Source organism: Adhaeribacter sp., assembly GCF_057359045.1.
Window position 1 is genome coordinate 1 of the sequence record NZ_JBMQUD010000054.1, and the last position, 57671, is coordinate 57671.

General features: G+C 42.7%; 46 protein-coding genes (1 of these 46 running past the window's edge). 28 read left to right on the plus strand and 18 right to left on the minus strand.

Annotated elements, in window-relative coordinates; all coding sequences use genetic code 11:
• Positions 1 to 166: 166 nt before the first annotated feature.
• Positions 167 to 745 carry a LemA family protein gene (locus ACO1R6_RS09350; protein WP_486264169.1) on the minus strand — a complete coding sequence of 193 codons (579 nt, stop codon included), beginning with the start codon at positions 743 to 745 and terminating at the stop codon, positions 167 to 169.
• 390 nt (positions 746 to 1135) lie between these two features.
• Here ACO1R6_RS09350 and ACO1R6_RS09355 point away from each other — a divergent pair, with 390 nt between their 5' ends.
• The gene (locus ACO1R6_RS09355; RefSeq protein WP_486264171.1) at positions 1136 to 2134 is read left to right on the plus strand and encodes a sugar phosphate nucleotidyltransferase; all 999 of its coding nucleotides are present in this window, start codon (positions 1136 to 1138) and stop codon (positions 2132 to 2134) included.
• A 193-nt stretch (positions 2135 to 2327) separates the two neighbouring features.
• Positions 2328 to 3278 (plus strand): NAD(P)H-dependent flavin oxidoreductase, encoded by a 951-nt coding sequence (locus tag ACO1R6_RS09360; protein ID WP_486264172.1) that lies wholly within the window; start codon positions 2328 to 2330, stop codon positions 3276 to 3278.
• Between the two features lie 45 nt (positions 3279 to 3323).
• Here the strand turns inward: ACO1R6_RS09360 and ACO1R6_RS09365 are convergent, their stop codons facing one another.
• The 6 genes from ACO1R6_RS09365 to ACO1R6_RS09390 form a co-directional block, all read right to left on the minus strand.
• A complete protein-coding gene (locus ACO1R6_RS09365) occupies positions 3324 to 4643 on the minus strand; it encodes a sulfatase family protein (RefSeq protein ID WP_486264174.1) in 1320 nt (439 codons plus the stop codon).
• 172 nt (positions 4644 to 4815) lie between these two features.
• Positions 4816 to 6231 (minus strand): arylsulfatase, encoded by a 1416-nt coding sequence (locus ACO1R6_RS09370; RefSeq protein WP_486264176.1) that lies wholly within the window; start codon positions 6229 to 6231, stop codon positions 4816 to 4818.
• A gap of 55 nt (positions 6232 to 6286) precedes the next feature.
• The gene (locus tag ACO1R6_RS09375) at positions 6287 to 8032 is read right to left on the minus strand and encodes a RagB/SusD family nutrient uptake outer membrane protein (RefSeq protein WP_486264178.1); all 1746 of its coding nucleotides are present in this window, start codon (positions 8030 to 8032) and stop codon (positions 6287 to 6289) included.
• Positions 8033 to 8047: 15 nt separating this feature from the next.
• Positions 8048 to 11683, minus strand: coding sequence for a SusC/RagA family TonB-linked outer membrane protein (locus ACO1R6_RS09380; protein WP_486264180.1), 3636 nt, complete (start codon positions 11681 to 11683; stop codon positions 8048 to 8050).
• A gap of 132 nt (positions 11684 to 11815) precedes the next feature.
• Positions 11816 to 12805: a FecR family protein gene (locus tag ACO1R6_RS09385; RefSeq protein WP_486264182.1), complete on the minus strand. Its 990-nt coding sequence runs from the start codon at positions 12803 to 12805 to the stop codon at positions 11816 to 11818.
• 350 nt (positions 12806 to 13155) lie between these two features.
• On the minus strand, positions 13156 to 13725 hold the full coding sequence (locus ACO1R6_RS09390) for an RNA polymerase sigma factor (protein WP_486264184.1): 570 nt from the start codon (positions 13723 to 13725) through the stop codon (positions 13156 to 13158).
• Positions 13726 to 14255: 530 nt separating this feature from the next.
• Between ACO1R6_RS09390 and ACO1R6_RS09395 the strand changes: the two genes are divergently transcribed.
• Positions 14256 to 15230 (plus strand): toxin-antitoxin system YwqK family antitoxin, encoded by a 975-nt coding sequence (locus tag ACO1R6_RS09395; protein ID WP_486264186.1) that lies wholly within the window; start codon positions 14256 to 14258, stop codon positions 15228 to 15230.
• Between the two features lie 259 nt (positions 15231 to 15489).
• Here ACO1R6_RS09395 and ACO1R6_RS09400 read toward each other — a convergent pair whose 3' ends face one another.
• Positions 15490 to 15843, minus strand: a complete 354-nt coding sequence (locus ACO1R6_RS09400) for a YraN family protein (RefSeq protein WP_486264188.1) — start codon at positions 15841 to 15843, stop codon at positions 15490 to 15492.
• Positions 15844 to 15967: 124 nt separating this feature from the next.
• Here ACO1R6_RS09400 and pgi point away from each other — a divergent pair, with 124 nt between their 5' ends.
• From pgi to ACO1R6_RS09460, 12 genes are all read left to right on the plus strand, one after another.
• Positions 15968 to 17620, plus strand: coding sequence for a glucose-6-phosphate isomerase (gene pgi / locus ACO1R6_RS09405; protein ID WP_486264190.1), 1653 nt, complete (start codon positions 15968 to 15970; stop codon positions 17618 to 17620).
• A 109-nt stretch (positions 17621 to 17729) separates the two neighbouring features.
• Positions 17730 to 18476, plus strand: a complete 747-nt coding sequence (gene lipB, locus ACO1R6_RS09410; protein ID WP_486264191.1) for a lipoyl(octanoyl) transferase LipB — start codon at positions 17730 to 17732, stop codon at positions 18474 to 18476.
• A complete protein-coding gene (locus ACO1R6_RS09415; RefSeq protein ID WP_486264193.1) occupies positions 18454 to 18858 on the plus strand; it encodes a hypothetical protein in 405 nt (134 codons plus the stop codon). The genes lipB and ACO1R6_RS09415 overlap by 23 nt, the downstream gene beginning before the upstream one ends.
• Positions 18859 to 19077: 219 nt before the next feature.
• A complete protein-coding gene (locus tag ACO1R6_RS09420) occupies positions 19078 to 20124 on the plus strand; it encodes an MraY family glycosyltransferase (RefSeq protein WP_486264194.1) in 1047 nt (348 codons plus the stop codon).
• A gap of 31 nt (positions 20125 to 20155) precedes the next feature.
• Positions 20156 to 21304: a DUF4271 domain-containing protein gene (locus tag ACO1R6_RS09425; protein WP_486264196.1), complete on the plus strand. Its 1149-nt coding sequence runs from the start codon at positions 20156 to 20158 to the stop codon at positions 21302 to 21304.
• Positions 21305 to 21356: 52 nt separating this feature from the next.
• Positions 21357 to 22151: a uroporphyrinogen-III synthase gene (locus ACO1R6_RS09430; protein WP_486264198.1), complete on the plus strand. Its 795-nt coding sequence runs from the start codon at positions 21357 to 21359 to the stop codon at positions 22149 to 22151.
• A 167-nt stretch (positions 22152 to 22318) separates the two neighbouring features.
• Positions 22319 to 23278 carry a PorP/SprF family type IX secretion system membrane protein gene (locus tag ACO1R6_RS09435; RefSeq protein WP_486264200.1) on the plus strand — a complete coding sequence of 320 codons (960 nt, stop codon included), beginning with the start codon at positions 22319 to 22321 and terminating at the stop codon, positions 23276 to 23278.
• Between the two features lie 196 nt (positions 23279 to 23474).
• Positions 23475 to 24497, plus strand: a complete 1023-nt coding sequence (gene porK / locus ACO1R6_RS09440; protein ID WP_486264202.1) for a T9SS ring complex lipoprotein PorK/GldK — start codon at positions 23475 to 23477, stop codon at positions 24495 to 24497.
• Between the two features lie 113 nt (positions 24498 to 24610).
• On the plus strand, positions 24611 to 25417 hold the full coding sequence (porL, locus tag ACO1R6_RS09445) for a type IX secretion system motor protein PorL/GldL (protein ID WP_486264203.1): 807 nt from the start codon (positions 24611 to 24613) through the stop codon (positions 25415 to 25417).
• Between the two features lie 49 nt (positions 25418 to 25466).
• The gene (gene porM, locus ACO1R6_RS09450; protein WP_486264204.1) at positions 25467 to 27053 is read left to right on the plus strand and encodes a type IX secretion system motor protein PorM/GldM; all 1587 of its coding nucleotides are present in this window, start codon (positions 25467 to 25469) and stop codon (positions 27051 to 27053) included.
• Between the two features lie 15 nt (positions 27054 to 27068).
• Positions 27069 to 28019, plus strand: coding sequence for a type IX secretion system ring subunit PorN/GldN (gene porN / locus ACO1R6_RS09455; RefSeq protein ID WP_486264206.1), 951 nt, complete (start codon positions 27069 to 27071; stop codon positions 28017 to 28019).
• A 249-nt stretch (positions 28020 to 28268) separates the two neighbouring features.
• Positions 28269 to 28766 (plus strand): DinB family protein, encoded by a 498-nt coding sequence (locus ACO1R6_RS09460; RefSeq protein ID WP_486264207.1) that lies wholly within the window; start codon positions 28269 to 28271, stop codon positions 28764 to 28766.
• A gap of 136 nt (positions 28767 to 28902) precedes the next feature.
• Here ACO1R6_RS09460 and ACO1R6_RS09465 read toward each other — a convergent pair whose 3' ends face one another.
• Both ACO1R6_RS09465 and ACO1R6_RS09470 read right to left on the minus strand, forming a co-directional pair.
• Positions 28903 to 30054 carry a Gfo/Idh/MocA family protein gene (locus tag ACO1R6_RS09465; RefSeq protein WP_486264209.1) on the minus strand — a complete coding sequence of 384 codons (1152 nt, stop codon included), beginning with the start codon at positions 30052 to 30054 and terminating at the stop codon, positions 28903 to 28905.
• 399 nt (positions 30055 to 30453) lie between these two features.
• Entirely contained in the window at positions 30454 to 30906 is a 453-nt protein-coding gene (locus tag ACO1R6_RS09470; RefSeq protein WP_486264211.1) for a hypothetical protein, read from the minus strand.
• A 716-nt stretch (positions 30907 to 31622) separates the two neighbouring features.
• Here ACO1R6_RS09470 and ACO1R6_RS09475 point away from each other — a divergent pair.
• Positions 31623 to 32297: an MCP four helix bundle domain-containing protein gene (locus ACO1R6_RS09475; protein ID WP_486264212.1), complete on the plus strand. Its 675-nt coding sequence runs from the start codon at positions 31623 to 31625 to the stop codon at positions 32295 to 32297.
• A 147-nt stretch (positions 32298 to 32444) separates the two neighbouring features.
• Here the strand turns inward: ACO1R6_RS09475 and ACO1R6_RS09480 are convergent, their stop codons facing one another.
• Together ACO1R6_RS09480 and ACO1R6_RS09485 are read right to left on the minus strand one after the other, a co-directional pair.
• Entirely contained in the window at positions 32445 to 33467 is a 1023-nt protein-coding gene (locus tag ACO1R6_RS09480; RefSeq protein ID WP_486264214.1) for a rod shape-determining protein, read from the minus strand.
• A gap of 276 nt (positions 33468 to 33743) precedes the next feature.
• Positions 33744 to 34244, minus strand: coding sequence for an MOSC domain-containing protein (locus ACO1R6_RS09485; protein WP_486264216.1), 501 nt, complete (start codon positions 34242 to 34244; stop codon positions 33744 to 33746).
• A 206-nt stretch (positions 34245 to 34450) separates the two neighbouring features.
• On the opposite strand from ACO1R6_RS09485, the gene ACO1R6_RS09490 reads away from it, so the two are divergent.
• The 3 genes from ACO1R6_RS09490 to ACO1R6_RS09500 all read left to right on the plus strand — a co-directional run bounded on the left by ACO1R6_RS09490 (position 34451) and on the right by ACO1R6_RS09500 (position 37546).
• Entirely contained in the window at positions 34451 to 35044 is a 594-nt protein-coding gene (locus ACO1R6_RS09490) for an RNA polymerase sigma factor (protein WP_486264218.1), read from the plus strand.
• Positions 35045 to 35056: 12 nt separating this feature from the next.
• On the plus strand, positions 35057 to 36619 hold the full coding sequence (locus ACO1R6_RS09495) for a T9SS type A sorting domain-containing protein (RefSeq protein WP_486264219.1): 1563 nt from the start codon (positions 35057 to 35059) through the stop codon (positions 36617 to 36619).
• 159 nt (positions 36620 to 36778) lie between these two features.
• The gene (locus ACO1R6_RS09500) at positions 36779 to 37546 is read left to right on the plus strand and encodes a S1/P1 nuclease (protein ID WP_486264221.1); all 768 of its coding nucleotides are present in this window, start codon (positions 36779 to 36781) and stop codon (positions 37544 to 37546) included.
• Positions 37547 to 37813: 267 nt separating this feature from the next.
• Here the strand turns inward: ACO1R6_RS09500 and ACO1R6_RS09505 are convergent, their stop codons facing one another.
• Both ACO1R6_RS09505 and ACO1R6_RS09510 read right to left on the minus strand, forming a co-directional pair.
• Positions 37814 to 38548: an LOG family protein gene (locus ACO1R6_RS09505; RefSeq protein WP_486264247.1), complete on the minus strand. Its 735-nt coding sequence runs from the start codon at positions 38546 to 38548 to the stop codon at positions 37814 to 37816.
• A gap of 705 nt (positions 38549 to 39253) precedes the next feature.
• Entirely contained in the window at positions 39254 to 40501 is a 1248-nt protein-coding gene (locus tag ACO1R6_RS09510; protein ID WP_486264223.1) for an ABC transporter permease, read from the minus strand.
• A 189-nt stretch (positions 40502 to 40690) separates the two neighbouring features.
• On the opposite strand from ACO1R6_RS09510, the gene queA reads away from it, so the two are divergent.
• Both queA and ACO1R6_RS09520 read left to right on the plus strand, forming a co-directional pair.
• Positions 40691 to 41737 (plus strand): tRNA preQ1(34) S-adenosylmethionine ribosyltransferase-isomerase QueA, encoded by a 1047-nt coding sequence (gene queA, locus ACO1R6_RS09515; RefSeq protein ID WP_486264224.1) that lies wholly within the window; start codon positions 40691 to 40693, stop codon positions 41735 to 41737.
• A 73-nt stretch (positions 41738 to 41810) separates the two neighbouring features.
• Positions 41811 to 42497, plus strand: a complete 687-nt coding sequence (locus ACO1R6_RS09520; protein WP_486264226.1) for a 2-C-methyl-D-erythritol 4-phosphate cytidylyltransferase — start codon at positions 41811 to 41813, stop codon at positions 42495 to 42497.
• Between the two features lie 480 nt (positions 42498 to 42977).
• On the opposite strand, the gene dinB is transcribed toward ACO1R6_RS09520, so the two are convergent.
• Positions 42978 to 44021, minus strand: coding sequence for a DNA polymerase IV (gene dinB / locus ACO1R6_RS09525; protein WP_486264227.1), 1044 nt, complete (start codon positions 44019 to 44021; stop codon positions 42978 to 42980).
• A gap of 193 nt (positions 44022 to 44214) precedes the next feature.
• Here dinB and ACO1R6_RS09530 point away from each other — a divergent pair, with 193 nt between their 5' ends.
• The 6 genes from ACO1R6_RS09530 (at position 44215) to ACO1R6_RS09555 (ending at position 51193) form a co-directional block, all read left to right on the plus strand.
• On the plus strand, positions 44215 to 44913 hold the full coding sequence (locus ACO1R6_RS09530) for a hypothetical protein (protein ID WP_486264229.1): 699 nt from the start codon (positions 44215 to 44217) through the stop codon (positions 44911 to 44913).
• Positions 44914 to 45107: 194 nt separating this feature from the next.
• Positions 45108 to 45482 carry a VOC family protein gene (locus ACO1R6_RS09535; protein ID WP_486264230.1) on the plus strand — a complete coding sequence of 125 codons (375 nt, stop codon included), beginning with the start codon at positions 45108 to 45110 and terminating at the stop codon, positions 45480 to 45482.
• Positions 45483 to 45582: 100 nt separating this feature from the next.
• Positions 45583 to 46053, plus strand: a complete 471-nt coding sequence (locus tag ACO1R6_RS09540; protein ID WP_486264232.1) for a DinB family protein — start codon at positions 45583 to 45585, stop codon at positions 46051 to 46053.
• A gap of 92 nt (positions 46054 to 46145) precedes the next feature.
• Complete coding sequence (locus ACO1R6_RS09545; RefSeq protein WP_486264233.1) at positions 46146 to 46808, plus strand: class I SAM-dependent methyltransferase; 663 nt, start codon at positions 46146 to 46148, stop codon at positions 46806 to 46808.
• A gap of 518 nt (positions 46809 to 47326) precedes the next feature.
• Positions 47327 to 49807: a TonB-dependent receptor gene (locus ACO1R6_RS09550; RefSeq protein ID WP_486264235.1), complete on the plus strand. Its 2481-nt coding sequence runs from the start codon at positions 47327 to 47329 to the stop codon at positions 49805 to 49807.
• Between the two features lie 108 nt (positions 49808 to 49915).
• Entirely contained in the window at positions 49916 to 51193 is a 1278-nt protein-coding gene (locus ACO1R6_RS09555; protein WP_486264236.1) for a hypothetical protein, read from the plus strand.
• Between the two features lie 191 nt (positions 51194 to 51384).
• On the opposite strand, the gene ACO1R6_RS09560 is transcribed toward ACO1R6_RS09555, so the two are convergent.
• Positions 51385 to 52929 carry a DUF5723 family protein gene (locus ACO1R6_RS09560; RefSeq protein ID WP_486264238.1) on the minus strand — a complete coding sequence of 515 codons (1545 nt, stop codon included), beginning with the start codon at positions 52927 to 52929 and terminating at the stop codon, positions 51385 to 51387.
• Between the two features lie 422 nt (positions 52930 to 53351).
• Here ACO1R6_RS09560 and ACO1R6_RS09565 point away from each other — a divergent pair, with 422 nt between their 5' ends.
• A complete protein-coding gene (locus tag ACO1R6_RS09565) occupies positions 53352 to 54395 on the plus strand; it encodes an NAD(P)-dependent alcohol dehydrogenase (protein WP_486264240.1) in 1044 nt (347 codons plus the stop codon).
• Between the two features lie 684 nt (positions 54396 to 55079).
• Here the strand turns inward: ACO1R6_RS09565 and ACO1R6_RS09570 are convergent.
• On the minus strand, positions 55080 to 56588 hold the full coding sequence (locus tag ACO1R6_RS09570) for an NAD(P)H-hydrate dehydratase (protein WP_486264241.1): 1509 nt from the start codon (positions 56586 to 56588) through the stop codon (positions 55080 to 55082).
• Between the two features lie 462 nt (positions 56589 to 57050).
• Positions 57051 to 57671, minus strand: partial view of an NADH-quinone oxidoreductase subunit D gene (locus ACO1R6_RS09575; protein ID WP_486264242.1) — the 3' portion only. Its footprint extends 594 nt past the window's final position; 621 of the gene's 1215 nt are visible here — the last part of the coding sequence; its start codon lies beyond the right edge, outside the window; the stop codon is at positions 57051 to 57053.

Genomic DNA, 57671 nt, shown 5'->3' on the forward strand with positions numbered 1-57671 from the left:
GCCAATTATTTAGCTTTTGCCCAACTACTTGCCGGTGAAAACACGCAGCAAGGGCAAAAGCTAAATAATTGGCGGTGATAACACCACCCATGCAGCGGTTAGCCCATTTAGGAAAACACGAAACAAGTTCTAAATTAAACTTTTAACTCTTAACGCTTAACTAATTTTAAAACTGTACCGATGGGGCACGTTGGGCCGCAGGGTCGGCGGCAAAAGGTGTTTTCCGTTCAAAGCCAAACCAACCGGCAAAAATATTGCGCGGAAACGATCGAACGTAAGTATTATAATCCTGCACGGCTTCGTTAAAGTGCATGCGCTCTACCGATATGCGGTTTTCGGTGCCTTCTAACTGCGCCTGCAACTCCAAAAAGTTTTGGTTAGCTTTAAGTTCCGGATAACTTTCTACGGTAGCTAATAAACGCGAGAGCGAGCCGCTTAACTGGCCTTGGGCTTCCTGAAAACGAGCAATATTTTCGGGCGTTAAATTCTCGGGATTTATTTGCACACTGGTAGCTTTGGCCCGGGCATTTATAACGTCGGTTAAGGTACTTTTCTCGAAATTAGCGGCTCCTTTTACGGTGTTTACCAGGTTAGGTACCAAATCGGCACGGCGTTGGTAAGCATTTTGTACCTGCGCCCACTTGGCGCTTACATTCTCGTCTTTAGAAACCATCTCGTTGTAGCCACATGAGGTTTGGGAAAGTAATACCACTAACCCAAAAAAGTATAACAGTAGTTTTTTCATTGTTATTTTTGATATTTTCGTTTTAAATATAGGCAAATAAATATTAATCAGGTTGCCGAGTATGAGGTACGGAATTAGGGCCGTACAGTTATACCTGTGCCGGTTAAGTCCCTGCTTTGCCCGCTTAACTCCCTTAAATATAAGCTAAATACCGGTTTTAAAGGCTTTAATGGTTAAGTTAAAACTTACTCGGGCCATTACTTATTAACTTCAAAACGATAGTCGCGATCTTATATTATAAAATCGAAATGGCTTAAACTTGGGCCAAACAGCGCTTACCTAAATTAATAAATAAGTTAGCTAGCTGCAGTTAACGAACGCACTGTTACCAGCGCCCGAATTTGTACGCCGGTGGTTATTAAGTATATTGCGTTTATAAATAAAGATAACATGAAAGCTGTTATTCCTGTAGCCGGTATAGGCGCCCGGCTGCGGCCGCATACCCACACCCAACCCAAGTCGCTGATACCAGTAGCGGGCAATACCATTCTGGGGCATATTATTCAGCGTTTGCAGGCCGGCGGTATTCAGGATATGGTATTTATTATCGGGTACCTGGGCGATAAAATAAAAGCTTTTGTAAAACGGCATTATCCCGAACTGCGGGCCGAATTTGTGGTGCAGGAGCCCCGCGAAGGATTGGGGCACGCACTGTACGTAGCCCGCGAAACCTACCAACACGAAACCGATGTATTAATTATTCTGGGCGATACCATTGTAGAAGTGGACATGGCTCAATTGCTCAGTAGCACCGGAACTGTTCTGGGTGTTAAAAAAGTAGATACGCCCTCTTTGTTTGGTGTAACCGAATTAGGCCCCGATAACTTTGTACGTAAAGTAGTAGAGAAACCCAAAATACCCAAGTCAAATATTGCGCTGGTTGGTTTGTACAAAATTCATAACCCGGGTAAATTAGTTGAAGCGCTGAAATATATTATAGCGGCAGGCATTAAGACCCTGGGCGAGTACCACCTGGCCGATGCCCTGATGCACCTGGTTAAAAACGGCGAAAAAATAACTGCCCTGGCCGTAGATAATTGGTTTGATTGCGGCCGGAAAGAAACCTTGTTGCAGGCCAATGCCATTTTATTGAATCAATCGCCGGTTTGCAATACCAGTAGCCGGCAATTTCCGAATACTATTATTATTCCGCCGGTTTGCATTGGCGAGAACTGTAAAATTGCCAATGCCATTATTGGCCCCAACGTCGCTATCGGCGATTATACCATTGTGCAAAATACTTTGTTGCGCAACTCCATTATTGGCTCTTACAGCGAATTACGCAATACTGTTATGCACGACTCTATTGTAGGCAGCGATGCCTCTTTGCTGGGCCTAAGCCACAGCTTTAATATTGGCGATAATACCGAGATTAATTTTAGCGAGTAGTTAGCGCATATTTTAAGTATATGGAAACCCTGACATTCTTATTGATCCACTTGATTACTCCGATTTCTGGATTGTTAGGTTACTTATTTCTTAAAAAGAAAATTTTTAAAAGAATCTATTGAAAATCCTCCATTAGTTGACCTCTTCTTTTAGCCATCTTTATCAATCGGGCAAAGAAATAGTATAAATAATCTTGAACCGCATTACACAACTTTTTCATATTCAATATCCAATAATTCAGGCCGGCATGATTTGGTGCAGCGGCTGGAAACTGGCTTCAACGGTGAGTAATGCCGGTGGGCTGGGCTTACTTGGCGCAGGCTCTATGTACCCCGAGGTATTGCGGACTCACATTCAAAAGTGCCGGGCGGCTACAGATAAACCTTTTGGGGTAAATGTACCTTTGTTGTACCCCGATATTGCCCAATTAATGGAAGTTATCATAACCGAAGGCGTGAAAATTGTTTTTACGTCGGCCGGAAATCCTAAAACCTGGACCAAATTGCTCCAGGAAAATGGCATTACAGTGGTGCACGTGGTAAGCAACGTTAAATTTGCCCAAAAATGCGCCGAAGCCGGGGTGAATGCTGTAGTAGCCGAAGGCTTTGAAGCAGGTGGCCATAATGGCCGCGAAGAAACCACTACCTTTTGTTTGCTCCCTTTGGTGAGGCAAGCCATCGATTTGCCTTTAATTGCGGCGGGTGGCATTGCCAATGGCCGGGGCTTGTTTGGCGCCTTAGCTTTGGGTGCCGAAGGGGTACAGATTGGCAGTAGGTTTGCGGCGAGCCTGGAATCATCGGCACACGTAAATTTTAAAAACCGTATTGTAGCAGCGCAGGAAGGCGATACGGAATTAACGTTAAAGCAATTAACCCCGGTCAGGCTCCTGAAGAATAAATTTTACCAGGAGGTTAAAACGGCCGAATTGCGCGGGGCCAGCCCGGAGGAATTAGCCTTACTGTTGGGCAGCCGCCGCGCCAAACGTGGCATGTACGAAGGCGACCTGAACAACGGCGAATTAGAAATAGGGCAGGTATCGGCATTAATAAATAAAATTCAGCCGGCCGGCGAAATTGTAACCGAAATCTGGCAGGAGTTTATTACCGCCAAAAACCAATTCTGGCAAACGTACGGAAACGAATAATTAAGCTAAATGCTGTTTTCTTCTTTAACTGGGTTAGGTAAATTTTTACTTTTTAATATTCATTTTATTCGCAATCACTTTTTCAAAATTACCTATAAGTTTTTGTTCCTGGGGTTTTAACTGAGCTTTGGTGAGCGGTTGTTGTTCGTCTAAATCTTTTTGCAGGTTATAAATCCGGCCATCGGCGTATAACTTAAAGTCTTTGTTGTGCACGTAGGTTTGGTGTTTAAACGTGCCCCACTTTGGGTTATAATCGCAGAATACCCATTCACGCTCGGTAGCTTTTTTGCCCTGCAACTGCGGATAAAAACTAATGCCGTCTAGTGGCAGCGTTTTTGCAGTTGAAGTATTACCGGCAATTTCGGTTAACGTAGGAAAGAAATCAGTAAAATCGACTAGGGCTTGGTTACGGCTGCCCGGTTTTATTACGCCTTTCCAGTTTACAATTAAGGGTACGTGCGTGCCGCGTTCGGTCGTCTGACCTTTATTGCCCTGGTAAGTCCCGCCCCGGAAACGCGATGTGATTTGCGGGCTGGTACCATTATCGCCAGTAAAAATAATAACGGTTTCTTCGCTTAAACCCAGTTGCTGTACTTTGTTTGTTATTCTCCCAACCAGGTGATCCATGTATTTAACCATATCCTTAAAATATTTCGGGTCATCGGCTTTCGATTTCGGGTCGAAGTTCTGGTAATCGTCAGAGAAAGGCGTGGGGGTAAACGGGTCGTGGGTTAAGCACATGGGGTAATAAACCATAAATGGTTTTTCCTTATTCTCCGTCATGAAATTTTCAATATAATCCACAAAAACGTCTTCGCCGTATTTGCCTTTATGGGTAGTATTGGTGCGGTTATCAGAATATAATAAAGGGTCTTTGTACCGGGAGCCGACCTTATCTACCTGCCAGACACTAAATTTATCGAAGCCGGTATTTTCGGGGCGAGAGCCTTTGCGTCCGCCGGCTAATTCCCATTGTTTCTCGTAGCCGTAAAGCTGCCATTTACCCGCGATAGCGGTTTTGTAGCCTTGTTTTTGGAGTTGCTGCGCAAATGTAGTTTCGGTGGGGTCTAGCAAACCAAAGCCAATATAATTGCTGCTGTTATATTTTCCGGTCATGAGTTGCACCCGCGAAGGCGTACAAAGCGGGGTGGAGTAGCAGTTCTCGAATAACATGCCGGTAGCCGCCAGTTTATCTAAGTTTGGGGTTAATTTATCGTCGTTGCCATAACAGCCCAATGTTTCATAGCCTAAATCGTCGGCCATAATCAGGATAATATTAGGCTTGTCGCGAGCAATAACCTGTAAACTAATATTTAGAAACAGGGTTAGTACAATACATATTTTAATAAAAGCAGAAAATTTCATTTTAATCTTATTAAGATGACGATTGATGACTTATAGTTACTAATGCGGCTTGTTCTGGAATAATACATATTACCTTTCTGCCTGATTAAAATATAAATACAGTTTTATTTGTAGGCTAGGTTGCTGCTGCGTTATGATTTAGCCACCGGTTTTTTAAAATTTTTCACACAGGTTAATTTTGGGAAGAAATTTGGTTTATATCCCAATTTATTGGTGGCTGCCATCCTTTTGGCTGGCTAATGAGGGGATTAGGAATGACAATCTTTTTAAACTCGGCTAAGGCATTTTTCATTTTTGAATATTCCTGCGGAAATGCTTTGGCAACATCAGTTGTTTCGGAAGGGTCTTTGCTTAAATCAAATAGTTGTCCTTCGTTCAGTTTCCAGCGCTGCGATATAACTGCTTCCCGTCCCAGGAATAATTTGCGTTCGGGTAGCTTTTTTCCTTTTATACCGTTTAGTACATCTAAGCCATCGGTAGCCGGAATATTTTTTGCCCCAGCTAATTTACCTAAAGTAGGTAAAACATCCACATACCCCATTACTTCGTTTACTTTTTTACCGCCTTGTAACTGGCCTTGCCAATACACCACCGACACGGCTCTTACACCTCCTTCCCATTCGCTACCCTTCATGCCTTTTAAGGGTAAGTTGCTGCCGCCAAAAGTGGTAGAGCCGCCATTATCGCTTAAAAACCAAATAATGGTATTATCAGCAATGCCTTTAGCTTCTATGGCTTTAAGAATTTCGCCGAAGGCATCGTCTACGCCGGTTACCATAGCCGCATAAGTTTGCCGCAAAGTATTTCCCTGGCCTGGTTGTATTTTATGCTCGCCAGCTGCTTGTTTTTTTTCCCCTTCGTCGCCGGGCATTTTGTCGTGGGGCTTACTTGCATCGTACCCATTTTTTAATAAATCCTGTTGCCGGGCTTGCATGGGCGAGTGCGGTCCATTAAAAGCCACATAAGCAAAAAAGGGCTCGGCAGATGATGATTCCTGAATAAATTTAGCGGTTTCTTTGCCCACCAGCTCTACCGAATAGCCGGTTTCTACGGTGGGTTCAAAGTTCCGGTGCCAATCGTGGGCGCCATACCGGTAATGCGTAAAATAATCGATGGAACCTGTATAATGGCCGTAAAAAGAAGTAAAACCCCGGTTTAACGGATGATATTTTTTATCAGACTGGCCTAAATGCCATTTACCGAAAATAGCGCGGTGTTTATAACCGGCCGTAGCCAAAACATTGGCCAAGGTTTTTTCTTCTACCGGTAAACCGCCAATATGGTAGGGTCTGATTACCTGCTCACGGAGCCCAAACCGGTCGGGATATTTACCGGTAAGTAAACCAATGCGGGTTGGACTACAAATAGGTGCTACATAAAACCGTTGCAGTTCAACGCCTTTAGCAGCAAACTTGTCCAGGTTAGGCGTTATCATTTCGGGGTTATGAAAACCCACATCGTTCCAACCCAAATCATCGGCAATAACGATAATAATATTGGGTTTCTTATTTTGGGCAAAGGTGTTAAATGATATAAATAAGGAGAATAGAAGCAGTAAATAGGTTGGGCCGGTTAATGGTTTCTTCATTATTAATGCTGTTTAGGAAATAAAATTGCAACTATATTCATGCTGGTTTAATATATTAATTTGGCCAGCCTGGGTTCTGTTTCAGGTTTGGATTTCTTTCAATTTCTACCTGCGGTATAGCCCAGTTATAAAGGTGGTCGCCGAGGTAAGAATAGGTATGCACATTTGTTTCCCACACCATCCGCGCACCGTTACCCGGGGCAAAAACTTTTTCTTTCAAGGTTTCCCAGCGCATTTCATCAAAAAAATTAATGCCTTCATTCGGGAATTCGCGCCGGCGCTCATTGCGGATGCGATCCCGCATATTGGCTTGGGTATTTACATAAGTGGGTAAGGCGGCATTGGTGGTTTGCAGCAGACCTACCCCGGCGCGGGCCCGTACCTGGTTTACCAAATCCACGGCTTCCTGGCTAAAACCTTGCTCGTTAATGGCTTCGGCCCACATTAATAAAATATCGGCATACCGGATAATGGGCATATCAGTTGGTGAGGCATCACGGGTCAGCAGTTCGTTATTATTCTCATATACAAATTTCCGGTGCAGGTAATTAAACCGGTTTACCGGTTCCGCATTCAGGTCTTGTACATTTAATGCATCGCTGCGGTAAGGCCAGCGCGAAGTAACGATTGAGTTAACCGAGCCAAAAACACCGTTGTAAGTAGAATACGGCGTAATAACATTATGCGCTAAACGTGGGTCGCGGTTGGTGTATGCTTGTCTGATGCGTTGTTCGTTGCCGGTGGGTAAATACAGGCTCATGTCCAGGCCGCGGCTAACAGCTGCATTTCGTTCAGCGATGGTTAAATTATTCCGTAAAAAGAATACTTCCCTTTTTGCCGGAGCCATGGCGGTGTATCCCGGAATTACGGCATCCCAGTTAAAAGGCGAACCATCTGCGTTTTCGTATAAATTAACCAAGTTAGGCGATATAAGGTAGCGGGCAAAACCAGAACCAAAAGAAGAGCGCGAACCGGCGTACCACTGAGAAGAGCTGCCGTAACCGGCTAAGGACATATTCTGAATAGAAAAAATCATTTCGTCGGCTTGCTCATTGGCTTCTTTAAACAAAGCCCGGTAATCGTTAAATAGGGTATAACCGGCATCTTTTACTTTACTAAAATCGGCAGCAGCCAGGGCCCATTGCTGGGTATAAATATAAGCCTTGCCTCTTAACGCATAAGCCGCACCTTTGGTAATGTGCCCATAATTGGCATTGCCCTTGGCATATTTAAGGGGTAAATTGGGTTCGTTTATGGCGTCGGTCAGGTCAGAAATTATTACGTTCCAGACTTCGGCTTCGGTATTCCGGGATTTGGTTGCTTCGGCATCACTGAAAGGTTCTAAATAAATAGGCACACCTTTCCACAACTGGTTTAACCGGAAATAAAAATAGGCACGTAAAAATTTGCATTCCGCTATATACCGGCCCTTTTTTTCTTCAGCCGAAGGGGATTTTGGAATATTCAGGATAGCATCGTTGGCCCGTTGGATGCCTTCGTATAAACCCTGCCAATTGTCGCGGAACATGGCGTGCGAGGGCGTAATGGTGGCCATTAACAATGGTTCGGCATTCCGGTGCTGCCCCACAAAACTGTAAACATCCATCATGTATACTTCGCGGCCGGCTACCGTCGATTCGTTTAACGCGGCATACACCCCATTTACGCCTAAATCGGTGAGGTTATCGGTGGTCCACATGTTAGAGGAAGCAATGGAGTCGTAAGGCGAGGTGTCGAGTAAATCTTTTTCGCAACCAGTCAGGAAAACAGCCGCTAATAGTAAACTATATATCTTTTTCATAAAATCTCTATTTAATTAAAAGGTAATATTAACGCCCAAAGAATATTGCGTCATGGTAGGGTAACCTACACTGGGGCCGGATGTTGCCGGTGCAATTTCCGGATCGATGCCAGGATATTTGGTGATGGTTAACAGGTTTTCGCCGGCAAAATAGATGCGGGCCCGGCTTATCAGCGCTTTTTGGACAATTCTATCGGGCAGGGTATAGCCTATTTGTAAACTCTTCAGCTTTACATACGATGCATTGTACAGGTTAAATGTGCTGGGCAAGGTATTTTGGGCATCGGTAACGGCTTTTAACCGGGGATATTTACCGTAAATATTATTTCTGGGATTAGCGGGGTTGGTTTCGTCGTAATAATAATGGTCGTCGGCAATATGTTTTAAAACGCCGTCGCCGAGTTCTACAATAGAATTGTTGTACCGGCCATTCCAGAAATATTTCATGTCGGCGCTACCGGTCCAGAGCATAAACATATCGAGGCCTTTCCAGCTCAGGTTGCTTTGTAATCCAAAATTATAGCGGGGAGTAGCCGATGCGCCGGTAAATTGCTGGTCGTAGGTATTGCCGTAAGAGCCATCGCCGTTTACATCGGCATAAATAAAATCGCCGTAATAAATATTGCCTTTGCCCACGGTATTGGCCGGTAAAAATTTATAACCGGCCGCCAGCATGGCATTTACCCACTCTAAATCTGCGGGTGTTCTGATCATACCATCGCGCGGACCGCCATTTATCGCAACAGTACCATCGGTATTTTGGTAAGTGCCATTGCCTTGGTACAGGCCGTACAGATAATATTCATTGATCAGATAGCCTTCGGCAATGCGTTGGTTGCCGCCCGTCGTTACATCGCCCAGGTTATTGGTATACACCCGGTTGCCCGATTCATCGGTGGTATAGCCTTCGGTAAACTTGCCTTTGTATTTGGTTACGTTGTTATAGTTATAGGCAAAGTTGCCGGTAGCAGCATATTTAAACTGTCCGGTTTGGCCCTGGTAACCTAAAGAAACTTCAATACCCCGGTTTAAAACCTCGGCAATATTGCGGGTAGGGGCACTGGCCGTTCCTACGGTAATCGGAATATCGGGCCGGAATAAAATACCATCAGTAGCTTTATTATACCAATCGAGTTCAAAATTTACGGCTCCTCCAAGCAAGCCGCCTTCCAAACCAATATCGGTTAAAGTAGTGGTTTCCCATCTTAAGTTACGGTTGGCAATTCTGTTTTTGGCTAAAGCGGTAACGGCAACATTGTTAAACGAGTAATTCTGACCCGTGTAGGTAGACTGGTACTCGTAATTGCCGGAAGCATTGTTGCCGGTTTTACCGTAAGAAGCACGTAATTTTAAATTGCTGACATACTGATTAATGCCTTGCATAAAGCTTTCTTCGGAAATGCGCCAGCCCGCCGACATAGCCGGAAAGAAACCCCAGCGGGTTTCCCGGTCAAATCGCGAGGAACCATCGTACCGGAACACGCCTTCCAGCAAATACCGTTCGTTAAAAGCGTAATTTAAACGGCCAAACCAAGATCGTATCGCCCAATCGTTTTCTTCGCCGCCGGGAGCCAGCGGGGTGGTAGCTGAGCCTAAAGTAGTAATGGTGGCATCTATCAGACCTCGGGCACCCGCATTAAAATTATAATTATTAAAATAGTTTTGGTTATAGCCGGCTAAAACGCCTATATCGTGTTTTTCGGCCAAGGTGGTATTATAGTGTAAAATATTATCAAATATTAAATTATAGTTTTTCCCGAATGCATAACTGGTAGTTAAGTTAGCGGGGGCTGCTTGCGGTGTTCTTAATATATTGGCCCCAAAGTCCCAGCGCTCGGTCGGGATGGAATGGGTATTTACTTCGGTAAACCGGGTCTGGTAATTTACCCGAGTCTTCAATTTTAAACCTTTATAAATATCTACATTGGCAAATAAGGTAGTATTAAAATTGGAAGCCCGGTTCTTGCCGCCGGTATTACGTAAAGTTTGCAGCGGATTGTTCGTCAAGACTTCTTCCGGCGTTTGCGCATAGCCATATTTCCCGTCTAAATAAGGATATTGGCCCGGAACCGAAGCATATAAAATATCAAAAGTAGTACCCCCGCCCATGCCAAAAGTTTCGGTAGAGGCAAAGGTGTTGGTGCCAATGCTTAAAAATTTACTCACCCTGGCTTGTAAATTGGCCCGGAGCTGGTACCGGATATTTTCGGAGTTTTCCATGGTGCCGGGGTTATTTAAATAGCCCCCCGATAACAAGAAAGAAATATTCTCGCTGCCTCCATTTAAAGAAATATTGTGGTTTTGCAGGGTTTTGTTCTGAAAAATAACATTGGCCCAATCGGTATTGGGGTAGGCAATATAATTGGGTACACCTATAGCGTTGGTGCCACTGGGGTTTTGTTTGGCGTTTGTCCAGGCATCTATGGTGCTTTGGTTATAGCCTTCGTTCAGGCCGAGGTTCCGGAATCCTTCGTTTACCAAATGCATGTGCGTTACATAATCCGAAACCATTTTGGGCATATTTAGGGGCTGGGTTTTTGACAGAATGCCATTGTAACTTAAGGTGGGTTTTGCCCCTTTTTTGCCTTTTTTAGTTGTAATTAAGATTACCCCATTTGCCGCCAACGAACCGTAAATAGAAGCCGAAGCCGCATCTTTTAAAATAGAAATACTTTCAATATCGTTCGGGTTTACGGCATCCATTCGGCCCTGAATACCATCTATAATTACCAGCGCATCGTTATTATTTAAGGTACCCGTTCCCCGGATGCGAATGGTAGCGCCATCGGAACCCGGCCGGCCGGAGCTCTGCTGCACCGAAACGCCGGGGCTTAAGCCTGCTAATGCCGACGACACATTGGTTACCGGCCGGTTTTCGATAGCTTTGGCGTCAATAGTGGCAACCGAACCGGTCAGGTTTACTTTCTTCTGCACACCATAACCCACCACCACTACTTCGCTCAGGGCTTTACTGTCTGAAACCAAGGTAACATTATGGGTAGCATTTGCCCCCGCAACCACTTCCTGGCTTTTAAAGCCAATAAAGCTAAATATTAAAACCGCCGATTCGCCGGGTACCTCTATCTGGTAATTTCCTCCGGCATCGGTTGATGTACCCAGTGAAGTGCTCTTTACTACAATTACGACTCCGGGTAGCGGTTCGCCTTTTTCATCGGTAACTTTACCTTTAACTATCTGGGCCAGATTCGTGGCAGAAATATTGGGTTCTTCGGCTAAATTGGTAGCTGTTTTATTTTGGGGGGGATTAATCAATATTCTGGTATCAATTTGTTTATAGGTAAACCCGTTGGGCGTGAGTAGATTATTTAGCAAATCTGCTACGGTAGTGCGGGTTTGGGCCAGATTTAAATTTTTAATATATTTTACATCCTCTTTCCGGTACATAAACCGAAAAGGCGTTAGCTTTTCTATTTTTTGAAAAGCGTCTATTAAGGTTTCATCTTTTAAAGATATTTTAACCTCTACTGCGCTAATATTCTGGGTTACGGAAGTGGCGTGGAGGGTTTGAATGCTGCAGGCAGAAATTAAAGCCAGGCTTACTACAAAACTTATAAGTTTCTTTAGTCTGTTTGTATAATGATACCCGTTTACTAAAATTTGCCCGCCAATTTTATGTAATAGTTTTTCCATTTTTATTTTATTTAATATATGCTCTGCTAAAGAACTTAAATCAAGAGAATGAGCTACTTGTAAAAGCTTACTTTGGGCGTATTTACCTTTAGTGTTAATATTTGGGGTGGGCTACGTTTCATGCGGGTTAAATTATTTGGGTGATAAAGTAATTTGTTTATGGTCAGGACTATAGGTGTAGGTAGCGTTATTAAATTCAGCAATGCCTTTAAGTATACTTTCCAGGCTTTCGTTTGCCCCCAGCGTAGAAGTAAAGCGCTGGTGTTTTAACTTCTCATCAGAAATCAGAATATTTATTCTATATCTTTCTTCCAGTAAATAGGCCGCATTGGCAAGGGTAACGTCATCAAAGAATAAATCCTTGGCTTTCCAGGTAGTAACTTTTTCGGCGTTAACCTGTATTTGGCGGGCTTGACCATTCTTTTGGTTATATGTTAATTGCTGGTTAGGCGTGAGGGTGCCCAGGGTGTTTTTCTGGTTGCCTACTTTTACCTTACCCCGGGTAACGGTTACCGAAATATCTGCTTCCTGCGGCCAGGCGGTAATGTTAAAGGCAGTTCCTAAAACTGTAGTTTTTACCTCGCCGGTATGTACAATAAATGGTTTATCTGGGTGGTGCTTTATATCAAAATAAGCCTGGCCTACCAGGTAAACTTCTCTTTTAAGGTGGCCATCAAAAGTAGTGGGGTAATCTATTTTACTATAGGCCGATAATATGACGGTACTGCCATCGGGCAACTGAACCAGTTTATTAGGCTTAACCGCTGGTTGTTCTATAGTAGCTAAACCAGCCGGCTCCTTAGTATATTTATTTTGTATAATAAAAATAGAAGCAAAAGCCAGGAACACCACCGATGCGGCCGCAACCCATGTAGGCCATATTTGCCTGCTTTCTTTCTGGATAGTGGCTGGTGCCAGGTAAGCTATTTGCGCATCAAGGCGGGCTTTAATTTCAGCTTCCAGTTCGTCGGCTTTAATTTCTGGTATTCCATTGCATCCGTCTGGTTCAAATTCAAATGCTTTATAGTAAGCCTGTATCAATGCTGTCTCGTCAGCCGAGGCATTTCCCAAGCGGTATTTTTCTAGAATAATAAGAAATTGTTCTTTGTTTAATTCTTTCATAGAATACTAAAATCAATGCATACTTATTAGCCGGCTTGCTAGTACCCGCTAACAGAATAAGAAAATACCGTTCAGAACTATATGTTTATAAGCTCAGACTAAATATTAACGGCTATTCTATTGGCACAGAAGGCAAAAAGGAAATCTGATTGAATTGATAGCAGGTTCTTTAGGGCCTTAGTACCTAATATGATGTTATATCTACAAGACCGCTAAAAAGGAATTTAGCCCATGCCGTTAAAAAATATTTTTAATATATTTTATAAAGGAAGAAGGAGTAGCTTCAATAAATAAAGCTGCTTAGGTATAAAGAAAGGGCAGATAATTGGAGGAACTGCTTCAGAAGTTTATTAGCTGTTAAGAAAAACAAGGCTTATAAAAAGTAGTGCGGCTTTAAGCTTGGTTAAGGCCCGGCCTAGCTGATTGCGTACTGTTTTGGCGGTAATATTAAGTTGGGTGGCAATATTGGTACTGGAAATATCTTCTTCGTAGCGCATTTTAAATATTTGCTGTTGCTGCTCCGGCATTTTTGCTACTACTTTATTATACGATTGTTGCAGCTCCTGAAAAATAATTTCTGCATCGGCATTGTCTTTAATTTTACTTAAATTCGAAAGGAGTTCCGGAATAGGGGTATATTTTTTTTCTTTTTCCAACCATTTAAATACATTGTTCCGCACAGCAATGTAAAAATAGCCAGTTAAATTCTCAATAATAGCAGACGAACCGTTTACTGCCAGCATTACCCAAAGCTGAGTAAAAACATCTTGGGCAATATCCTGGGCCTGATCAGAATCTTGCAGCCGTTTATATGCGGCTGCATACACATACCGCCAATATTTACGATACAAGGCATCAAAAGCTTGCCTATTGCCTTCCTTTACCTGGAGTAGCAATAAACTATCTTCTGTTACCTGCATTGTAAACTAATTAAAGCGTTAAACAACATTCATTTTAAATAGGCTAAACCTAGGTAATAATATTAAATATTTACTATAAGTTATAACTTTTTAGAAAGTTAATTCTTGGTTTCTAAAATGAGGTATTAGCTAATAGTCTGTATTTTAGCAACAATTGTTGCCTGTTGACTATTAATTTTAAGCGCTTAACTTGGCAAAAGTACAGGTGCTGTTAAAAGAAGGGTTACCTTAGGCCGTTTTGGTTATAGAAGCATATTTGCTTTAAGCTTGGTTAAGGCCCTATAGTATTTGCTAAGTAGATGAAGGCCTGTAGGAAAAAAGCTTTAAACCTGTTTAATAAATATTGTACAACCCAAATCAGGTGCTGAAATTAATTAAACAAGCTATAACAGCAGTTATGTTTTAAACCAATAAAAATATTTAAAGTTAAATTTACTTTATTTCTTGATTAAGCAGTAGTAGTAAAAAAATAGGAACTCATTCGGCCGTAGCATTGTATGGGATAAATAATTTTATTCTCATCTTTACGTTTGATTAAGAGAGTTTTGTACAACCCTGGTAGCTTAATGGTTTTTAACCGCAAATTACTTCTGTTCGGGATTAGCTTGCTGTGGCTGGTTTCCTGTAGCAAACGCAACTACAACGTAGATGCCGAAACGGCTGTAAATATTCCGGAAGAGCGTTCGGGCTTTTTAACGAAGAAAAACAATGCCTCGGCGGCTTTAGCCGATACAGCCAGACCCCAGTTAAGCATGGTGGCTACCGACACGGCTTTATTGGCGCACACCAAAAAAAAACACAAAAAGCGTAAAAAAAGCAAAAAAGAATATTTGGGCTACCAAATAAAAAAAGGATTTACCAAAACCGGTAGCGGTAAAAATGTTACCATCGAAACTTTTTATTACCTGACCACATACGTGGAGCCCAGTACATACGCGCCGGCTAAATATTATTTTAATACCCGTACTAAAAAGATAGTAAGAGGTACTCCGCAAAAACCTACCGAAGCCCGTATTTTGCACGGACCTTACAAAAAAACAGTAGGCAACCACGTAGTAGAAGAAGGTAATTATTATTTAAGTACCCGCCACTTGCGTTGGGAAACGTACCGGTGGCAGGAAAGAAATAAAGAAAATATTTTGTGGAGTAAAATTCATTACGAAAAAGGTTTTCCGCGCGATGCCATTGTTAATTATTACGATGCGGGTAAAACCAAAATAAAAGAAGTAATTCCGTACGCCGACGGTAAAATAAACGGTGAGTACGTTATGTTCCGGGAAAATGGCCTGAAAGCCTGGGAAGGACAATATGAAAAAGGCAAGAAAGTGGGCGTCTGGACCGAATATTGGGATTTCCGGAACCGAAAACACTTTGAGTACCAACATCCCGAGTCGGTAGATGCAGAACCTTTTGAACCGTATTTACTCCGAGAGTACGACCGCCATACCACGCTTATCTACGAGCACGGCAAATTAGATAAACGCCCGGCTGCCGCCCGGCAATAAGCGTTAAAGGTTGTTAAAGAATAATTAATGTCTGGCGTTTAGTTAAGTAGTAAGCCCAAGGCGAGGATTATATTAAAAGAAGTCTTTCTACGCTTAAATTATTTATAATACCTACCGCCAGCATTCCGCCGTGATTATTTTCCGTCAGTCTTCGGCCGCTAAATCAAACTAATCAAAAGACTTTAAAAGTATTCTTCTGATTTAAAGTTGGTTTTAATTAAAGACAAAAAGCTAATAACTAACAAGTATTAACTTTTTGTTAATGAAAAGCATCTTCTATATGATGTATCTGCAGGTGGGGGTGGGTGCCGGTAACTGCAATAATATCAAACCGGATGTCGTGTGGCCAGTTTTGCTGGTATATATATTCTTCAGCGGCAAGTAAAAATAAATCTACTTTTTTCTGGTTCACAAATGCTTCGGGGTAACCGTGGGTGTGGGTAGCCCTGGTTTTTACCTCTACAAACACCAATAAATTACCGGTTTGGGCAATAATATCTACTTCGGCCTTTTTAAAACGGTAATTACGTGCTAGTATAATAAAGCCTTTTTGTTGTAAATAAGCCGCTGCCGTAACTTCGCCGTTTTTGCCGGTAAGGTTGTGTTTTGCCATTAAAATACGCTTTTTAAGACTACCGCAAATACCAAGGTTAATGGTTCGGGATTAGATAAAACCAAATGGGTAGCCTTACTTTTAACGAATATTATTAATTTCGCCTGAATAAACATTAGAAAATATGCTACAGAATATCAACCCTGTTACTACCGATGCCTGGAAAAAACTGGAGCAGCATTATGCTATCATGAAAGATAAGCACATGGTAGATTTATTTGCCGTAGATCCATCGCGTTTTTCGGCCCTATCGCTTCATTTCGAAAATATTCTGGTTGATTATTCCAAAAATATTATAAACGAGCAAACCTTAGAAGCGCTTTTGGAACTGGCCGAAGAGTCGCAGTTAAAAGATGCCATTGAACGCATGTTTAGCGGCGAAAAAATAAATCTCCGCGAAAACCGGGCGGTATTGCACGTTGCCTTAAGAAACCGCTCTAACGACCCCGTTTACGAAGATGGCGAAGATGTAATGCCGGCAGTGAACCAGGTTTTGGCGCAAATGAAAGCTTTTTCAGATAAAATTGGCAACGGCGAGTGGTTGGGCTACACGGGCAAACCCATCCAGCATATTGTTAATATTGGTATTGGTGGCTCCGATTTAGGCCCTTACATGGTTACCGAAGCCCTGAAGCCGTACCAGCGCCCCAATTTGCAGTTACATTTTGTATCGAACGTAGACGGTACCCACATAGCCGAAACCCTGAAAAAAGTAGACCCGGAAACAACGCTTTTCATGATTGCGTCTAAAACCTTTACTACCCAGGAAACCATGACCAATGCCGAAACCGCCAAAAGCTGGTTTCTGGAGCACGCGCAGGCGAATGAACACGTAGCCAAACATTTTGTGGCCATATCTACGAACCTGGACGCTGTTAAAAAATTTGGCATTGCCGAAGAAAATATGTTTGTGTTCTGGGATTGGGTAGGCGGCCGCTACTCGCTGTGGTCGTCGATTGGGCTTTCTATTGCCTGTGCCATTGGCTTTGATAAATACGAAGAATTGCTGGCCGGGGCCCACGCCATGGACGTACATTTCCGGTTAACACATTTCGATAAAAATATTCCGGTACTGCTGGCCTTAATTGGTATTTGGTACGTTAATTTTTTTGGAGCCCAAACCGAAGCCATTTTGCCTTACGACCAATACATGCACCGCTTCCCGGCTTACTTTCAGCAAGGAAACATGGAGAGTAACGGTAAATACGTAGATCGCAACGGCGATAAGGTTACTTACCAAACCGGCCCGGTAATATGGGGCGAGCCCGGCACCAACGGCCAACACGCATTTTACCAGCTTATTCACCAGGGTACTCAACTTATTCCCTGCGATTTTTTGGCTCCCGCTACTAGTCATAATCCTATCGGCGACCACCACGTTAAGCTTTTGTCTAACTTTTTTGCCCAAACGGAGGCCTTAATGAACGGGAAAAACCTGCAGAGCGTAATTGAGGAGCTTAAAGCCGATGGCTTATCGGAAGAAGAAATAAAAGAGCTGGCCCCGTTTAAAGTATTTAGTGGCAATAAACCCACCAATTCTATTTTATTTAAAAAGCAGGATCCGCGTACTTTGGGTAGCTTAATTGCCATGTACGAGCACAAAATATTTGTGCAGGGCGTAATCTGGAATATATTTAGTTTCGACCAATGGGGCGTAGAGTTAGGTAAGCAACTGGCCAAAAAAGTTTTGCCCGAACTGGTATCAGACGAAGAAATTCAGGCGCATGATTCTTCTACCAACGGCCTGATTAATGCCTTTAAAAAAATGCGGGCATAACAGTCTTGTTGAACTGCGGTAGCTAACTTTCTGTTAAGTAAAAAACCAAAAGAACAAACACCGGTTTGGGCGCTTATTGGCAGCCGCTCAAAACAGGAGAACCAGGCAAGTGAATAATAGAGTTAACAAAGATATTAGAGTTATTTCGTTAGGCGAAATAGATTACCAGCAAGCCTGGGATTATCAGGAGCAGTTATTTGCCCAAATAATTGCCCACAAAGTAGCTAACCGTAGCCTGGAACCGGCTGTGGTAGAAATAACCCCCAATTACCTTGTTTTTTGCCAGCATCCCCACGTGTATACGTTAGGCAAAAGCGGCTCCCAGAGTCATTTGTTGTTGCAAGAGCCGGAACTACAGGCAAAAGGCGCTTCTTTTTATAAAATAAACCGGGGTGGCGATATTACCTATCATGGCCCGGGGCAAGTAGTCGGCTATCCGATATGGGATCTCGATAATTTTTTTACCGATATTCACAAATACCTGCGCTACTTAGAAGAAGCGGTAATTCTTACTTTGGCCGAGTACGGGCTGGTGGCCGGCCGGATTGCCGGCTTAACCGGTGTTTGGCTCGATTACGAAAAACAAATTAATCCGCGGAAAATATGCGCCATGGGCGTAAAGTGTAGCCGTTGGGTAACCATGCACGGTTTTGCCCTGAATGTAAATACCGATTTAGATTATTTTAACCACATCGTTCCTTGCGGTATTCCCGATAAAGCCGTTACCTCTATGCAGCAAGAGTTAGGACAGGCAGTAAATTTAGCCGAAGTAGAACAAAAGCTTTTAAAGCACCTGGCACAACTTTTTGGAGCAACCATTCATATACAGGAAAATGAAGAAAGATATTCTCTTTGACCCGGTAGAAGGCGTTTCTATTGCCATTGCAACCTCCGACAACGAATTTGGACAACCTGTCTGGAACGTTTACCTAATTAATAATAACCCTTTTTACCTCGATAATGTATTAGTAGCCTCTAAAGGGTACGGCTCGCACGAAGGCGAAGAAATTAAAACTTCGGTGCTGCGGCACATGTTTGAGCTGGTAGAACCCAAGAGCTTTGTTAAAATAGAGCCAATTGATCCGGCTATTTTTCATATTTATAATGAATATTGGGTGAGCTATTATCTGGGTAAAAAGATATATGATAAAAAGTTTATTTTTGTACCCGACTCTATTGTTGAGAATAATTTAATTCAGATTTCGATGCTAAACATGCGGGGTGTTTTGCATAATTAAAAGAATAAACCTGGCTAGAGTAATATATTTTAGCGTTCTAAAAACTAAATACTTATAATCTTAAAAAAAAGCTTTTAATTTGGACTTTTAAAAGGTAGTGGCTGGTCTTGGCCCAAAATTAGAAAAGGGCTTAAGGCCATTTTTTTTCTTTTAAGATATTAAATTAATAATGTAGAGTTATTTAATTAAAACCGAATAACAAAAGTAAAGTATTTACTTTTGTACAAAATATTTATGATTCAACTGGTGCTTTCTTTTTTCTGGGCTTTTCTGGTAGCTTTATTTGCGGTACCCTCTATTATATATGTTGCCCACCTTAAAAATATTCTGGATCAGCCCAATATGCGCACGGTACACGAATCGTTAACGCCCCGTTTGGGAGGTTTAGCGGTTTTTGCCGGGTTTATGTCGGCGCTCACCATTTTTGCTAACCTGGGTAACGGTGTACAACAATTACTGGCTGGCTGTATTATTTTATTTTTTATTGGTTTAAAAGATGATTTGGTAACAATTTCGGCTTTTAAAAAATTTATTGTACAGTTATTAGCCTCGGGTGTGGTTATGGTTATAGCCGATATCCGGATTACCAGTTTTCAGGGGGTATTGGGTATAAATGAATTGCCGGTGGGCGTAAGCTACGCTTTTACATTTCTAGTAATTGTGGGTATAACCAATGCCATTAACCTTATAGATGGCTTAGATGGTTTGGCCGGCACTATCGTACTGATTATATCTACTACCTTTGGTTGGTTCTTTTTCCAGTACGGCGGCTCGCTGTTTGATAATTTTGCTTACGTAGCCGTTTGCCTGATTGGCGGCATATTAGGGTTTTTGCGGTATAATTTCCATAAAGCTACCATTTTTATGGGCGATACCGGGTCTTTGGTTTGCGGTTTTATCGTGTCGGTTTTAACCATTCAGTTTATCGAAATGCAAGCCATTCCTTCTTCGCCGTCGGTTGCGCTGGGTATTTTGTTTGTGCCGCTGTTCGATACCTTACGGGTTTCAATTATCCGGATTTCAAAAGGTATTTCGCCTTTCTCGCCCGACAAAAATCATATTCATCACCGTATTCTGGGTATGGGATTCCGGCAAATAAGTACAGTGCTGATTCTGGCTTTTATAAATATTGCGGTTATCTTGTTTGTTATTAATTTTGCCCATTTTGGTAACCAATTTATTATAGGCGTATTAATTTCTTTTTCGCTGGTGCTAAGTATAGTTTTAGGTGTTTATAAAGTTAGAAGAACCCAAAGTATATCTTAAATTAAAGCAGGTTACTTGCCTGTTACTGGTTTTGCTTGGGCTTTTATTTACACCGGTTGTCAGCCACGCCCAACTACAACTGCCTCCGGCTAAGTTTAATTATTTAAACCAGTTAAATTCCGATTGGCTGATTTACCAGCCGCGGCAATCGCAGTTTGCCCTGTACATACCCGAGTATCACGGGCGGGTAGGGGCATTGTACCAGTGGGTAAGTATCCGGCCAGATAAACCTTTCCGGATAAATTTTGCCGCCAAAAAAGATTTATGCCTTTTCCTGGATAATAAATTGATTTTTACCGCTGATTCGGCGGCGGCCTATACCCTGGATTTGGCTGCAGCAGCAACGACAAAATCTAAAAAAGGTACTAACCAGTATTTGCTCTGCTTGTGGCACCCCACTGAGCAGCCCGATTATAATACTTTCCGGAACGAAGCTGACCTTAAACTGCCGCTCGTAGACTCGGCTAAGAAAGGCGCAACCATTCGGAATAAATACCGCAACAACCAAAGTTATAATGCTTTTATAATATTTCTGCTACTCATCGGGCTAATTTATGGCTGGCTCCGCACCAGTTACACTTCCGATTTTAGAAGTTTGTTTAGTATAAGTAATTTAATGCGGCATTCGGCTCTTGAAGAAGGCTTTTTGGCAAAGCCCATAAGTAGTTGGTCCAGTGTATTATTTGTGGTGGCTTTTGCTTTATCCTTTGCCCTGTTAATTGTGGCTATTCACACCAATATTCAGAACATTGTAATATTTAACCGGTTGTTTTCTGTTTCTGAGGCCGATGTAACTTCTAAAATATTATTCTATACCATATTTATTTTTGCTTTCGTATTATTCAAGTACCTGTTTTTAACCTTAATGGGATACATTTTTGATTTGACTTCCTTGGTTTCTTTACAATACCGCGAATTCTTCCGGACTTTGCTTTTTATGGGAATATTCCTGCCCCTGGTAATGGCATTGTATCTGGCCCTAAATACTGTTATGCCCCAATTGGTATTATTGGTGTCTACGCTGGCGGTATCAAGTATTCTGGTTATTACAGTTTTAAGAATATTTTATACGTTAAATAAAAAAGTCTCTCTTAGAAATCTACATTTGTTTTCGTACATTTGCGCCACAGAAATAATTCCGTTAATAATATTATTAAAGTTGATTGTATTTACTTACTAAAGGTCAAGTTCAGGAAAAATCTAACCTGATTTTAGTTCGATACATTTAGAATATGGCTGAAAATAAGAGCAAAGGGGCAAATCCCGAACGGCACACCAAAAGAATCACCAGCATCCTGGTTACGCAACCTAAACCCTTAAACGATAATTCGCCTTATTTAACCATTGCGGATAAATACGGGATAAAGGTTGATTTCCGGGAGTTTATTCAGGTTGACCCTGTGCCTTTTAAGGAATTCCGGAAAGATAAAATCAATATTCTGGAGCACACCGCCATTATTTTTACCAGCCGCAATGCGGTAGATCATTTTTTCCGGATTTGTGCTGAAAGCAAAATAGAAATGCCCGCCGAAATGAAATATTTTTGTATTTCAGAGCAAACCGCGCATTATTTGCAGAAATACATTGTATTGCGCAAACGTAAGCTTTTTACCGGCGAGAAAACTGCTACCGATTTATTTGATATTATTAAAAAACACAAAAACGAGAAATTCCTTTTCCCTTGCTCTAATATCCGGAAAAATGATATTCCGGATTTTATGCGGGATAACAACTTCCACTTTACCGAAGCCATTATTTACAAAACGGTACCTTCCGATTTATCGGACCTGGCCGAAGTGAAATATGACTGTCTGGCTTTCTTTAGCCCTTCTGGTATTCACTCCTTATTTATTAACTTCCCGGATTTTGTGCAGGGCAATACCCGTATTGCTGCCTTTGGTCCTACCACGGCCCAGGCCGTAATTGATGCCGGTTTAGAACTCGATATTGTGGCGCCAATGCCCAACGCTCCTTCTATGACCGGGGCCATTGAAATGTATATTCAAAAACATTTTGGAAAAAAATAATACCCTGCTTAGTTTTTTTTCGTACCGTTGTTGGTAAGTAAAAGATATTTCGCTAGTGTGTATGGATGAGAATATTGGTTACGATTTTAATTATATTTAAAAGCGTATACCAACTGCAGCGTTTATATCGTTACCAGTTAGTCTTGTTTATATACATATAGTTGTACATGAAGAACATTTTTTACGCTATAATTTTATATCTTTTATTTAGCAGTACAACAACCTGGGCACAACAGCTACCCCAATTTAGCCATTATGGCTTTAACGGCATGTTTATCAGTCCGGGCTATGCGGGTATTACGGGCCAGGCAGAATTAACAGGGTTATTCAGGTATCAATGGGCTGGTTACCAGGGTAGTTTTGATGATGGTGGCTCGCCCCGAACCGGATTATTTAGTTTGTCGTTGCCGGTGCACGCTTTGCGGGGTGGCGTTGGTTTGCACGTGGTGCAGGACCAGTTAGGCGCTACTAAAATGACCAATACGGCTATTTCTTATTCGCAACATTTTAAAATAAGAAACGGTACATTGGGTATAGGTATACAGGGAATTATGAACCGGATAAGTAAAGGACAATACCGGGCCAACGATCCCGGCGACCCACGGGTACCTTTTGACGATGCCGACCGTAAGTTTGATGCGGGTGTGGGAGTTTGGTACCAATCAGAAAAATTTTATTTTGGTGCCGGCGCAAGCAATCTTTTGCGGTCTAAATACGTTTTCCAGAATGTTGAACGAACAGAAACCGTAGGAACTTTAACCGCTGAAAATCATATTCATGTAACCGGTGGGTATAATTTAGAGGTGGCCGATGGTATTGTTTTAACACCAACAGCCATTGTTAAATACGACTTAAGTAACGTGTCATTTGAAGGGGGAGTGAGAGGTACATTAAATCAGAAGTTTTGGGTAGGTGCCGGTTATCGTTTACAGGAGGCAATAACGGCTATGGGTGGTGCTTATCTGTTAAATAATAATGCGTTGCGGTTAGGGTATGCATTAGACTTAGTCAATTTTGGGGTAGTAGCAAAAGCGCGCACTTCCCACGAAATTATGCTATCTTACATATTTCCGAAACCCGCCAATTTAACCCGGCCTCCGGTTAAAACACCACGGTACAGCTTTTAAAAGAAGTTAATAATACCCATTTAATTGGTATTTTCTTTTTAATAAAAACTGTAAATAGTTAGAGATCACCTAAATTTCTTTTATAAAGTTAAATTATTCAGAGATTAGTAGTATTGTTTTTAAAATAGTAATCTTTTATATTTGCTTATCTTTAAATAGTAATAAAATAGTCAAAAAGTTATCCTTGTAATAGATCATGAATAAGTTAATTAAATTGTTCTCTTTAGCGCTGGCGGTTGGTTATTTAAGTAGCTGCGGATTGCTCAATAGAGGTAACGAAGATACCGGCGACTTAATAGGAGTGCAAGACCGGCCGGAGTTTAATCCCCAGGAAGTGCCGGAAGGAATGGTGCCTTGTCCGGGAGGTACGTTCCACATGGGGCAGACCGATCAGGATATTGCTGCTTCCATGTCTAACCTGAACAAGCAGGTTACTATTCGGGGTTTTTACATGGATGAAACCGAAATTACAAACAACGAGTACCGCCAGTTTATGGATGCCATTAAGCAGGACTCTATGGATGTGCTTACCCCAGAGTATGTGATGACTGAGTTGTATCCGGATACTACTGTTTGGATGCGCGACTTTACCTATTCTATGGGTGACCCAATGATGGAATACTACTATACGCACCCGGCTTTCGACGAGTATCCGGTAGTAGGGGTAGACTGGTGGGCAGCCCGCTATTTTGCCGACTGGCGTACCAAACTGAAAACTTCTAAAAACCTGGAAAGAGAATATGCGGCCAGCCCGGCTTTCCGGTTACCGTCCGAAGCAGAATGGGAATACCCCGCCCGCGGTGGTCGTGATTTGGCTACTTACCCTTGGGGAGGTCCTTATACCCGTAATGCCAAAGGCTGTATGTTGGCTAACTTTAAACCAGGCCGTGGCGATTACTACAGCGATGGTTACAGCTATACGGCTCCGGTAGGTAAATATTTACCCAACGATTTTGGCTTATACGATATGGCTGGCAACGTAGCTGAGTGGTGCGAAGATGCTTATACCGAAGCCGCAGTGCCAATTGTATGGGATTTGAATCCAAGATACCGCGACGACAACGAACCACGTAAAGTTGTGCGCGGCGGCTCCTGGAAAGATATTGCATATTATATGGAAACCGGAACCCGGAACTTTGAATATCAGGATTCTGCGCGTTCTTATATAGGATTCCGTTGTGCAATGATTATGTTGGGTGATACCGAAAGTGGCCGCTAATAAAAAAAAATAAAAAAAAGTTAAATTGTATTTTTTTTATAAATGTAATTTTTCTTATTTTTATACCGCTAATTAAAAAACAACCAAAAAATCTAAAACAACAGTAAAACACAATGAGTACAGCAAAAGGTGGCCACTTCTTTTTTGATAAAGTAATGCCCAAAGTTTACGGTATAGGAGCCGCAGTAGTAATTATAGGTGCCCTCTTCAAAATCCTACACTGGAAAGGTGCAAATGAAATGTTAATGGTAGGGTTAGGAACAGAAGCCCTCATATTTTTCTTAAGTGCTTTCCAGCCTAATTCGCACGAAGTAGACTGGACGCGGGTTTACCCTGAGTTGGCCGATGACTATGATGGCCCGAAAAGAAAAGTTCCACAAATTGCTTCTGGTCCTTCTTTAACCGATGATTTAGACAAAATGCTGCGCGATGCCAATGTAACGCCTGCTACTATTGGCTCTTTAGGTCAGGGGTTAAACCGCTTAAGTGAAACAACTGCCCAAATGGCCGATTTAAGCAATGCTACAGTAGCTACCCAGGAGTATACAACTAAAGTAAAAGCAGCTGCTAACTCCCTGGAAAAAATCAACCAGGCTTATTCTACCACCGTGGAAGCAATCAGCCAGATGGCCGGTGCTACCGCCGATGCCCGTGAGTATCACGAACAAGTGCAAAATGTTACTAAAAATTTAGGTGCGCTGAACGCCGTTTACGAAATGGAATTGCAGGATGCCAACAACCACCTGAAATCGATGAATAAATTCTATGGCAGCTTAGCAGTAGCTATGGATAACCTGACGGATGCATCTAAAGATACCGAGCAATTTAAAAATGAAGTTGGTCGCTTAACGCAGAACTTACATTCCTTAAATACTGTTTACGGTAATATGCTAAATGCCATGCGTGCACCAGTGGCTTAAGCAATTCGTAGAATAAATATATCGTATAACATCATTTATTAAATAGTATATGGCTGGAGGAAAAGAAACCCCAAGGCAGAAGATGATTGGTATGATGTACCTGGTACTCACCGCACTTCTTGCGTTGCAGGTAAGCTCAGCAATCATCCTAAAATTCAAGTATCTCGACGATAGTTTAATGGCAGTTAACAACAAAACTGCCAGCGATCATACCAGTACCGTTAAAGGCATTGCCGATGCAGTAGCAAAAGGCGGTAACCGTGCTAATGACCAGCAGGTAGTTGCCGCTGCAAGCGATGTTCGCACTAAGACGTCGGAAATGATTAGCTATATTCATGGCTTACGCGAAATGCTGATTACTAAAAGCGGTGGCCGCGAAGGCGAAGGCTATAAAAATGCCGGTGAAGAAGAAGCAATTGCCGTTAACATGATTGGCGGTAAACGAAACGGAGCGGCTTATGAATTAGAGAAAAAGCTGAACGACTACGCAAACTACATCAGAAAGTACAACGAGAACGTTCCGGCTAAATTAGCATTGGGCGGTTCAGAAGACCCAACTGCCCGTCGTGATCCGGATCAGCGTAAAAAAGACTTTGCCCATTTAAACTTTGAGTCTACGCCGTTGGTTGCTGCTTTGGCAGTAATGGCGCAGAAAGAAACCGAAATTTTAAAGTACGAAGCCGATGCTTTGGCTAATCTGGCCAGCAAAGTAGGTGCCGACATCATTAAATTCGATAAGATTTTAGCTACTGCCAGTGCCGAGTCTAACACCGTAGCGGCTGGAACTAAATACCGCGCTGAAATGTTCTTAACGGCATTCTCTAACGCAATTTCGCCTAAAATGAGTTCTAGCGCCGGACCTGTAAAAGTAGTGAACGGTCGGGGAGTAATAGAATTTACTGCGGCTGCTGGTGGACCAAAAAACAAAGATGGTTTAATTGAGAAGCAGTGGAACGGTAAAATTGTATTAAACAGCAATGGCCGCGATACCACTTTTAACGTATCACAAAAATATTATGTAGTTGAGCCTGAAATGCAAATTCAATCAGCATCGGTACAAACATTATATTTTAGATGTGGTAACAGACTAAACGTACAGGTGCCTGCGTTAGGAGCTTTATATGACCCGGTATTTTCTGGTTCTGGTGCTTCTTTTACCAAAGGTAGCAAGAAAGGCGAAGTATTGGTTAACCCAACTAACCGTCAGGTTACTTTAAGTGTAAGCAGCGGCGGTGCTAAAATTGGTTCGCAAACTTTTACGGCCATTACACCACCTAAACCAGATGTAACTGTGTTGGTAAATGGCCGGCCAGTAGATCCATTGCAAGGCATTGCCGCAAGTTCTGCTCGTCAGGTTTCTATAAGAGTAACACCAGATCCGGAATTTGCCAGCCGGTTTAAAGAAGATGCCCGGTATTCAGCTACTGGTGGTAAAGTTACTTTAGGTAGAGGTCGGGATAAAATAGGCGAAGTGCCAATTTCAAATGGTTCGGCCAATATTGCTTCTTTAATAGGTAGAGCCCGGCCGGGAGATAGATTGGTAGTTGAGGTGAATGAAGTAGTTCGGTTGAACTACAAAAACGACGTCGAAGAAATACCAAATGCGGCTAAACCCGTAAGTGTACCATTAAATTAATTTTTAAGTTTTGTCATGAACAGAGTATATTTAATAGTTTTGTTGATTGCGGGTGCATCTGTTCAATCTATCGGGCAGACCAGAACCCAAGGTACTACCACCAATAGAGCAACACCCACCGCTACACAAACCCAACCGACAGCGCCTGCAGCACCAGCCAATACGGCTTATAGCGGAAGCCCTTCGGTACGACCTATACCGGAAAGCGATATAATGTACCGCCGGACGGTATGGCGGGTAGTTGATTTGCGGGAAAAGCAAAACCGCCCATTTTACTCTGTAAACCATGAGATTACAAAAGTTATAATGGATGCGGTAAAACGCGGTGAATTAACTGTTTATAAAGATGATTCTTTAAAGAAGCAAATGACACCGGAAGAATACCGTAAAACCATTGCTAAGCCCGGCGAGGAAATTGTAGAAACGGAAGAAGACAGAATTGCCCGGGAGGAATCTGCCAAGCAAGCTGCGCTAATTGAAGCTGCTAAAAGACGGCAAATGGGTAGTCGTTACGTAGCTCCTGCTCCAACCGAATCGTTTGCTGCTGCCGGACCAATTGAGTACAGTCCGCGCGATATCAAAAAGCTAGAGATTAAAGAAGAAGTAGTCTTTGATAAAAAGCGGTCGCGGATGTACTACGATATTCAGGCAATAACATTAAAAGTGCCTAATGCCGTAACAGGTTTTGACGATGTGATTGGTGCTTTTGCTTACAAAGATTTAGTAAAAGTATTCCGGAACCATCCGCAGGATGCGATTTATTATAACCCGCAAAATAACGCTAATCATTTAAACCTGGCCGATGCGTTTGATCTGCGGATGTTTGGTTCGTACATTAAAAAAGTATCTAACCCGAACGATGACGATCTGAAAACAATTCACGGTGGTTCGCAGCAAGCAATTTTAGCGTCACAAAGAGCGCTGGAAGAAATGATTGAGTTTGAATACAGCTTGTGGAGTTACTAAGCATAATTTAATAATAAGAAAGGGGCCGCAAGCCCCTTTTTTTATGCTTCATATTTTGTCTAGATATTTTAAGATAAATATAGCCTGCGCGTCAGTAGTTGTAGAGGCATAAAATTAACATACATGGGTTGCTAATATCTCGGGCCGCAATCTTAAGTTAGCAAATAATATTTTTAATTTATTCAAATTGTTGCCATAGGGTTGTCAGTGAAGAAATATTACTTTGCAGTGTAAATAAAACCTAAGACTATGGATGCAATAAAAATGTTTTTAAAGGAACTGGATCAGGAAGGTCAGACAACCCGTAAAATGCTGGAACGTGTACCCAACGATAAATACGATTGGCAACCGCATAAAAAAAGTATGACCATAAAAATGCTGGCCACGCATATTGCCGAACTACCTTCCTGGATTGCCATGGGGCTTACCACCGCTGAACTTGATTTTGCTACGGCACCTTATCAGCCCGAAGATATTAATACTACCACTGAACTATTAAATTTATTTGAAAGATCGATGGCGCTGGGTAAAGCCGAATTAGCGCAAGCGACCGAGGAACAACTGGAGTTGCCCTGGACCTTACGCAATGGCGACCAGATATACATGAAAATCACCAAAGGCGAAGTAGTAAGACATGCGTTAAGCCAAATAATACATCACCGGGCGCAATTAGGCGTTTATTTACGTTTATTAGATATTCCTATCCCGGGTAGTTATGGCCCCAGTGCCGATGAACAAGGGATGTAAGCTATTATATTGGCTGCAAAAAGTGCCCTTTAGCTAATTAACTAAACTATATATCAGCAATAAAAGCCTGTCGGCATAAAGTCGGCAGGCTTTTAAATTATAATTCAATTCACTTCACTTATTTACTAGGGAGTATTTACACAAGTTTAACTGGTTTGCCCTTTTTAGCAGCTTCGTAAATAGCCATCAGGTACTTAATATCCCGCAAGCCTTCTTCGCCCGGTGTTTTGGGTGCTTTATTTTCCAGAATGCATTCGGAGAGGTGATCAATTTCGGCGGCAAACTGGTTGCCTTCCTGAATTTTTACTTTTTGCGTGCCATCTTCCAGTTTTAATTCCAGGTTGTGTTCGTAATAGTCGGTGGCCGGATCCAGAATTAAGGAGCCTTTAGATCCAAAAGCCTGAAACCGCTTAACGCCATCGTAACCATAACTAGAACTGCAGTTGGCCAGTACACCGCTTGGGAATTTTAGCTGAAAGCTTACCGTTTCTTCTACTTCTTTAAAACGCGGGTCATTGGGCGCACTAAAAATCATTGCCGAGACCTCAGTCGGTTCTTCGCCGGTTAAATACCGGGCTGCTTGTAAACTATAAATACCAATATCCATCAAAGAGCCGCCACCGGCCAGCTTTTTATTTGCCCGCCATTTATCTTCGGGCTGTTCGGGTTTTAGTAAGCGGCCGTGGTCGGAGGTAATAAAGCGCAGTTGTCCAATTTTACCATTTTTAATCAGCTCTATCGACTTAAGATTAAAAGGTTCGTACTGGGCCCGGTAAGCTATCATTAATTTTTTGTTTGCCTTTTTACATGCCTCAATCATTTTCTGGCAATCTTCTATGCTGGTGGCCATAGGCTTTTCGCTCATAATGTGTTTGCCGGCCTGGGCACCCCTAATGGTATATTCGGCGTGCATGCTGTTGGGCAGTACAATGTAAATTACATCTACTTCCGGATTATCTTTTAAAGTATCGTAGTTCTGGTAATTGTAAATATTTTTGGAATCTACCCCGTTTTCGGCTGCAATTTTTTTGGCTTTCTCCGGCGAGCCGCTTACCAAAGCTACTAGCTTAGATTTTTTACAGACCGGGAAAGCCGGTATTAATTGTTCAGTAGCAAATTTGCCCAATCCTACCAACGCCCAACCTATTTTTTTTTCTTCCATAGTTGTATTTTTTACTTCGTCCATAGCGGTTGCTTCACTTACGGGAGCTAAGCCAGCCAAGGCTACGCCATAGCCCAGCTTTTTTAAGAAGCTACGTCGCGCTACATTCTCAAATCCGTTTTCCATACTATTTACCAGTTGTAATAAACCTGCCTGGTAAAAACCCTTAAGTAAAGTTATTGTTTATAAAACGTTTAGGAATAGCTGTAAATACAGACTAAAATAAAGCCAGAATAGATATTAGATAAGCTTACTTTACTAAACCAGATGCAGGAGAAATATTGGCAGATGCTTACCGGTAAGTAAATTAAATATGGGTTAAGCAAGAGCAGCTAAGCATAAATATAGCCGTAACAAAAGGAAACAAGCTGGTCTGGTTTATAAAAGAGGGGTGATGCTAAGTAAGCCTTAACGCTTTAGGTAAGCAGCGGAACTGGCTAAAAAATATTGGGGTTGGAATAAAAAAACCTTACCCGCCATCAGGCCAGTAAGGTTAATTTAAACAGGAAAGTTTATTTTAAAATATTATTCTACGCTTTTAAAGTAACTTACACTAGCATCAGCGGTAATCTGCACCAGGAAGTTTTCTTTTTCATTTTTTAGGTTCACAAAGTAAACCTCATCGGCACCTTTATATTTAATAATATCGCCCATTTGGTAACCCGGGTAATATTTAATTAACTTTTTGATAGCTTCCGGCGACAGTGATGTAATTTCTACTAATTGCGTAGTAGCTACGTGATCGTTATGGCGGTTATAGAAAGCCGTCATTACAATACCATTTTTGGTGAAAGTAGCTTTATTAAAGCGCGATGATGATGTCCAAACAACATTTTCAGCACCATCAAATTGATTACTAAACTTAGTTTTAACCGGAGAATTTCCTTTTGATTCTTTTCCTTCGTCAGAGCGGTTGTTGGCAAATGCACTTACTGATAATACCATCATCAGTAGCGCGGAGTAAAAACCTCTTTTCATTATTGTAACATTAATTTTCGTAACAAATGTACGCTAATGGTTATATATTAGTCAAGTAAACAAGTGGTTATTTGAATAATATTTAAAATAAATACATTTTATTTAAAATATAGCTAATTTAAATATTGTCTGTTAGAGCAGATGTTTTTTAAAATACGGTTTACTAGATATTTATCAATATTTTTCCGGAGTATTAAAAATATCTAAGTAAAAGTATGGTTTTGCTAAATATATTTAAATGTATTGACTTGATAAGGTAATACAATTTAAAAATTCATAAATGGGGAATGAGGGGTAAATAAGAGGAAGTTATTTGTTATAATAAATCGTTAAATTATTATAACTAAGAGTTATGAACAAGATTATAGCAGGATAAATAAGGTAAGGCAGTTTGGATTGGCAGTTATTTATTCAGGAGTTAGCCATGAAAGTTGGTCTGGTGCAAGTAAGTTACGCACGTTTGTCTTGGATTAAATAGCGACCAGGTTTTCTGAATAGCCATAAATGAAAGTATCCTGGTAAAGGTTTGATACAGTAACAATGTTTAGGGGAGGAGCGAGATAGTTTTAAAGAAAGCGGCAGGGAGTAGGCTGTATTGCAGAAACAGAATAAATATATTTTATAGCAAGAAGTGGCTAAGCTATTTATATTCCCTAAAAAGCGGTTTTCTGGAAAAAAATGATTAAATTAATATTTATTTCTTAAGCTAGATTTTTATGAAGTGGATATATGGCATTCAGCAAAAATATAAAACTGCTTCCATGTTTATGGTGGTGGTAATAACTATAATTGGTTGTAATTTATTAGAGAAAAAGTTTTTTGCCGATATAAATGAGTCGGTTTCTTCTATCTATAAAGACCGGCTAATACCTGCGGCAGAACTGTTTCATGCCAATGATATTATGTACAAAAAACGGCTTTTGCTGGAGAAGTTTTTAGCTAACCCAGCGCAGCAGCCAGTTGTTGCAGTTAAACAGCAATTGACCCAGCACAATGCCCAAATAGATTCTATTGTGCAGGCTTACGAGGCATCTTACCTGGTTGATGAAGAAAGTACCAGCTTACAGCATTTTAAAAAGCGGGTGCAGGAGTATAACAAACTAGAGGGCCAATATTTAGCCACTACCGGAGAATTATCGGCAGATGCTTATGAGAAGGGCTTATCGCCGATATTTAAGGAGATTCACCAGGATTTGGTACAGCTAAGCCAGATTCAGACCAGTGTAGGTAAAGATTTGCTAAACGGCTCCAGGCACCTTACCAACGGCGTAAACCTGCTAAGCTACCTGCAAATAGCTATTGTAGTGGTAATTCTGATAAGTGTAAATGCCTTGCTGCTGAGCACCCGTACGTTAATCCCGAAAAACTTAAAAAACTTTCGGCTCAATTAAATCCTGAGTAAAAGCAAAAAGCATCGGGCTGATATTTTATCTGCCCGATGCTTTTTTGTTAAAGGAAATTGCTAATAAATATTATTTTGGTTGCTCAAGCCTTAGGTTAAATTTTATTGCCAAATGGCTAAATAGCAAGACCAAAATCTAACGCATTAAAAAACTAAATCTATTAACGTTTTGCAGGGCAATGCCGGTGCCCCGCGCTACAGCCCGTAGCGGGTCTTCGGCAATGTGTACCGGTAACTTGGTTCTGGCCGAAATCCGTTTATCCAGGCCTCGCAACAACGCTCCGCCACCAGTCAGGTACATGCCATTCTGGTAAATATCCGACGATAACTCGGGTGGAGTAATTTCTAAGGCTTTCATAACGGCTTCCTCAATTTTTGCAATAGATTTGTCCAGGCACTCGGCAATTTCGGTATACGATATTTTTATTTCTTTTGGAATACCCGACATTAAATCCCGGCCCAGTACGGCAACATCGGGCGGCGGATCTTGTAATTCGGTTAATGCCGATCCCACTTCAATTTTAATCATTTCGGCTGTACGTAGCCCAATCATTAAATTGTGCTGCTGGCGCATAAACTGCATTATTTCCGAATCGAAGGTTTGGCCGGCAATATGGATAGACTGGTCGCAAACAATACCACTTAAGGCAATTACGGCAATCTCGGAGGTGCCACCCCCAATATCAATAACCATGTTACCGGTAGGTTCTTCTACGTCTATACCAATACCAATGGCAGCGGCTATGGGTTCATGAATCAGGTATACTTCTTTGGCGCCCGCCATTTCGGCCGAGTCGCGGATAGCCCGTTTTTCTACTTCGGTAATGCCGGCCGGAATACAGATAACCATCCGTAACGAAGGTGCAAACCAACGATTACCCAAGTTTACCATTTTTATCATGCCCCGGATCATGTGTTCGGCAGCATTAAAATCGGCTATAACGCCATCGGTTAAGGGGCGTACTGTCCGGATATTCTCGTGCGTTTTGCCTTCCATTCTCATGGCTTTATGCCCAACGGCTACTACTTTACTGGTGGTGCGATCAAAAGCAATAATAGCTGGCTCGTCTACAACCACTTCGCCGTTGTAGATAATAAGAATATTGGCAGTACCTAAATCAATAGCTAAATCGTGTTGCAAAAAATTAAAAAGCCCCATGCATTACTCTTTTTAATTTGTAAAAATCTCTTTTCCCCTAATACTAACTCTTTTCGGCTAAACGATAGTATACGGGTTTAAATCTATAATAAATATTGAATACTGGTATTTGGTAATTGGTCCGTAATCAGCCAGTTGATTTACAGGTAAATAAACCCAAAGTAGCTCCCTGCTTTCAGGCTTTAAATATTTTAGAATTAATCTGATTTTTGCAGAGCCGGAAACTACCCGGTACAATGGCCATAGCAAAGTATAATTACAAAACAAATCTAAAGTTTAAGCCAATTGTACGGGTGCACCTATTTTTATAAAACCACCTTGCAGTATGCGGGTCGTAATGCCGCCGTGGCCCCGCATAGCATTGTAACCTCCAGGACCTAAATTCTCTTCCATGCGCGAACAAGGGTGGCATAAGCCGGTATAAGCCAGCAACACATTGCCTACCCAAAATTGTCGGTCTTTTAAGGCTAACAAATTAAGACCCGCCACTACCAAATTGCGCCGGATTAAACCCGGGTCGAGGGCGGCTAGGCCCATAATAGCAGCTACAGCAGCCAAATGCTCGGCCTGAATAAGCGTTACCTGCCGTTTACTACCGGGTTTGCCCTGGTAATGGTCGCCGGCCAGGTGCTGGTCAGTTAGGGCTTCTACCTGGGGCACGGCCAGTAAGGCAGCCCGGCGTTCCGGCCGAATCCCAATCCAGGTTACATGGCCGGTTTGAGGCATTGTGTCCATGAGTTTACCCAGAACAGAACCTTCAGAAGCAGGAAATCCCATAGCAGCAGAATATTTAAATGCAACCGATAAAAGTTACAAATAGAGTGATTTAGATAAACTTGTAAGGCTTTTACCCATAAGTAAATGACAAAAGTATCAAGTTCTGGCGAAGCTTTAAAATTAAAGCAGCAAATTTAAGAAAATGAGGTAACTTTTTAGGCTGCCGGTGCCACTTACCAGCATGGTTACCTACTAGCTGTAATAATATGTCGGGAAAAGCGCCGGAAATAGTTAAACAAGAAGCATTTTTACGGTTGTACGAGCCCGTACACGATCGCTTTACCCGTTTTTGCCAGGCTCGGCTAGGAAACGATGCTGACGCCAAAGATTTAATGAGCGAAACTATTTTAACCGCTTACGAAAACCTGCACACCTTACGGCAACCAGATGCTTTTTTGTATTATTTGTTTGGTATTGCCACCCGGCTAATAAAAAAGAAACACCGCCGCGGTAAGTTGTGGGGCTTGTTTAAAGAAAAGGAAAGCTACCAAATAAAAGATGAAAAGCTAAGTGCCGAAGCGACGGCCGATATTGAAATCCTATATCGGGCTTTAGACCAATTGCCCGAGGGGCAAAAAGAAGCCATAATCTTATTTGAGATAGTTGGTTTCTCGCTAAAAGAAATTCAGGAAATACAGCAAGTAAGCTTATCGGCAGTAAAACTGCGGTTAGTACGGGGGCGCAAAGCTTTAGGGCGGTTGTTGCACGATCCTGAAACCCATTATTTCTTTCCAAAAGAACTCAAAACAAGTATTACGCCGGAGCCGCCGGGTAATCTGTCGGCCGGGCTTTACAGATAAAGATTATTCAGCATGAAAAAAGATTTAAAAACATTAAACCATTATTTTGAGGTAGCCCGTACTCGGCCGTTGGTGCTTTCCGCAGAAGAGGTAAAAACTTTAGTTCAGCAACCGGTAAGTTTATTTAACTCCGGAAGGGTAAAAAATACTGCTCATAATATTACTTTTCAGAAAGTAGTGGTTGCTTCTTATGCGTTAACCATGGTGGCCTTGTTTTTTACTCTATGGAACGGGTTGGCTAGCAGTAGTTTATATAACCTTAGTAAAATTAACCGCAACACGGCTTACTTAATAGAAAAACCCGGGGCAATAGCGGTTAAGCCAGAGCGGGTTAGAGAAAAGCACCCGCTTGCTCAAAATACAGCGGGCAGCATACTTAGTGTAGTGGATAGACCGGTACTAAAAACAACAAGTTCGCAGCAGGCTAACAGTGTACCCGCAGAAAATAAAGATGTGGACAGAGAACAAGCCAAAGTAGCGGCGCGCGAATATTTAAAAAATACACCAGTGGCGGCATTGCCTTTAATACAATTGGTGTATGCTGTAAAAACCGGTACTACCGCAAAAACAAACCTTACTTTACTAAACCCAAATACAAAAGAACTATTTAGTGAGCCGCTATCAGTGGTAGCTATAAATACCGAAACCGCTAAAAAATTAGGTTTTTTACTGGATGAGAACGGAATTCATTACGAGATGGAGGCCCCGCTCGGGATAGAACATCTTACTGGCCGTAAGCCTAATAAATTAAAAATTGAAGTAATAAATAATATTCATTCGCTTACTGTTGTTACTCCGCCGGGAATAATAACTAATGATAAAGGCATTATTAAAGAAACAAAAGCGCACAGCATAACCAAATATCAGGTATTGGCAAAGCCCAGGTATCTGGTTAAAGAACCGGCCTTACCGTACCCTTTGTTTGTATCCGATACAGCGGGTTTGCAGCGGGTAAAATATATGTTGGGTAATGAAGATATACACAAAATAGAACCGGAGTATTTTAATGAAATAATAAATTCGCTGGTGCCAGTGCTGGTAAAAGCAAATAATGCTGCCCACGACCAGGCATTATTCTGGTTTCAGTTGTCGGAAACGTTTTTAGCGGCTTTGCCTGATTCTCAAAGAGAAGAATTAAGTACGGTTTACAAAAAAGTACTGCCTAAACCAGAAGGTTCGGCTATTTTGCCGAGTAGAGACAGGAAAAACATCAGCCGGATAAACGTAGGCCCAATTCAGAAGAATACAAAACTCGCTAAAGCTGACTCGCCATCTCCTCAACTAGCAGTCGATGGACCAGCGGATTTGAAGCTGGTGCGGTATGTAAATTTATTCCCTAACCCTGCGGCTGGCGCGGTAAACCTGGATGTGCGTTTTCGGCAAAAAGAAACTTTTATCATTTACCTGACAGATATTTCAGGCCGTTTGGTAAAAGTGCTTAAACCTATGCAAATGGCTACTGCTTTAGCCATTAGATATAATTTCAGCTTAAGCGGTATAGCGCCCGGCATGTACGTGGTTGTACTGGAATCGAAAGAAGGGTACAAAATAACCCAGCGATTGCTGGTGCAATAAAATTGTGTTTAACAGATAATTACCAGTTAATGCGGAACCGGTAAATTTTATAGCTTCTCTTTACCTTGGCGTAGATAAAACCAAAAACTTTCGTTTTATCTTTGTATAATCTTTAAAGTAGCCGCAACTTTCTGCGGAACTATATTTACCCCAATTGTAATGAAAAGAATATTTTGCCTTTGTTTAATATTGCCTTTGTTTATTGGTCAGGCGCTGGCTTGGGGGCAAACCGGCCATCGGGTGGTGGGCCTGGTAGCCGAGCAGCACCTCACAAAAAAAGCCCGCAAACAAGTGTTGGCCCTGTTAGAGAATAATTCGCTGGCCGAAGTCTCTAACTGGATGGACGACATTAAATCGGATGCGGCGTATAACCACACCCACGATTGGCACTGGGTAACCATACCCGATGGCACAACGTACGAGCAAACCCAGAAAAACACCAAAGGCGATTTGGTAATGAAACTTGAAGAGCTTATTGCCACTTTAAAAACCAAGAACTTACCTCGTGAGCAGCAGCAGGAAAACCTTAAATATTTAATTCATTTAATAGGCGATTTGCACCAACCATTGCACGTGGGCGGTAAAGACGATACGGGCGGTAATGCTGTAAAAGTACAGTGGTTTGGCCAATCATCTAATCTGCACCGGGTTTGGGACAGCGACATGATCGACGGCAAAGCATTAAGTTACTCTGAACTGGCTGGTTTTGTGGGCGAACCTACAAAAGACCAAATAAAAGCCTGGCAAGCCGAAAATGTAAGGGCCTGGGCAATGGGCATGATGGTGTACCGTCCGCAGGTTTATAAAGTACCCGAAGATGGTAAATTGGGCTACCGCTATAGCTACGAGAATTTTGATACGGTACAAAAACTTCTGTTACAAGGCGGCATCCGGCTGGCGGGCTTACTTAACCAGATTTATGGTTAAATACTGATTGTTAATTGTTGATAGGAATACAAAGGTTTGGTTAATGGTTTATAATTGAATGATATTTCTCATTTTCGCAAACTGTTGCCCAATATACCTGCATTAGCAATTTGTTTTTTACTTAGCTTTAGGCAAAAAAGGCGGTTACTCACTAGAATAACCGCCTTTCTTCTTTAGATGTTTATTAGCGTAATTGCCTGATTTTTGACTTTAAAATCAGAACTAGCTCCTAACAACTAACTACTCATTAAAATCACTAACCACTCATTAAAAGTTTGGCGATAACAGGTATTTGCTGTAGAAATCGTCGATAACTTTTACGGCTTCGGTTGGGGTATCTACAATATTTACCAGGTGCAAATCTTCGGGACTAATGTTGCTTTCTTCGGTAAGCATAATCTTTTCAATCCAGTCCATTAGCCCTTGCCAATAAGCCCGGCCCACCAGAATAATCGGGAACCGGCCAATCTTACGCGTTTGAATTAAGGTAATCGCTTCAAATAATTCGTCGAGGGTGCCAAAGCCGCCCGGCATAACCACAAAGCCCTGGGCGTATTTAATAAACATTACTTTGCGCACAAAAAAGTAATCGAAGTTAATCAGCTTATCCGAATCGATGTAAATATTATTAAACTGTTCAAACGGCAGTTCAATGTTTAAACCAACCGACTTACCGCCTTCGGAGTGCGCGCCCTTGTTACCGGCTTCCATAATACCCGGACCACCGCCGGTAATTACCCCGTAACCGTGGCGTACCAATTTGGCCGCTATTTCTTCGGCCATAATATAATATTTATTATCAGACTTGGTCCGGGCCGAGCCAAAGATAGAAACACAGGGGCCAATGCGCGAAAGTTTCTCAAAACCTTCTACAAACTCGGCCATTACTTTAAATATTTGCCAAGAGTCGGCAATTTTTATTTCGTTCCAGTCCTTGTCAACAAAGGCTTGCCTAATCTTGCTGTCTTCTTCCGATACCTGTATATTTTCTTCGCGCGCCATCTGGCGGGCTTTCTTAATAGATTTAGCCTTGTTGTCATTAACTTCGGGCTGAATAATGGTTTTACCGCTGCCAACGTTCGCGTTTTCTTCTTGCAGCTTGGTTTTACTGGTTTTTCTAAGTTTAGTCATAATGTATGCAAAGTGCCGGTCAGGGCCTCTTTTACTGCCGGCGTAGTTATATATTTAAATGGAATTTCTTTCCGGGTGAGTGTGTGAATAATATTTTAAAATTAACCTTGGTCTTGTTTCTGCGGGCCTTTTCTATGTTGTTATTTTTTTGTAGCGCACGCAAAAAATCATCTTAAGGTCTACTATTTACACAAAAAAGAGTTGCATTTGTAACGGACAGAAAAAGGAGTTATTTTTTATATTTAAAACAACAGAGAGGCTTAAAAGAGTAAATAATCTAAAAATAAATTTTTGTTGTTGTAGGCCAGGTTGTTAGCCTGATTTAGGTTTGATAATATAAGCTAATAGGCACGTTTATGTCAACTTCCCTAGTGCATTGGGCTTTAGTCAATATTCTCTTATCTCAGGCATACTTAGCAGGCACGCCAGACTAAATTTCTATAGTGGGCAGATGTTTGTTTTAGTTTTTTATTTTACCAGGTAATTAGGTGCTAGTTTAGGTCTGTAACTGCTGAGGTAAGGCCATTACTAGTCTCTTTCTAACAAAAAAACCAAAATAAGCAGGAAGTAAAACGATTACTTAGACCGAATGGCAATTACCGGATCGAGGTTAGAGGCCAGCACCGCCGGTATAATACCCGAAACCACCCCAATTACCACCGATACGCCTAACCCCAGTGAAATATTGCCCACCGACAGGAGCAGGTCCAGGGCATCTTGCGGAATAAGCGTAATCAGGTACACGAGCAAAATACCAATACCGCCGCCCAGTAAACTCAATAACACCGACTCGAATAAAAACTGAAATAAGACAAAGTAATTTTTCGCGCCCAGCGACTTTTGAATACCAATAATATTGGTGCGCTCTTTTACCGATACAAACATAATATTGGCTATGCCAAAACCGCCTACCAAAATAGAGAAACCACCAATTACCCAGCCAGCTACCCCAATTACCTTAAACAAACTAGAAATTTGGTCGGCTACTAACTCTGGCCGGTTAAGGGCAAAATTATCTTCGTCGCGGGGTTTAAGGCCCCGTATGTTGCGCATTACCCCTTTTATTTCGTATTCCAGTTCCTGCAGCCCTATGTCGGTTTCGCGGCCCTTTATGGCAATGGTGGGTTCGCGGCCCTGCTGCCCGATAGAATAAAGCTTGTTAAAAGCCCCGTAAGGCATAAAAGCATTTTTATCGTTGGTAGGCATACCCAAAAAGCTGTCGCCCTGCTTTTCCATAACGCCAATAATGGTAAATTTTAAACCTTTAATTTTAATTGTTTCACCTAAAGGGTCTTGGTTCGGGAAAAGGTTTTCGGCTATCTGGTAGCCAACAATAATTACGTTGCGGCCGGCATCTACATCTTGCGTGGTAAAATAACGGCCTTGCTCTACCGGCACATCCGATACTTTATTAAACTGGTACGATACGCCCTGTAAATTAATTTCCGACATGCTGTTGTTGCGGTATTTAAGCGTATTGCCATTGCGCGACCAGAAAATAGCCACACCTTCATCGTTTTCCAGCAAACGGTCTAATTGCCGGAACTCATGCAAGTTGGTGCTGGGGCGTTTAAAATATTTCCACCACGGGTACTCGCCGCCAAACGCCCACGGAAATTTTTGGATATAAATTACGTTATTACCTAAGAAGTTAACGCTATTCCGAATATTGCGTTCTAAGGAGTCGACAATGGTAAAAACGGTAATAATGGCAAAAATACCAATGGTAACTCCCAGTAGCGATAAAATAGTACGCAGCAAGTTAGATTTAAGCGCTTGCCAGGCAAATTGAGCACTTTCAAAAATGAGCCGCAGGTAGATCACAAATTTATTTTTAAGTAATTCAGATAAATTTAAACATAATTTTAACAAAATAACTAAATTTGCGCCTCAATTTTGGAACAGCTATATATGGCACCCTAAAGAAAATCTTTTTGCTGCGCTTACTATTATAAAACAAATCCAAGCTGTTCTTAACCTTATCACCCACATTAAATACCGTAATATTTAAATATGAAACTCTCCGAATTTAGATTTGACATGCCGGCCAGTTTAATGGCCACGCACCCTGCCAAAAACCGCGACGAAGCGCGCATGATGGTTGTGCATCGGAATACCGGCAAAATTGAACATAAAGTTTTTAAAGACATTCTCGAATATTTCGACGACGGCGATGTAATGGTAATTAACGATACCAAGGTATTTCCGGCGCGCCTGTACGGCAACAAAGAAAAAACCGGCGCTAAAATAGAAGTATTTTTGCTACGCGAGTTAAACAAAGAAAATCATTTGTGGGATGTGCTGGTAGACCCGGCCCGTAAAATACGGGTAGGTAATAAATTATACTTTGGCGACAGCGATTTAGTAGCTGAAGTGATTGATAATACTACCTCTCGCGGCCGTACCATTAAATTTTTATTTGATGGCTCCGACGATGATTTTTACAAAACCATTAACGACCTGGGTGAAACGCCCTTGCCTAAGTACCTGAAACGCCCTGCCGAACCAGAAGATCGGGAACGCTACCAAACCGTTTATGCCAAGAACGTGGGTGCTGTAGCAGCCCCTACGGCCGGTTTACACTTTACCCGCGAAATATTAAAACGGCTGGAGCTGAATGGGGTAGATGTGGTACCGCTTACCTTGCACGTGGGTTTAGGTACTTTCCGGCCGGTAGACGTAGAAGACCTTACAAAACACAAAATGGATTCGGAACACTTTATTGTGCCCGAAGACACGGCTACCATGGTAAACCGCGCCCTGGATAATAAAAAGAAAGTTTGTGCGGTTGGTACAACTACTATGCGGGGCCTGGAGTCGTCGGTATCGGCCAATGCCCGGCTTAAACCAACCGAAGGCTGGACCGATAAATTCATTTTCCCGCCCCACGACTTTAAAATACCAAACTCATTAATCACCAACTTTCACATGCCAGAGTCTACTTTGCTCATGATGACTTGTGCGTTTGGCGGATACGATTTAATTATGAATGCGTATAAAATAGCTGTAAAAGAAAAATATAATTTCTTTAGTTACGGCGATGTTATGCTGATTTTGTAATTACTCCTAAATATTTAAAAGCACCCGGCCGGCGTAATAGCGGGTCGGGTTTTTTATTTCTTTATTTTGCGTTATGGCAGCAGCACTTCCCGAGTCGGCAATAATTGTGGCGGGTGGCTCCGGTACCCGCATGCAGAGCCAGGTACCCAAGCAATTTATGGCTATAGGTGGGCAGCCTATACTCATGCATACCATTCGGCGGTTTTATGCCTACAACCCGGCTATACAACTAATTGTGGTGTTGCCCCAGGCGCAAATAAAAATGTGGGAGGCGCTTTGTTTTACTCATGTTTTTGAAATTAAGCACATCCTGGTTGCCGGTGGTACTACGCGTTTTGGCTCAGTAAAAAATGGTTTAGCTGCTATTAAGGACCCCGACGGGGTAGTAGCCGTACACGATGGGGTGCGGCCTTTTGTGCCCGTGGCAGTAATTGGGGTAGCTTTTACTATGGCTGCTCAAAAAGGCAATGCGGTGGTGGCTGTACCTTTAAAAGAATCTATCCGGCAGGTGTTTAAAACCAAAAGCAAAGCCCTGGATCGCAGTCAATATCGCCTTATCCAAACGCCTCAGTGTTTCCGTTTGCCCCTGCTGCGCCGCGCTTACGAATTACCCGAAGAACCTACTTTTACCGACGATGCCTCGGTGGTAGAGCGTTTTGGCCAGAAAATAAATTTGGTAGAAGGTAGTTACGAGAATATTAAAATTACGACTCCTGAAGATTTGGTTTGGGCTGAGAATTTTTTAATAGGGCAGGGGTAAAGTGTTTAGGCCGATGAACTTTTGCAAGATTGCATCTTGCAATGTGGTGGTGCTAACGGTTGGTACTAGCAAAAGTAAGCTCCCGGCCGCGTGGCCTCGTCGGTAGGTTCAGACGGTCTAATCTTCCTTTGCTCGTACCTCGCAATGCTACGCACCGGAATCCAAGAAGAGAATCTTCCAGAAGAGAATCTTCCAGAAGGTCTTCACTCCACTGACTGCTATATTTGCCAGTAATTATCGCTATTTTGCATTTTACCTTCAACCAAGCATATTTCATAGCATTGAACGTTCCCCGTTGGAGGGGGAAGGAGAGGGTTACACCACCAAACCTTCTCAACTCAGCCGTTTTGCAACATTCCGGTTTGGCCACAACTCCTTCCCAAGTTTAGGTAAGGTGCCCGAAAGGAGTAAAATTATATTTAATACAAAATATTACTTGTTTACCGAAAAGCAACAGTTTACCAATTATCACTCAGACTTTTAAAAATCTAAAGTAAGCTGGTAAACGGTAGGCAAATCGTGGGCGTAAAGCAGGTTAGAAACCGATATGCCCAGGAGTCGCACGGGGTACTGCGGCAATTGTGGGGTACGTAATAAATCGCGGGCTACTGTAAAAATAGCATCGGCAGTTTGGAGGTGGCCGGCCAAAGTTTTACTCCGGGTTTGCTGCACAAAATCGAAATATTTAAGCTTAAGCGTAACGGTCTTGGCAGTAGTTTGCAGGCGGTTTAAATCATGGGCTACTTCCTGAGCCAGGAACTGCAGTCGTTCCAACATGTCTGTTTCAGCGGTTAAATCCGTTTCAAAAGTACGCTCAGCGCCAATCGATTTGCGTAGCCGGTGGGGCTGTACCGCGCGCTCGTCCTGGGCGCGGGCAATATGGTAATAATAACGACCTACTTTCCCAAAGTGCCGCACCAACTCATTCTCAGGGCGGTCCCGCAAATCGGCGCCGGTATAAATTCCCAGGCGCTGCATTTTAGCGGCCGTAACTTTGCCAATGCCATGAAATTTCTCGATGGCTAAAGTCGCGACCAGATCTTCGGCTTTGTCGGGCGTAATTAAGGTAAAGCCGTTGGGTTTGTTCAGGTCGGAGGCAATCTTGGCCAGGAATTTATTGAACGACACGCCCGCCGAAGCGGTCAGGTTGGTTTCGGTAAAAATGCGGGCTTTAATTTCATGGGCAATAATACTCGCCGAAGGCATCCCGATTTTATTTTCGGTTACATCCAGGTAAGCTTCATCCAACGAAAGTGGTTCTACCAAATCGGTGTACTGGTAAAATATTTCCCGGATTTGCCGCGATACGGCGCTGTACACCTCGAAGCGGGGCTTTACAAATATTAACTGCGGACATTTTTGCAGGGCAATTTTAGAAGCCATGGCCGAAAACACCCCAAATTTACGTGCTTCGTAACTAGCCGCCGCTACTACGCCCCGAGCCCGCGAGCCACCCACGGCCACCGGTTTGCCCCGCAGATCGGGGTTGTCGCGCTGCTCCACCGACGCGTAAAAAGCGTCCATATCAATATGAATAATTTTGCGGATAGCTGGGTTCAAGGAAGAAAAGCAGGTGTGAAACAAATTTACGGAGAGAAGACAAGTGGTGAAAATTTTAAAGAAATTATCTTATCTTAGACCGGCTTAGAACCAGGTTAATATTTTCTTTTACACCTAAACCAGATTAAACCAGCACAAAATAAATCCGGGCTTTTCTATGAAAAAGATAATGACCAAAAATAATAAGCTGAGCCTGTTTCTAGCCTTTCTGCTGCTAACGGTAAGCCAGGTAATTGCTCAGGAAAAAGTAGTTACCCGCACCCGGCTGGAGCAGAAACCAGGCGGCCGTTTTACTTCCGATAAAATAACAGCTTTTGTAGATGGCCATCAGACCAAAATAGAAGTTTTATCTTTATTCAAACCCGATGAGATAACCATGAAATCGGAGCGGTCGGCAACAGAAAGCATGGAACGACTGACGATGCAAATTACCGTGAAAGATAAAAACCACCCGGTGTCGCTGTATTTCCGGAATAAAGCCCGGCTGTATTACAAAGGTAAATATTACGAACACAACGTGTTGCCGGAAATTAAACCAAACCAGGTAATGAAAGTAGCATACCAGGTTTACGACGACCCTGCCACACCCACCAAAGCCGATGATTATTTAGAGGTACACCTGTACGGCGAAGAATATATGCCGCACGAGCCAATCCGGTATACCGGCCAACCCAAAAGAATCCGTTTTTATGATATTGATGGCCAGGTGGTGGAAACCGAAGATGTAAGCCAGTTTAAGTTGAGATCCGGAGAATTTACGTCTGAAGTTTTATATGGCAAAGAAGCTGTAGAACGATACAAAGATGCCAAATACGCGGAAGGCATTAAGGTAATTAAACGTAAGCCGAAGAAATAAAGAATACCGCCGCATTGTAATTACAGCGTCAGTTTTTCGCCTTGCGTCAGAGCCTAAGTTACATTACAACACCGTCCCCAGCCATTTTATGGTTTCAGTAGGTAACCAACCTTTTTACCTGCATCAGTCTAAAACCGATTGCCTGTTGGATGTTTATTAAATTTACTTTATAGATAAAACTTTAAAACTATACTGTGGAAATTTCACCAAACCACCAAACCGTAATGCCTTACCTTATTTTGCCGGGCGCAGCCAAGTTTATGACTTTTGTGCAGCAGGTGTTTAATGCGCGGCAACTCTACTACCAAACCGACGAAGCCGGGGCCGTGCGACATGCCGAAGTTAACATAGATGGCAGTACCATTATGTTTGCCGACAGTACTGAGGCCTGGGCGCCGCAAACAGCCGGACTTTACGTGTACGTGTCTGATGCCGACGAAATTTACCATAAAGCATTAGCCAATGGCGCCGTATCGGTAATGGAACCCGCTAACCAAAGCTACGGCCGCAGCAGCGGGGTGCAAGATCCTTGCGGCAATACTTGGTGGATTACCTCAGTTATTGCCTGAAAAAGCAACAAAAAATATAGCGGCAGAGGCAATATTGCCTTTAATATTGCCAAGGCGGTTTATTTAATTTGCTATAAACTCCTGAAACAGGTAAACAGCCATGAAGAACCTGCTCGAAATACAGTATAATTTGGTTAAAGCATCGCGGGAAGTTTTATTTTCTTATACCAGCCAAATTGCCGAAAAGTACTTTCTGGCCGAAAACAGCAGTTTTGGGCGGGGAAGTATCCGGAATTTACTCGTGCATATTGGTAATACCTACGAATTTTGGCTGGGGCAACAGGCGCTGCAAAGAAACATCAATATTATACCGTATGCGGCCATTAAGAATATAGCAGAAGCTCAAGCCTATTTCCAAAATATTGATGCCTTGGTTAGCCAATATTTAGAAGCTTTTGCCCCCGATTACAAAACAGCGTTGCCGGTGCGTATAAATAACCAACTGGTTATGGCTAGCCCGGTTAAATTATTCACGCACGTTGTTACCCACGAGTTTCACCACAAAGGCCAGATACTCTCCTTAAGCCGTCATTTAGGTTATATCCCCATCGATACCGATATCATGCGATAGCCAGATGATACTACAGTACTTGAAGCAAGTATACTAACACTAAAACTTTGGACGGCATAGTGCAAGTCTCACTTTAAAAATACTATATCTATATGGCACAAAATTCATTGCAGAGTCTGGCCCAACAGCTTAAGCAACCCTCTGGCATAGCAGGTAAACAGTTAGGAGACAAAATGAACATTACCAACGCCGGTATAAATAAATTGACCATTAACCAATTACAGCTACAAGCAGGCGAGCACATCCTGGAGATTGGCATGGGCAACGGGTATTTTGTAAAAGATATTTTTTTAGCGGCTCCCGCCGTAACCTACGTTGGCTGCGATTTTTCGGAAATTATGGTAGCCGAAGCCAACGCGATAAATAAAGATTATATAGTAAAAGGGCAGGCGCAATTTTTATGGGCGGCCGCTCACCAGCTACCTTTTGCGGCCGCTACCTTCGACCAGGTATTTACGGTAAATACGCTTTATTTTTGGGATAATCCTAGTCGCGAGCTAACCGAAATCCGACGGGTGTTAAAACCTGCGGGTAAATTATCCCTGGCTATCCGGCCCCGGGCCGTTATGGAAACGTATCCGTTTACCCAGTATGGCTTTATCCTTTACAACGCTGCGCAGCTAACCCGTTTGCTGGAGCAGAATGATTTTAAGGTAACCCAAGTGCAAGAAATAGCGGAGCCTGATCAAGAAATAAACGGTACGCTGGTTAAAGTAACATCCTTATTGGTGCAGGCTATAGCTGTTACGGCCTAAATTATTCCGCCCTTGCCGGCACAAGATTAAATCTTGCTTTTTGCTCAGTTGTTTTATCTTTTTGCCTGTTTATCCCGGCCCTCTACCGTTTCTCGGGCAACTACTCACGTCCCCATGCTTCTAAGGAGGCAAGTCTATAACTGGTTATACCAAGTCTGGCGGCTGAAATAAGAATAAGAGCCAGAAATTTTTAAGAAATATTTATGGAAAAATAGAGATAGTGCATCATGCTTATTTAAGACCTTTAAAGTAAAAATAAGTGATAATGGCAGGAGCCTAAATATTAACTTAATATTTAATTTATTCTTTATAAAATTTACTTTAATTTAGATCTGTCTATATGCACTTTTAAAGAGCTTTATGCCCTTTTAATAAAGCTTCACACAAATAATCAGTTGTTTTAAGCTGTTTTTTTGTCATTTCGCCCCTTTTGCAAATTTTGTTTTGGCGCTTTTGCTAGTTTGCCGTGCTTATTAAATTTTACCTGTAACCCTGTAATATCTATAAACCAATTATTCATGAAGAATGCGCTACTTTTAATCCTCTTTTGCTGTACTGTTTTGTTTAACGCAAAGGCGCAGGTACCCGCCGGTAATGGTGTTATCAAAGGTACGGTTATCGACTCAGCTAAAACGGCCCCTTTGGGCTACGTAACCATTGGGGTGCGTGAGGCCGGCAAGAAAGAAGCCATTAAAAGTACTTACACCCAGGATAACGGCACTTTTGAGGTAACTGGTTTACAACCCAAGCCTTACGAGGTGGTTATTAATTACGTGGGTTTTAAAAGCCGCGTAGTAAAAGTGACCGAGTTCCCCGCCGGTAATCCGGTGGTAAATCTGGGGCGTATTCTGTTAAGCCCCACGGCTAGCCAGCTAAAAGAAGTGGAGGTAACGGCGCAAAAAATGCTGATAAAGCAGGACATTGATAAAATTACTTACGATGTAGAAGCCGACCCCGAAAGCAAAACCATGACCGCGCTGGATATGCTGCGCAAAGTGCCCCTGGTAACCGTAGATGCTGAAGATAATATTCAGTTAAAGGGCAGCGGCAGCTACCGGGTGCTGGTAAACGGCAAAACTTCGTCGTTGTTTGTGCGCGATCCCAAAGAAGTTTTAAAAAGCATGCCGGCCAATACCATTAAAAATATTGAAGTAATAACCAACCCGCCGGCCAAATACGAGGCCGAAGGCGTAGGCGGTATTATTAATATTATTACAGTAAAGAAAAATCTAGGTGGCTACAATGGCTCAGTAAACCTGGGTGCCCGTACGCCGGTAGGTTATAATTTTGGCGGCTATCTCACGGCTAAAATGGGTAAATTTGGCTTTTCGGGCTATTACGGCAATAATTACAATGAGTCGCCGACTACCCAGAACAATCTTTTCCGCGATGATTATATCCAGAAAATCCGGTTAAACCAAAGGGGCTTTAACAGCAACCAGGGGCGGTTTAATTATTTAGATGGTAACCTGAGTTATGAGCTCGATTCGCTTAACTTAATTACCGGTAACTTTAGTTTTAACGTAAGCAACAGCACCGGCAACCTTTCGCAGGAGGTAATTAATACCAATTACGCGGGTGTTACCGGTTTGGCTTATGACCGGTTTAGTAGAAATGCCTATGAGTGGCACGGGTATGATGTTGGCCTGGATTACCAGCGCAGCTTTCGTAAAAACAAAGAACAGTTGTTTACCTTATCGTATAAATTTAATAATGGTGGTAACGATGTAGATACAGATTTCAGGTTAGAATACCCCGACCGGCCTTTAGTTTTGAGCATTACTCAAAATAATGGTACTTCGGCCGAACACACGGTACAAGCCGATTACGTGCAGCCCATCAAGAAAAACAACCTGGAAATAGGTATAAAAACCATTACCCGCCTCAACAGCAGCGATTACTTTTATGCTAATCAGAATCCGGATAATAAACAGTACGTAATAGACCCTACCCAAAGCAATAATTTTGATTACCACCAGGATATACTTGCCGGCTATACGTCTTACGGTTTAAAAAAAGGCGATTGGGGTTTAAAGTTAGGCGCCCGCCTCGAGCAAACCCGCATCGACGCTGACTTTGCCTCGTCGAGCACTTTTGCCAAGCAAAATTATTTTAACCTGATTCCTTCCGTTGCTTTGTCGCGGAAGTTAAAAGGCATGAAAACAGCCCGCTTAAGTTATACCCAACGCATAGAACGGCCGGGCCTCTGGTACCTGAACCCTTACGTAAACCGCGTTGACCCCCGCAATATATATTTTGGAAATCCTAATTTAGTAGCGGCCATTAATCATGCTTTCGATTTGTCGTACAGTACCTTCGTTAAAAAGTCGTCGGTAAACAGCAGTTTATACTATAATTTTACAAATAATTCTATTCAGCAATTTACCACCCTGGGCACCGATTCAGTAGCCCGGACTACTTACGGCAATATTGGTAAAAATCAGCGGCTGGGCTTATCGCTTAATACCAACATGAACCTCAGCAAAAATCTGAATGTAAACTTAAATGCCAGCGCTAATTTTGTGCAATTAAACGGGGTAATTACCGCCATAGATACGGTAACCAAAACCAATGTGCTTACCGAGGTTAGTAACAATGGGGTTACCGCCAATGTTTTTGGGTATGTAAGTTATAAATTTGGGAAAACTTGGCGGGCCAGTGGTAATATTGGGTATTATTCGCCGCAAATATTGCTGCAAGGTACTTCGGCGGGTTATGCCTATAATAGTTTATCGGTAAGTAAAATGCTTTTCAAAAAAGACAAAGGTAGTATTAACTTATCTATCAGCAGTCCTTTTCAGCGTAACCGGCGCTTCTTTAACGAACTGAACGATGTTCGGTTTTATCAGAATTCAGAATCGTTTTACATAATGCGCCGGCTTAACTTAACGTTTAACTACCGTTTTGGTAAACTGCAAGGAGATATTGCCCGCAAAAAACGCGGCATTAAAAACGACGACGTACAAGGTGGCGGCCAGAGCGGCGGTACGGGCAACTAAACTAACCGGGTACCATAATGGGGGCAAGGGTAGCAGCTTTATTTTATAATATATTTAAAATGAATATATTGTAGAGCCGACCATTTAGACCTGGCCGGCTCTTATTAAATGAAAAGAAGGAAATTCCTGGGCCAGGCCACCTGGGCCGGTATTGGCTTAATGACAGTGCCGTTGTGGGCCAAAACAGTAGCAGAAGCATTTCCGCCGGTACAATCCATTACCCAAAATCCGGGTTTCCATTGGTTTGGCTACTACGATAAATTCCAGACTGACCCCACCGGCCGTTATGTGTTAGGCATGCAGGTTGCTTTTGAAGGCCGTACGCCCGAAGCAAATGACCGGCTGAAGATTGGCATGATCGATTTGCAGAACCAGAACAAGTGGATTGAACTGGGCGAGAGCCAGGCCTGGGGGTGGCAGCAAGGCTGTATGCTGCAATGGATACCCGGCTCAAAAAACGAAATTATCTGGAACGACCGCGTTGGCAATGCCTATGGGGCACATATACTTAACGTTAAAACCGGTAAACGGCGTACTTTACCCAAAGCCGTTTATGCTTTAAGTCCTAATGGTAAATTTGCGGTAGGTACCGAGTTTAGCCGCATCCAGAATTTGCGGCCCGGCTACGGCTATGCCGGTATTCCCGACCCCTACGAAGAAATAAAAGCCCCTGGCGAGATTGGCTTGTACCGCCTGGATTTAAAAAACGGCAAAGAACAAATGCTGCTCTCTTTAGCCCAAATGGCCGCTATGCCGCACTACGGCAAATCTGTAGCCGATAATTACCATTGGTTTAACCATTTGCTGGTAAGCCCCAATAGCGAGCGGTTAATATTTTTACACCGCTGGCGGGCCAAAAAAGACAACCGCCAGCGCATGGCTTGCTGCGACTTCATGACCCGCATGTTTACTGTAGACGTTAACGGACAGGACCTATACCTGCTCGATCCGGCTGGTTATACCTCGCATTTTATTTGGCGCGATCCCCAGCACGTTTGTGCCTGGATGCAACCCGTTGGGCAACCCGCGGCATTTTACCTCCTCAAAGATAAAACCGAACGGTTTACTTTGGTTGATAAGCAGGCGATGCCTTATAATGGCCATAACACGTACGTGCCCCATACCAACAACGAATGGATATTAAACGATACTTACCCCTATAACAAAGCCGATCGGCTCCAGGAATTATACCTCTACCACGTACCCACCAAGCGTAAGGTAATTTTAGGCCGCTTTTATGAGCCCCCGGAATATACCGGGGAGTGGCGTTGCGACCTGCATCCCCGCTGCGACCAGGCCGGTACCAAAGTGTTTTTCGATTCTACCCATGGCAGCAACGGCCGGCAAATGTATATGATAGATATAAAAGATATTATTAAATCCTGAACACAACGGTTCATGAATAAATAGCCTGGATATGGTTTTATACCTTTGCCTTTTAGACAATGCACTTTGCTCTTCAATAGCAATATTTTAAATAAAAAAGCTATCGGTAATAGTACCAATAGCTTTTTATTTGCTTTTAAGTAAGGTTAATGGGCATACTATGTTTTACGTAAAATTGCCCTGTAATTTTATTAGTTAGCCGGGGCAGGAGATGTCGGGGTTGGCGTAACTGCCGGCGTTTTACTTTTATCTTTTTTTACTTTGGGTTGTTTGTGTTCCTTTTTCTTTTCGCGCTTTTTAGCCAATAAAGATACGCCTGCATATACATTGGCACCATACGGTTTACCAATATTTAAGGCCCCGCCAATATTATCAGAGCCAATAAAAATGGGGCCTAACTTAGCCATAGCGCCCACCGCAAACACTGAGTAATTATTGCTTAACGAAACCGGTGTCGCCAATTCCAGCATTTTAAATTCTAACCGCGGCGTAACTGCCAACAATGAATTTTGCCGCATGGCCACTGCTGTTTTACCGCGTAAGCTCTGAATCCAGGTGGTGTTTACATATAACCGCCGGGCCAGCCGGGCATCGAGGTTAATATTTAAAGCCGTAGGCAAACCCGACCGGAAATTATTTTTTATATCCGAAGGCTGAATACCGAAAGATTGGTTCAGGATGGCAGCAAACTCATCGGGGTCTTCGGCATTTTCAAAGTCTTGGGGAGTAAGTTGTACGTTTTGTTTGTTAATAGCTAAACTGCGGGCAAAATCAGACGAATATTTTACACCGCCTACATCCATGAGGGCTATGCCCAGGCGGTACTTATATTTATTTTTCCGGTGTTCCAGGTATTGCGTGCTGTCGTAAGTATAGCGGTATTTATCTATGTTGGGCCGGTACTCATAGCTTACACCAATATCCATACCCCAACCTTTGCCGGGCGCATCGCCTTTAAACAGCCAGTTTACTGCATCCGATGCTTCCAGGTCTTCTAAAAGGTCTTCGGTCAGGTAACCATAGCGGGCATTAATATTGTCAATTTCCAGCATTGTATAGGTTTCACCGTTGGCATCGGTTTTTTCATTTATTTTATACCGGGAGCCCTCGTTTATAAAATAAGAAGAAAAAATACCAGTAACCCGTTTTACCGTTATACCGCTCTTAACCAAGTGCTGGCCATTATCAAAAATTACGCGGCCATAAGAAATGCCCATTTCGGCATTTACATTGCCGTTTAAGCTAAATTGGTTATTATCGTACACTTGGTTTAATATTTCGTCGTCGCCACCCGTACGAGCATAGCGGGCAATTTCTTCCGAAACATTGTTGCCTTGCACCGCGCCTCTGATGCGGGTAGTTAGGGCCAGGCTGTGCTTGGGGCTAAGGGTAAGCATCAGCGAAGGTCCCCGAAAATCAAGGGAAGTGGTTAATAGTTTGGGATTACCATTTAAATTTTCGTCCAGGTACTCTTTTTCAAAATCATCTCCGTTTTTAAACATTTTAAGCAAAGAGCTGGAATGGTTATAGCGCAAGTAGTTGTTCGAAACATTAAAGTCGAAGGCCGCTAAGTTTATCTGCATTCCCAGTCGCGAATCTACGATGTTAGAAGGATTCATGTATAAACCGTGAACACCGGCAAAGTTGCTGTTGCCAATTCCTAAAAAATTTTGGGCTTTTAATTTTCCGGATAACGCAATTAACATTAACGTACCGCAGAGTAAATGTTTTTTCATGGGCAATAAAATAGTGTTTGTAAGATTAGGGTTATAGTTATAGTAAATAAATTAAAATAAGGGCTAATAAGATTTAAACAGGATTTATGTAAGCCGGGTAGAGTGACAAAATTTATAATATTTTTTATATAGTATAATTTCGATATAAAGGTAAGCTATTTGGAATGCCTGGGCAATACTCAAAATTGAGTATTTAGAAAATATTTTTTGTAAAGGCTTATGGGTGAGCTAATCGGAACGAAAATAATGCGGTTAACGCCAAAAAGCCGCATAAGCACGGCTAAACCAATTGGTATAAATAAATATCACTGCTTTACTTTGCGGTAAATTTTAATATGAGCAAAATCCAGTAAAGTAAATTTTCATTAACCCTAATGCCTTCTGCCCGTTTTAATTATTTCAGACTATAAATTATCCAGATTATGATACCAGTACGAGGTTATGCTGCGCCGGATGCAACCCATCCGCTCGGCCCGTTTAGTTTCGAGCGCCGAGATGTAGGCGCACACGATGTTTTAATTGATATTTTATTTTGCGGCGTTTGCCACTCCGATTTGCACCAAGCCCGCAACGAATGGGGCGGCTCTATTTACCCCATGGTACCCGGCCACGAAATTGTGGGCCGCATAAGTAAAGTAGGCGCTGAGGTAACCAAATTTAAAGAAGGCGATATGGCAGGCGTAGGCTGCTTTGTAGATTCTTGCCGTACCTGCCACAGTTGCCAGGAAGGCCTGGAACAATACTGCGAGGTGCACAATGTAGGTACTTATAACAGCTACGAACTCGACGGCAAAACCCCTACTTACGGCGGATATTCTACCCAGATTGTGGTTGATGAAAAATATACCCTGAAGGTTGCGCCGGACCAGGATTTAAGCCGGATAGCCCCTTTACTTTGTGCCGGAATAACCACTTACTCGCCTTTGCGGCAATGGAAAGTAGGAGCCGGCCATAAATTAGGGGTAGTAGGTTTAGGCGGTTTGGGCCACATGGCGGTAAAATTAGGCGCTTCTATGGGGGCCGAAGTAACCGTGCTGAGTACCTCGCCGAACAAAGAAGCTGATGCCCGGGCCTTAGGAGCCCACAAATTTGTAGTTACCCGCAACGAAGAGCATTTAAAAGAAAACCGCAATTACTTCGATTTTATTCTGGATACCGTATCGGCGCCGCACGACTTAAACTTGTACCTGAGTTTATTACGCCGCGATGGCACCATGATTTTGGTAGGTGCACCACCCGAGCCTTCGCCGGTAGTTGGTTTTAGTTTAATCTCGCGTCGCAAACGCCTGGTAGGTTCTATGATTGGTGGTATACCCGAAACCCAGGAAATGCTGGATTACTGCGCCGCGCACAATATTTTATCGGATGTAGAAGTAATATCTATGAACCAGATTAACGATGCTTACGAACGCATGCTCCGCAGCGATGTAAAGTACCGGTTTGTGATTGATATGGCTACTGTGTAATCAAACTAAAATTGAATTACACAAAAGAGCCGGCTTTAATTTAAGCCGGCTCTTTTATTCTAACCGGGAAAGTTTTTACCTGGGAAATTATATCAAATAGGATAAGGCTATTTCTATAGCTGAAAACAAAGTTTATTCTACCCAGCCCCGTCCTTCAGTAGAATTCGAAGAATTCCAAAAGAATCTTCTGGGTTACCTAATCAGAAGATTCTTTTGGAAGGACGGTTTAGATTGGCAAAGCTTTATGACTTGCTGCTGTGGGAACTAGTATTTACTAGGTGGTATAAATGGCTTTTTAGACCTTTCGAACTATATATTAAGCGTTTCTATTTTGAGCGTCTCGCTCGGAATGATTATACTCCGGCCTCTGGCCGCTATAGTTGTTTGATTATATTGGTACGTTAGGAAGTTCTTGTTCTTACCACCGCACCTGAATTAGCCTTTACCAAGATCAGGAAAAATGGTGATAAAATTAAGTGCGATGAGGAGTCGGTAAGTTTAAATATTTCGTCCTTGCAGGACTTTGGCTACTGAAAATACGCAAGGTACCCGGCTGGCCCTTACAGGGCTGAACAAGATAGCTGGGCGAAGGGCTAAACTTATAGAAAGGAATAAGCGCCGACCGAAATAGAAAAAGAAGTGGGGCTGGCAAAAATGCTTTTGTTTCTTAAGCGCTTTTGTTCTTTAAACTGATTTTTGCAGTTCTAGGAACGCGGATCCTAAATGGTCTATTACATCAGAGGCCACCAAGGCAATATCGCTTACCTGGTTTTTAGCTAAATCGCCAGCCAAACCATGCAGGTAAACCCCCAAGCGGCAAGCATCTAAAGGAGGATATTTTTGTGCCACAAGGGCCGTAATAATGCCGGTCAGTACATCGCCGGTACCGCCGGTAGCCATACCGGGGTTGCCGGTGTTGTTAAAGTGCAGCTCGCCGGTGGGTGTAGCAATACAGGTGTGGCCACCTTTTAAAACCACGTAGCATTGGTGTTGTTGGCAAAAGGTTTGGAGTAATGCCAAGCGGTGGTAATCGTTAGCAGCTTTACCAACCAGGCGTTCAAATTCTTTGGGGTGCGGGGTTAAAATACTTTTAGGCGGGAGTAGCAGGAGTAAATTTTCTTCTGCTAAAATATTTAAAGCATCGGCATCTAATACCAAGGGCACCGTGGTGGTTTGTAAAAGCTGCCGCACCAACTGGCGGGTTGCCGGTTCTTTGCTTAAGCCGGGGCCAATACCGATGGCTTGGTAAGGTTCCAAATCGGGGAGTTCTGTTAAATGGTTTTCCTCCCTGTCGGGTAAAGTCATGGCTTCGGGTACGGCTATTTGCAGAATATTGTACCCCACTTTAGGACAATGCACTGTGAGTAAGCCTACCCCGCTCCGGAGGCAGGCCCGCGCAGCCAAAGCTGCCGCACCCATTTTGCCATAACTGCCAGCCAAAAGCAAAGCATGGCCGTAAGTACCTTTATGCGAATATTTGCCCCGTGGTTTTAGCAAACCTATAATGTGCTCGCGCTCAATTAAATAAATTTTAGTTTCGGCTTCTTGCAGATAAGCCGGACTTAAGCCAATAGGTGCCACGTGCCATTCGCCTACAAATTTTTGGTTTTGCGGCAGCAGAAAAGCCAATTTGGGTAGTTCGAAGCAAAGGGTATACTGCGCTTGCACAATGGCATCGGTGGGTTGGTTATTCTGCTCGGTATACAAGCCCGACGGCACATCAATACTTATTTTTACCGCCGAAGATTGATTGATAACTTGGATAACCTCCGCAAAAATGCCGCTAACCGGCCGGCTTAAACCAGTACCAAACAAGCCATCCAGAATGATATCGGTAGGAGCAAGGGGCCGTATATCAGCAATATTCCGGAGTTCGGTTAAGGCTACAGCCGCGGGTAAGTGTTGGCGATTGCTCAAAAAATCGGCTGAGAATTTAGTACCTTCGGTTACTACCCAAACCTGTACGGCGTATTGCTGCTGGTGCAGCAACCGGGCAATAGCCAGACCATCGCCGCCATTATTACCGGGGCCACAAAGAACCAAAATATTCTTGCTCTTATCCGAAAATCTTTGGGCAAACCAATGGGTAAAAGCCAGTGCAGCCCGCTCCATTAAAACTACCGAAGAGATATTTTCTGCCTGAATGGTGCGCTGGTCAGCTTCGCGTATCTGGGGAGCAGTAAGTATTTTCATAAGCTTAAGGGCTGCATTTGGAGTAAAATATTTAAACGGAAGTTTTACCAATGCGGGTTGCAGTTGCTCTAACCATGGGGTTTACAGATAAATATTGCTTACAAATTACCAACATAGGAATCTTTAAATATCGTTATCCGGAATAAATTTACCATCCCTGCCCTCCTAAAACACTTAAAGCTTTTTACTTTTACTAAGCTCAAAGGAAAAGAAGTTGGCATAAAACAGACCTTTGCTACCGGTAACTCTCCCCTTGAAGTGACCACAGGGGTGTAAAGGAGACAGAAATTAAGAATAGCTATATTTTCTAGATTATCAATGCAAATGTAAACCCCTCTTTATCTCCCCTCAAGGAGAGAGTTGCTGCGTAGCCAACTGCTTTGCGTATAAAACTTTCTTTTCCCTACCAGATTAGCTATTGCAGGAGGGAAGCTTTTGGAATAATTTTATCTGCGTTTTAGCTTACCGGTCTAACTCGCCCAGAACAATATCTACCGAGCCCACAATGGCAATCATATCGGCTACCATGCAACCCCGCGAAATTTCATGCAAAACCGATAAGTTAGAAAAACAAGGCGAGCGCCCTTTGCACCGGAACGGAATATCGGATTTTCCGGTAGCCCGGAAAAAATAGCCTAGCTCGCCGCGTGGCGTTTCGGCCCGGAAATATAATTCCTGCTCTTTTGGCCGTATTTTTTTCGGGCACATAGCTTGCGGGTCAAAATCAGGGGTACGTTTATAATCGGTTTGTAGCCGATCGAGGCACTGCCGGATAATCCGCGACGACTCACGGCACTCCAGCGCCCGTACGTAGTTCCGGTCCCAGCAGTCGCCGGTTGTGCCCATTAAACCTTGGCCAATGGGTATATCAAATTCTAATTCCGGGTAAACCGAATAGCCATCTACGCGGCGTAAATCAAACTTAAGGCCGGAGCCGCGCAGCATAGGGCCGGAGCAGCCGTAATTAATGGCTACGTTTAAAGGCAAAACCCCAATATTAGCGGTGCGATCAATAAATATTTTGTTTTTCAGGAGAATATCTTCAAACTCATCTAATTTGGGTTGTAAATAATCGATAAACTC

What these genes read in the sequence shown, in the direction of transcription:
- porN (WP_486264206.1), top strand. Translation starts at nt 27,069, where the DNA reads ATGAACAGAGTATATTTAATAGTTTTGTTGATTGCGGGTGCATCTGTT.
- ACO1R6_RS09560 (WP_486264238.1), bottom strand. Translation starts at nt 52,929, where the DNA reads ATGAAAAAACATTTACTCTGCGGTACGTTAATGTTAATTGCGTTATCC.
- ACO1R6_RS09415 (WP_486264193.1), top strand. Translation starts at nt 18,454, where the DNA reads ATGAAGAAAGATATTCTCTTTGACCCGGTAGAAGGCGTTTCTATTGCC.
- ACO1R6_RS09485 (WP_486264216.1), bottom strand. Translation starts at nt 34,244, where the DNA reads ATGGGATTTCCTGCTTCTGAAGGTTCTGTTCTGGGTAAACTCATGGAC.
- ACO1R6_RS09390 (WP_486264184.1), bottom strand. Translation starts at nt 13,725, where the DNA reads ATGCAGGTAACAGAAGATAGTTTATTGCTACTCCAGGTAAAGGAAGGC.
- queA (WP_486264224.1), top strand. Translation starts at nt 40,691, where the DNA reads ATGAAACTCTCCGAATTTAGATTTGACATGCCGGCCAGTTTAATGGCC.
- ACO1R6_RS09565 (WP_486264240.1), top strand. Translation starts at nt 53,352, where the DNA reads ATGATACCAGTACGAGGTTATGCTGCGCCGGATGCAACCCATCCGCTC.
- ACO1R6_RS09350 (WP_486264169.1), bottom strand. Translation starts at nt 745, where the DNA reads ATGAAAAAACTACTGTTATACTTTTTTGGGTTAGTGGTATTACTTTCC.
- ACO1R6_RS09465 (WP_486264209.1), bottom strand. Translation starts at nt 30,054, where the DNA reads ATGGAAAACGGATTTGAGAATGTAGCGCGACGTAGCTTCTTAAAAAAG.
- dinB (WP_486264227.1), bottom strand. Translation starts at nt 44,021, where the DNA reads ATGGACGCTTTTTACGCGTCGGTGGAGCAGCGCGACAACCCCGATCTG.
- porK (WP_486264202.1), top strand. Translation starts at nt 23,475, where the DNA reads ATGAATAAGTTAATTAAATTGTTCTCTTTAGCGCTGGCGGTTGGTTAT.
- ACO1R6_RS09430 (WP_486264198.1), top strand. Translation starts at nt 21,357, where the DNA reads ATGGCTGAAAATAAGAGCAAAGGGGCAAATCCCGAACGGCACACCAAA.
- ACO1R6_RS09470 (WP_486264211.1), bottom strand. Translation starts at nt 30,906, where the DNA reads ATGAAAAGAGGTTTTTACTCCGCGCTACTGATGATGGTATTATCAGTA.
- ACO1R6_RS09490 (WP_486264218.1), top strand. Translation starts at nt 34,451, where the DNA reads ATGTCGGGAAAAGCGCCGGAAATAGTTAAACAAGAAGCATTTTTACGG.
- ACO1R6_RS09530 (WP_486264229.1), top strand. Translation starts at nt 44,215, where the DNA reads ATGAAAAAGATAATGACCAAAAATAATAAGCTGAGCCTGTTTCTAGCC.
- ACO1R6_RS09570 (WP_486264241.1), bottom strand. Translation starts at nt 56,588, where the DNA reads ATGAAAATACTTACTGCTCCCCAGATACGCGAAGCTGACCAGCGCACC.
- ACO1R6_RS09495 (WP_486264219.1), top strand. Translation starts at nt 35,057, where the DNA reads ATGAAAAAAGATTTAAAAACATTAAACCATTATTTTGAGGTAGCCCGT.
- ACO1R6_RS09400 (WP_486264188.1), bottom strand. Translation starts at nt 15,843, where the DNA reads ATGGCAAAACACAACCTTACCGGCAAAAACGGCGAAGTTACGGCAGCG.
- ACO1R6_RS09555 (WP_486264236.1), top strand. Translation starts at nt 49,916, where the DNA reads ATGAAAAGAAGGAAATTCCTGGGCCAGGCCACCTGGGCCGGTATTGGC.
- ACO1R6_RS09480 (WP_486264214.1), bottom strand. Translation starts at nt 33,467, where the DNA reads ATGGGGCTTTTTAATTTTTTGCAACACGATTTAGCTATTGATTTAGGT.
- ACO1R6_RS09545 (WP_486264233.1), top strand. Translation starts at nt 46,146, where the DNA reads ATGGCACAAAATTCATTGCAGAGTCTGGCCCAACAGCTTAAGCAACCC.
- porL (WP_486264203.1), top strand. Translation starts at nt 24,611, where the DNA reads ATGAGTACAGCAAAAGGTGGCCACTTCTTTTTTGATAAAGTAATGCCC.
- ACO1R6_RS09505 (WP_486264247.1), bottom strand. Translation starts at nt 38,548, where the DNA reads ATGGCGCGCGAAGAAAATATACAGGTATCGGAAGAAGACAGCAAGATT.
- porM (WP_486264204.1), top strand. Translation starts at nt 25,467, where the DNA reads ATGGCTGGAGGAAAAGAAACCCCAAGGCAGAAGATGATTGGTATGATG.
- ACO1R6_RS09475 (WP_486264212.1), top strand. Translation starts at nt 31,623, where the DNA reads ATGAAGTGGATATATGGCATTCAGCAAAAATATAAAACTGCTTCCATG.
- pgi (WP_486264190.1), top strand. Translation starts at nt 15,968, where the DNA reads ATGCTACAGAATATCAACCCTGTTACTACCGATGCCTGGAAAAAACTG.
- ACO1R6_RS09370 (WP_486264176.1), bottom strand. Translation starts at nt 6,231, where the DNA reads ATGAAGAAACCATTAACCGGCCCAACCTATTTACTGCTTCTATTCTCC.
- ACO1R6_RS09460 (WP_486264207.1), top strand. Translation starts at nt 28,269, where the DNA reads ATGGATGCAATAAAAATGTTTTTAAAGGAACTGGATCAGGAAGGTCAG.
- ACO1R6_RS09540 (WP_486264232.1), top strand. Translation starts at nt 45,583, where the DNA reads ATGAAGAACCTGCTCGAAATACAGTATAATTTGGTTAAAGCATCGCGG.
- ACO1R6_RS09385 (WP_486264182.1), bottom strand. Translation starts at nt 12,805, where the DNA reads ATGAAAGAATTAAACAAAGAACAATTTCTTATTATTCTAGAAAAATAC.
- ACO1R6_RS09380 (WP_486264180.1), bottom strand. Translation starts at nt 11,683, where the DNA reads ATGGAAAAACTATTACATAAAATTGGCGGGCAAATTTTAGTAAACGGG.
- ACO1R6_RS09375 (WP_486264178.1), bottom strand. Translation starts at nt 8,032, where the DNA reads ATGAAAAAGATATATAGTTTACTATTAGCGGCTGTTTTCCTGACTGGT.
- ACO1R6_RS09520 (WP_486264226.1), top strand. Translation starts at nt 41,811, where the DNA reads ATGGCAGCAGCACTTCCCGAGTCGGCAATAATTGTGGCGGGTGGCTCC.
- ACO1R6_RS09435 (WP_486264200.1), top strand. Translation starts at nt 22,319, where the DNA reads ATGAAGAACATTTTTTACGCTATAATTTTATATCTTTTATTTAGCAGT.
- ACO1R6_RS09550 (WP_486264235.1), top strand. Translation starts at nt 47,327, where the DNA reads ATGAAGAATGCGCTACTTTTAATCCTCTTTTGCTGTACTGTTTTGTTT.
- ACO1R6_RS09500 (WP_486264221.1), top strand. Translation starts at nt 36,779, where the DNA reads ATGAAAAGAATATTTTGCCTTTGTTTAATATTGCCTTTGTTTATTGGT.
- ACO1R6_RS09365 (WP_486264174.1), bottom strand. Translation starts at nt 4,643, where the DNA reads ATGAAATTTTCTGCTTTTATTAAAATATGTATTGTACTAACCCTGTTT.
- ACO1R6_RS09355 (WP_486264171.1), top strand. Translation starts at nt 1,136, where the DNA reads ATGAAAGCTGTTATTCCTGTAGCCGGTATAGGCGCCCGGCTGCGGCCG.